The 55,015-nt window shown below is 72.0% G+C and carries 61 protein-coding genes and 1 pseudogene (1 of these 62 cut by a window edge); 38 read left to right on the top strand and 24 right to left on the bottom strand.

The genetic code is table 11. The annotated features are described in order from the left end of the window. Both AB0A74_RS24280 and AB0A74_RS24275 read right to left on the bottom strand, forming a co-directional pair. Nucleotides 1-132, bottom strand: the 5' end (the start) of a protein-coding gene (locus AB0A74_RS24280; protein ID WP_358252763.1) for a DUF3224 domain-containing protein. Its footprint begins 234 nt before the window's first position; the window shows 132 of its 366 coding nt (coding positions 1-132); it begins with the start codon at nt 130-132; its stop codon lies beyond the left edge, outside the window. Between the two features lie 36 nt (nt 133-168). Further along, nucleotides 169-1,659, bottom strand: a complete 1,491-nt coding sequence (locus AB0A74_RS24275) for a CocE/NonD family hydrolase (RefSeq protein WP_358252761.1) — start codon at nt 1,657-1,659, stop codon at nt 169-171. A gap of 140 nt (nt 1,660-1,799) precedes the next feature. Here AB0A74_RS24275 and folP point away from each other — a divergent pair, with 140 nt between their 5' ends. Together folP and AB0A74_RS24265 are read left to right on the top strand one after the other, a co-directional pair. Next, on the top strand, nt 1,800-2,672 hold the full coding sequence (folP, locus tag AB0A74_RS24270; protein WP_358252790.1) for a dihydropteroate synthase: 873 nt from the start codon (nt 1,800-1,802) through the stop codon (nt 2,670-2,672). Beyond that, the gene (locus tag AB0A74_RS24265) at nt 2,669-3,556 is read left to right on the top strand and encodes a glucosyl-3-phosphoglycerate synthase (RefSeq protein ID WP_358252759.1); all 888 of its coding nucleotides are present in this window, start codon (nt 2,669-2,671) and stop codon (nt 3,554-3,556) included. Before folP ends, AB0A74_RS24265 begins: the two co-directional genes overlap by 4 nt. A 197-nt stretch (nt 3,557-3,753) precedes the next feature. Here AB0A74_RS24265 and AB0A74_RS24260 read toward each other — a convergent pair. The 4 genes and pseudogenes from AB0A74_RS24260 to AB0A74_RS24245 all read right to left on the bottom strand — a co-directional run. Then, nucleotides 3,754-4,704 (bottom strand): annotated as a pseudogene (locus AB0A74_RS24260) (ATP-binding cassette domain-containing protein); the annotation flags it as partial. A gap of 212 nt (nt 4,705-4,916) precedes the next feature. Further along, nucleotides 4,917-6,413 (bottom strand): thiol reductant ABC exporter subunit CydD, encoded by a 1,497-nt coding sequence (cydD, locus tag AB0A74_RS24255; RefSeq protein WP_358252757.1) that lies wholly within the window; start codon nt 6,411-6,413, stop codon nt 4,917-4,919. Further along, nucleotides 6,400-7,245, bottom strand: a complete 846-nt coding sequence (locus AB0A74_RS24250; protein WP_358252755.1) for a cytochrome d ubiquinol oxidase subunit II — start codon at nt 7,243-7,245, stop codon at nt 6,400-6,402. The genes cydD and AB0A74_RS24250 overlap by 14 nt, the downstream gene beginning before the upstream one ends. Before the next feature lie 15 nt (nt 7,246-7,260). Then, entirely contained in the window at nt 7,261-8,424 is a 1,164-nt protein-coding gene (locus AB0A74_RS24245) for a cytochrome ubiquinol oxidase subunit I (protein WP_358252753.1), read from the bottom strand. An 89-nt stretch (nt 8,425-8,513) separates the two neighbouring features. Between AB0A74_RS24245 and AB0A74_RS24240 the strand changes: the two genes are divergently transcribed. From AB0A74_RS24240 to AB0A74_RS24215, 6 genes are read left to right on the top strand one after another with little or no spacing between them, the layout of a single operon-like run. Continuing rightward, nucleotides 8,514-8,852: a helix-turn-helix transcriptional regulator gene (locus tag AB0A74_RS24240; RefSeq protein WP_358252751.1), complete on the top strand. Its 339-nt coding sequence runs from the start codon at nt 8,514-8,516 to the stop codon at nt 8,850-8,852. Next, the gene (locus AB0A74_RS24235; RefSeq protein WP_358252749.1) at nt 8,849-9,514 is read left to right on the top strand and encodes a permease prefix domain 1-containing protein; all 666 of its coding nucleotides are present in this window, start codon (nt 8,849-8,851) and stop codon (nt 9,512-9,514) included. The genes AB0A74_RS24240 and AB0A74_RS24235 overlap by 4 nt, the downstream gene beginning before the upstream one ends. Nucleotide 9,515: 1 nt before the next feature. After that, nucleotides 9,516-10,181 carry a permease prefix domain 1-containing protein gene (locus AB0A74_RS24230; protein WP_358252747.1) on the top strand — a complete coding sequence of 222 codons (666 nt, stop codon included), beginning with the start codon at nt 9,516-9,518 and terminating at the stop codon, nt 10,179-10,181. A 58-nt stretch (nt 10,182-10,239) separates the two neighbouring features. Next, entirely contained in the window at nt 10,240-10,563 is a 324-nt protein-coding gene (locus AB0A74_RS24225; RefSeq protein ID WP_358252745.1) for a DivIVA domain-containing protein, read from the top strand. Then, nucleotides 10,550-10,960 (top strand): SRPBCC family protein, encoded by a 411-nt coding sequence (locus AB0A74_RS24220; protein ID WP_343932494.1) that lies wholly within the window; start codon nt 10,550-10,552, stop codon nt 10,958-10,960. Before AB0A74_RS24225 ends, AB0A74_RS24220 begins: the two co-directional genes overlap by 14 nt. After that, nucleotides 10,957-11,499 carry a DNA-3-methyladenine glycosylase I gene (locus AB0A74_RS24215; RefSeq protein WP_358252744.1) on the top strand — a complete coding sequence of 181 codons (543 nt, stop codon included), beginning with the start codon at nt 10,957-10,959 and terminating at the stop codon, nt 11,497-11,499. Before AB0A74_RS24220 ends, AB0A74_RS24215 begins: the two co-directional genes overlap by 4 nt. A gap of 33 nt (nt 11,500-11,532) precedes the next feature. On the opposite strand, the gene AB0A74_RS24210 is transcribed toward AB0A74_RS24215, so the two are convergent. Continuing rightward, nucleotides 11,533-12,327 (bottom strand): enoyl-CoA hydratase-related protein, encoded by a 795-nt coding sequence (locus tag AB0A74_RS24210; RefSeq protein ID WP_358252742.1) that lies wholly within the window; start codon nt 12,325-12,327, stop codon nt 11,533-11,535. Nucleotides 12,328-12,332: 5 nt separating this feature from the next. Then, the gene (locus tag AB0A74_RS24205; RefSeq protein ID WP_358252740.1) at nt 12,333-13,106 is read right to left on the bottom strand and encodes a PaaX family transcriptional regulator C-terminal domain-containing protein; all 774 of its coding nucleotides are present in this window, start codon (nt 13,104-13,106) and stop codon (nt 12,333-12,335) included. A 262-nt stretch (nt 13,107-13,368) separates the two neighbouring features. On the opposite strand from AB0A74_RS24205, the gene AB0A74_RS24200 reads away from it, so the two are divergent. Next, entirely contained in the window at nt 13,369-13,536 is a 168-nt protein-coding gene (locus AB0A74_RS24200) for a DUF3117 domain-containing protein (RefSeq protein WP_343932490.1), read from the top strand. A 98-nt stretch (nt 13,537-13,634) separates the two neighbouring features. Continuing rightward, complete coding sequence (locus tag AB0A74_RS24195) at nt 13,635-15,050, top strand: M17 family metallopeptidase (RefSeq protein WP_358252738.1); 1,416 nt, start codon at nt 13,635-13,637, stop codon at nt 15,048-15,050. Nucleotides 15,051-15,097: 47 nt separating this feature from the next. Here AB0A74_RS24195 and AB0A74_RS24190 read toward each other — a convergent pair whose 3' ends face one another. Together AB0A74_RS24190 and AB0A74_RS24185 are read right to left on the bottom strand one after the other, a co-directional pair. Then, the gene (locus AB0A74_RS24190; RefSeq protein WP_358252737.1) at nt 15,098-15,460 is read right to left on the bottom strand and encodes a hypothetical protein; all 363 of its coding nucleotides are present in this window, start codon (nt 15,458-15,460) and stop codon (nt 15,098-15,100) included. A gap of 149 nt (nt 15,461-15,609) precedes the next feature. Next, nucleotides 15,610-16,476: a LysR family transcriptional regulator gene (locus AB0A74_RS24185; RefSeq protein ID WP_358252789.1), complete on the bottom strand. Its 867-nt coding sequence runs from the start codon at nt 16,474-16,476 to the stop codon at nt 15,610-15,612. A gap of 56 nt (nt 16,477-16,532) precedes the next feature. Here AB0A74_RS24185 and AB0A74_RS24180 point away from each other — a divergent pair, with 56 nt between their 5' ends. Then, complete coding sequence (locus tag AB0A74_RS24180; RefSeq protein ID WP_358252735.1) at nt 16,533-17,933, top strand: MFS transporter; 1,401 nt, start codon at nt 16,533-16,535, stop codon at nt 17,931-17,933. A 98-nt stretch (nt 17,934-18,031) separates the two neighbouring features. On the opposite strand, the gene AB0A74_RS24175 is transcribed toward AB0A74_RS24180, so the two are convergent. Both AB0A74_RS24175 and glgA read right to left on the bottom strand, forming a co-directional pair. Beyond that, a complete protein-coding gene (locus tag AB0A74_RS24175; protein WP_358252733.1) occupies nt 18,032-19,393 on the bottom strand; it encodes a hypothetical protein in 1,362 nt (453 codons plus the stop codon). A gap of 81 nt (nt 19,394-19,474) precedes the next feature. Further along, nucleotides 19,475-20,638 carry a glycogen synthase gene (gene glgA, locus AB0A74_RS24170; protein WP_358252731.1) on the bottom strand — a complete coding sequence of 388 codons (1,164 nt, stop codon included), beginning with the start codon at nt 20,636-20,638 and terminating at the stop codon, nt 19,475-19,477. Nucleotides 20,639-20,741: 103 nt separating this feature from the next. Here glgA and glgC point away from each other — a divergent pair, with 103 nt between their 5' ends. Beyond that, nucleotides 20,742-21,956: a glucose-1-phosphate adenylyltransferase gene (gene glgC, locus AB0A74_RS24165; protein ID WP_343932485.1), complete on the top strand. Its 1,215-nt coding sequence runs from the start codon at nt 20,742-20,744 to the stop codon at nt 21,954-21,956. Here the strand turns inward: glgC and AB0A74_RS24160 are convergent. Further along, on the bottom strand, nt 21,943-22,314 hold the full coding sequence (locus AB0A74_RS24160) for a cupin domain-containing protein (RefSeq protein ID WP_358252729.1): 372 nt from the start codon (nt 22,312-22,314) through the stop codon (nt 21,943-21,945). The genes glgC and AB0A74_RS24160 overlap by 14 nt on opposite strands. A gap of 53 nt (nt 22,315-22,367) precedes the next feature. Between AB0A74_RS24160 and AB0A74_RS24155 the strand changes: the two genes are divergently transcribed. Then, on the top strand, nt 22,368-23,327 hold the full coding sequence (locus AB0A74_RS24155) for a helix-turn-helix domain-containing protein (protein ID WP_358252728.1): 960 nt from the start codon (nt 22,368-22,370) through the stop codon (nt 23,325-23,327). Here AB0A74_RS24155 and AB0A74_RS24150 read toward each other — a convergent pair. Next, the gene (locus AB0A74_RS24150) at nt 23,324-23,947 is read right to left on the bottom strand and encodes an O-methyltransferase (RefSeq protein WP_358252726.1); all 624 of its coding nucleotides are present in this window, start codon (nt 23,945-23,947) and stop codon (nt 23,324-23,326) included. The two genes, AB0A74_RS24155 and AB0A74_RS24150, sit on opposite strands and share 4 nt — an antisense overlap. A 239-nt stretch (nt 23,948-24,186) precedes the next feature. Between AB0A74_RS24150 and sigE the strand changes: the two genes are divergently transcribed. The 4 genes from sigE to tatB all read left to right on the top strand — a co-directional run bounded on the left by sigE (nt 24,187) and on the right by tatB (nt 27,429). Further along, the gene (gene sigE, locus AB0A74_RS24145; RefSeq protein WP_343932481.1) at nt 24,187-24,759 is read left to right on the top strand and encodes an RNA polymerase sigma factor SigE; all 573 of its coding nucleotides are present in this window, start codon (nt 24,187-24,189) and stop codon (nt 24,757-24,759) included. Beyond that, nucleotides 24,756-25,352 (top strand): zf-HC2 domain-containing protein, encoded by a 597-nt coding sequence (locus AB0A74_RS24140; protein ID WP_358252724.1) that lies wholly within the window; start codon nt 24,756-24,758, stop codon nt 25,350-25,352. Before sigE ends, AB0A74_RS24140 begins: the two co-directional genes overlap by 4 nt. 69 nt (nt 25,353-25,421) lie before the next feature. Continuing rightward, entirely contained in the window at nt 25,422-26,954 is a 1,533-nt protein-coding gene (locus AB0A74_RS24135) for a trypsin-like peptidase domain-containing protein (RefSeq protein WP_358252722.1), read from the top strand. Nucleotides 26,955-27,021: 67 nt separating this feature from the next. Next, entirely contained in the window at nt 27,022-27,429 is a 408-nt protein-coding gene (gene tatB / locus AB0A74_RS24130; protein WP_358252720.1) for a Sec-independent protein translocase protein TatB, read from the top strand. A gap of 687 nt (nt 27,430-28,116) precedes the next feature. On the opposite strand, the gene AB0A74_RS24125 is transcribed toward tatB, so the two are convergent. Next, nucleotides 28,117-29,256 carry an Mrp/NBP35 family ATP-binding protein gene (locus tag AB0A74_RS24125; RefSeq protein WP_358252718.1) on the bottom strand — a complete coding sequence of 380 codons (1,140 nt, stop codon included), beginning with the start codon at nt 29,254-29,256 and terminating at the stop codon, nt 28,117-28,119. Between the two features lie 129 nt (nt 29,257-29,385). On the opposite strand from AB0A74_RS24125, the gene AB0A74_RS24120 reads away from it, so the two are divergent. After that, nucleotides 29,386-29,856, top strand: coding sequence for a MarR family transcriptional regulator (locus AB0A74_RS24120; RefSeq protein ID WP_358252717.1), 471 nt, complete (start codon nt 29,386-29,388; stop codon nt 29,854-29,856). 12 nt (nt 29,857-29,868) lie between these two features. On the opposite strand, the gene AB0A74_RS24115 is transcribed toward AB0A74_RS24120, so the two are convergent. Both AB0A74_RS24115 and AB0A74_RS24110 read right to left on the bottom strand, forming a co-directional pair. Further along, nucleotides 29,869-30,375 carry a DUF1003 domain-containing protein gene (locus AB0A74_RS24115; protein WP_358252715.1) on the bottom strand — a complete coding sequence of 169 codons (507 nt, stop codon included), beginning with the start codon at nt 30,373-30,375 and terminating at the stop codon, nt 29,869-29,871. Continuing rightward, on the bottom strand, nt 30,368-31,621 hold the full coding sequence (locus AB0A74_RS24110; RefSeq protein WP_358252713.1) for a CBS domain-containing protein: 1,254 nt from the start codon (nt 31,619-31,621) through the stop codon (nt 30,368-30,370). Before AB0A74_RS24110 ends, AB0A74_RS24115 begins: the two co-directional genes overlap by 8 nt. Before the next feature lie 56 nt (nt 31,622-31,677). Here AB0A74_RS24110 and AB0A74_RS24105 point away from each other — a divergent pair, with 56 nt between their 5' ends. Next, nucleotides 31,678-32,523, top strand: coding sequence for a PhzF family phenazine biosynthesis protein (locus AB0A74_RS24105; RefSeq protein WP_358252711.1), 846 nt, complete (start codon nt 31,678-31,680; stop codon nt 32,521-32,523). On the opposite strand, the gene AB0A74_RS24100 is transcribed toward AB0A74_RS24105, so the two are convergent. Both AB0A74_RS24100 and AB0A74_RS24095 read right to left on the bottom strand, forming a co-directional pair. Continuing rightward, on the bottom strand, nt 32,507-33,361 hold the full coding sequence (locus AB0A74_RS24100) for an aminoglycoside phosphotransferase family protein (RefSeq protein ID WP_358252709.1): 855 nt from the start codon (nt 33,359-33,361) through the stop codon (nt 32,507-32,509). The two genes, AB0A74_RS24105 and AB0A74_RS24100, sit on opposite strands and share 17 nt — an antisense overlap. Continuing rightward, nucleotides 33,358-33,693, bottom strand: coding sequence for a hypothetical protein (locus AB0A74_RS24095; protein WP_358252708.1), 336 nt, complete (start codon nt 33,691-33,693; stop codon nt 33,358-33,360). The genes AB0A74_RS24100 and AB0A74_RS24095 overlap by 4 nt, the downstream gene beginning before the upstream one ends. A gap of 114 nt (nt 33,694-33,807) precedes the next feature. Between AB0A74_RS24095 and AB0A74_RS24090 the strand changes: the two genes are divergently transcribed. Both AB0A74_RS24090 and AB0A74_RS24085 read left to right on the top strand, forming a co-directional pair. After that, the gene (locus AB0A74_RS24090) at nt 33,808-34,767 is read left to right on the top strand and encodes a CoA ester lyase (RefSeq protein WP_358252706.1); all 960 of its coding nucleotides are present in this window, start codon (nt 33,808-33,810) and stop codon (nt 34,765-34,767) included. A gap of 108 nt (nt 34,768-34,875) precedes the next feature. Continuing rightward, on the top strand, nt 34,876-35,046 hold the full coding sequence (locus tag AB0A74_RS24085) for a hypothetical protein (RefSeq protein ID WP_343932469.1): 171 nt from the start codon (nt 34,876-34,878) through the stop codon (nt 35,044-35,046). Nucleotides 35,047-35,052: 6 nt separating this feature from the next. Here AB0A74_RS24085 and AB0A74_RS24080 read toward each other — a convergent pair whose 3' ends face one another. Continuing rightward, on the bottom strand, nt 35,053-35,355 hold the full coding sequence (locus tag AB0A74_RS24080) for a DUF4190 domain-containing protein (protein ID WP_358252704.1): 303 nt from the start codon (nt 35,353-35,355) through the stop codon (nt 35,053-35,055). Nucleotides 35,356-35,500: 145 nt separating this feature from the next. Between AB0A74_RS24080 and AB0A74_RS24075 the strand changes: the two genes are divergently transcribed. The 8 genes from AB0A74_RS24075 to AB0A74_RS24040 all read left to right on the top strand — a co-directional run bounded on the left by AB0A74_RS24075 (nt 35,501) and on the right by AB0A74_RS24040 (nt 44,440). Further along, nucleotides 35,501-36,697, top strand: a complete 1,197-nt coding sequence (locus AB0A74_RS24075) for an acyl-CoA dehydrogenase family protein (protein WP_358252702.1) — start codon at nt 35,501-35,503, stop codon at nt 36,695-36,697. A gap of 235 nt (nt 36,698-36,932) precedes the next feature. Beyond that, entirely contained in the window at nt 36,933-37,469 is a 537-nt protein-coding gene (locus AB0A74_RS24070; protein WP_358252700.1) for a general stress protein, read from the top strand. 474 nt (nt 37,470-37,943) lie between these two features. Then, nucleotides 37,944-39,185 carry an ABC transporter substrate-binding protein gene (locus AB0A74_RS24065; protein WP_358252698.1) on the top strand — a complete coding sequence of 414 codons (1,242 nt, stop codon included), beginning with the start codon at nt 37,944-37,946 and terminating at the stop codon, nt 39,183-39,185. A gap of 38 nt (nt 39,186-39,223) precedes the next feature. Then, a complete protein-coding gene (locus tag AB0A74_RS24060; RefSeq protein ID WP_358252787.1) occupies nt 39,224-40,129 on the top strand; it encodes a sugar ABC transporter permease in 906 nt (301 codons plus the stop codon). Continuing rightward, complete coding sequence (locus AB0A74_RS24055) at nt 40,129-40,974, top strand: carbohydrate ABC transporter permease (protein ID WP_358252696.1); 846 nt, start codon at nt 40,129-40,131, stop codon at nt 40,972-40,974. The genes AB0A74_RS24060 and AB0A74_RS24055 overlap by 1 nt, the downstream gene beginning before the upstream one ends. 4 nt (nt 40,975-40,978) lie before the next feature. Further along, a complete protein-coding gene (gene ugpC / locus AB0A74_RS24050; RefSeq protein ID WP_358252694.1) occupies nt 40,979-42,163 on the top strand; it encodes a sn-glycerol-3-phosphate ABC transporter ATP-binding protein UgpC in 1,185 nt (394 codons plus the stop codon). Between the two features lie 247 nt (nt 42,164-42,410). Continuing rightward, nucleotides 42,411-43,298, top strand: coding sequence for an SDR family oxidoreductase (locus AB0A74_RS24045; protein ID WP_358252692.1), 888 nt, complete (start codon nt 42,411-42,413; stop codon nt 43,296-43,298). 170 nt (nt 43,299-43,468) lie between these two features. After that, nucleotides 43,469-44,440, top strand: a complete 972-nt coding sequence (locus tag AB0A74_RS24040) for a hypothetical protein (protein ID WP_358252690.1) — start codon at nt 43,469-43,471, stop codon at nt 44,438-44,440. 133 nt (nt 44,441-44,573) lie between these two features. Here AB0A74_RS24040 and AB0A74_RS24035 read toward each other — a convergent pair whose 3' ends face one another. Continuing rightward, nucleotides 44,574-45,416, bottom strand: coding sequence for a chromosome partitioning protein ParB (locus tag AB0A74_RS24035; protein ID WP_358252688.1), 843 nt, complete (start codon nt 45,414-45,416; stop codon nt 44,574-44,576). Then, nucleotides 45,416-46,066: a metallophosphoesterase gene (locus AB0A74_RS24030; RefSeq protein ID WP_358252686.1), complete on the bottom strand. Its 651-nt coding sequence runs from the start codon at nt 46,064-46,066 to the stop codon at nt 45,416-45,418. Before AB0A74_RS24030 ends, AB0A74_RS24035 begins: the two co-directional genes overlap by 1 nt. 87 nt (nt 46,067-46,153) lie before the next feature. Between AB0A74_RS24030 and AB0A74_RS24025 the strand changes: the two genes are divergently transcribed. Both AB0A74_RS24025 and AB0A74_RS24020 read left to right on the top strand, forming a co-directional pair. Continuing rightward, entirely contained in the window at nt 46,154-47,239 is a 1,086-nt protein-coding gene (locus tag AB0A74_RS24025) for a DUF2332 domain-containing protein (protein ID WP_358252684.1), read from the top strand. 115 nt (nt 47,240-47,354) lie between these two features. Beyond that, nucleotides 47,355-48,182, top strand: a complete 828-nt coding sequence (locus AB0A74_RS24020) for a hypothetical protein (RefSeq protein ID WP_358252682.1) — start codon at nt 47,355-47,357, stop codon at nt 48,180-48,182. A 202-nt stretch (nt 48,183-48,384) separates the two neighbouring features. On the opposite strand, the gene corA is transcribed toward AB0A74_RS24020, so the two are convergent. After that, entirely contained in the window at nt 48,385-49,467 is a 1,083-nt protein-coding gene (gene corA, locus AB0A74_RS24015) for a magnesium/cobalt transporter CorA (RefSeq protein ID WP_358252680.1), read from the bottom strand. A gap of 285 nt (nt 49,468-49,752) precedes the next feature. Between corA and AB0A74_RS24010 the strand changes: the two genes are divergently transcribed. Together AB0A74_RS24010 and AB0A74_RS24005 are read left to right on the top strand one after the other, a co-directional pair. Beyond that, nucleotides 49,753-50,256 carry a MaoC family dehydratase gene (locus AB0A74_RS24010; RefSeq protein WP_337725166.1) on the top strand — a complete coding sequence of 168 codons (504 nt, stop codon included), beginning with the start codon at nt 49,753-49,755 and terminating at the stop codon, nt 50,254-50,256. Between the two features lies 1 nt (nt 50,257). Next, on the top strand, nt 50,258-51,337 hold the full coding sequence (locus AB0A74_RS24005; RefSeq protein WP_358252678.1) for a DUF2332 domain-containing protein: 1,080 nt from the start codon (nt 50,258-50,260) through the stop codon (nt 51,335-51,337). Nucleotides 51,338-51,374: 37 nt separating this feature from the next. Here the strand turns inward: AB0A74_RS24005 and AB0A74_RS24000 are convergent, their stop codons facing one another. Then, nucleotides 51,375-51,788, bottom strand: coding sequence for an NUDIX hydrolase (locus AB0A74_RS24000; RefSeq protein WP_358252676.1), 414 nt, complete (start codon nt 51,786-51,788; stop codon nt 51,375-51,377). Nucleotides 51,789-51,930: 142 nt separating this feature from the next. On the opposite strand from AB0A74_RS24000, the gene AB0A74_RS23995 reads away from it, so the two are divergent. The 5 genes from AB0A74_RS23995 to AB0A74_RS23975 all read left to right on the top strand — a co-directional run bounded on the left by AB0A74_RS23995 (nt 51,931) and on the right by AB0A74_RS23975 (nt 54,786). Next, on the top strand, nt 51,931-52,089 hold the full coding sequence (locus AB0A74_RS23995; protein ID WP_309116804.1) for a hypothetical protein: 159 nt from the start codon (nt 51,931-51,933) through the stop codon (nt 52,087-52,089). 44 nt (nt 52,090-52,133) lie between these two features. Continuing rightward, nucleotides 52,134-52,694, top strand: a complete 561-nt coding sequence (locus AB0A74_RS23990) for a PH domain-containing protein (protein ID WP_309116803.1) — start codon at nt 52,134-52,136, stop codon at nt 52,692-52,694. A 14-nt stretch (nt 52,695-52,708) separates the two neighbouring features. Next, nucleotides 52,709-53,566: a PHP domain-containing protein gene (locus tag AB0A74_RS23985; RefSeq protein ID WP_358252674.1), complete on the top strand. Its 858-nt coding sequence runs from the start codon at nt 52,709-52,711 to the stop codon at nt 53,564-53,566. Between the two features lie 78 nt (nt 53,567-53,644). After that, a complete protein-coding gene (locus tag AB0A74_RS23980; RefSeq protein WP_358252672.1) occupies nt 53,645-54,481 on the top strand; it encodes a PD-(D/E)XK nuclease family protein in 837 nt (278 codons plus the stop codon). A gap of 8 nt (nt 54,482-54,489) precedes the next feature. Continuing rightward, nucleotides 54,490-54,786 (top strand): hypothetical protein, encoded by a 297-nt coding sequence (locus tag AB0A74_RS23975; protein WP_358252671.1) that lies wholly within the window; start codon nt 54,490-54,492, stop codon nt 54,784-54,786. Nucleotides 54,787-55,015 lie beyond the last annotated feature (229 nt).

Here is a 55,015-nt window from a genome sequence, read left to right as displayed (position 1 = left end):
GGTCAGCTCGGCGGTGCTGGTGCCCTCCATCGGTCCGCTGTAGTGCTTGTCCACGGCGACGCGGCCGATCTTCGGCGCGGTCTCGTCGACGGTCGTCTCGTCCCAGCGGGTGATGGTGAACTTCGATTCCATGCGGGCCATGCTGACAGGAGTGCCTGCCACCTGCTGTCAGGATTGCGGGACCTTCAGCCAGGAGTCCGACCCGAAGCTGACCGACCCGCCGAGCCGGCTCTCGCCGCCGTAGCGGGCGTCCACGGAGTCCACGACCAGCACCAGCCGGTTGCCCGGGGCCACGTCCCAGACCGTCGGCTCCAGGTCGAGGTCCAGCGTGCGGGTGCCCGCGCCGCGCAGCGTCACCGGCTTGTGCGTGACCAGCGCGCCCAGGCCGAGGGCGTTGACCTCGTACAGGTAGGCGAACAGGGACGTCGTCTCGGCGCTGGTGGTGACGGTGAGGTGGGCGCGGGGCGTGCCGCTGACCGTCGTGCCGCCCCAGTGCACCGGTCCGTGCCAGACGCCGGACGCGAGCCGGTCGACCAGCGGGATGGAGACCCCGGTCGGGATGTCGAGGAAGCCCTGCAACGCGCCGCTGACCATGACCGTGCCGGACTCGGCGATGGTGGGCCAGCCGGTGGTGTTCCAATCCGAGGACAGGGCGACCGTGGAGGTCTTGGCGGTGGCCGCCGCCCACGACGGGTAGGACCGCCACGCGCCCCCGTTGTTCGGCTTGACCTGGACCGCGCCCTCGCGGTTGATGCCGTTGTCGAGCCCCTTGAGGTGGTGGTCGAACCAGCGGCCCACCGACGCCCAGATCTCGTTGGGCAACCCGGCCGCGCCGAACAGCTCGGCGGTCGCGTGGTCGCCCGGGGACAGCATCAGGCGCTTGGGGCCGGAGAGCTGGGCGAAGAAGTCGGTGACCTGGCCGGGCGGGAAGAGGCCGTCGTTCCAGGCGTTGCCGATCAGCACCGCGGCCTTGATCGCGGACACCTTGGACGCGGGCGAGCGCGGGGGCGAGATGGGCAGGACGTCCTCGAACCGGTTCTCCCGGTAGGCGGCCTCCGCCTCGCGCAGGACGGGACCGGGTCGCCCGGTGAGGTTGCCCGCCGCGAGCAGCAGCTCGACGGCCTGCTTGCTCACGGTCTCGTTCGGGTAGAGCGACCGGGCCAGGTCGGTCCACGTGCTCAACGCGGCGACGGCCTTGATCCGGGGGTCGGCGGCGGCGGCGAGCAGCGACTGCCCCGCGCCGTAGGAGATGCCCCCGACGCCGACCTTGGCCGCGTCGCCGCCGGCGTTCGCCACACCCCAGTCGATCACCCGGCTGACGTCCGCGATCGTGTCGGGGCCGGCGACGTCGATCTCGCCGGCGGAGTCCCAGAACCCGCGGCTGGTGTAGCTGATCACGGTGTAGCCGGACTCGTAGGCGAGCTTGGCGGCGGCGCCGACGTACTCGATGTTGTTGACGCCCCAGCTGGAGGGGAGGACGAGCAGGGGGAACGGCCCGCTGCCGCGGCCGGTCGGTTCGACCACGAACGCCTTGAGCGGCGTGCCGCCCTGGCCGGGGATGGTCTCGTAGCGCACGGCGAAGCCCGGGGCGGCCTGGGCGGGCGGCGCCAGGACCAGACCTGTTATCGCGACGAGCAGCAGGATGAGTGTCCGGCGCACGTGGTCCTCCTTGACCGTGACCTGGATCACGCAGGGTGTTACCGGCGAGTAAACGTGGTGGTACTCACCAGTAGCAATGGCGTGTGACGCAGTTCACCCGGTTGACCTGCGGAAAGCTGATCGTCCCGGCTGGTGGCACGATGGCCGGCATGCTCCGGTTCGGATCGCGTGACGTGCCCCAGGACCGCGCGCTGGTGATGGCGATCGTCAACCGGACGCGTGATTCCTTCTACGACCAGGGGGCGACCTTCTCCGACGACGCCGCGATGGCCGCCGTCGACCGGGCCGTGGCCGACGGGGCCGACATCGTGGACATCGGCGGGGTGAAGGCCGGGTCCAAGGGCGAGCACGTCGACACCGCCGAGGAGGTCCGGCGGGTCGTGCCGTTCGTGGCCGCGGTCCGCGAGCGGCACCCCGACCTGGTGATCAGCGTCGACACCTGGCGGCACGAGGTGGGGCGCGCGGTGTGCCGGGAAGGGGCCGACCTGATCAACGACACCTGGGCCGGGGCCGACCCGCTGCTGGCCGAGGTGGCCGCCGAGTTCGGCGTGGGCATCGTCTGCTCGCACACCGGCGGGCTGCCGCCGCGCACCGATCCCCACCGCGTCCGGTACGAGGACGTGGTCGCCGCCGTCGCCGACGAACTCGTGGCGCGGGCCGAGCGGATGGTGGCGGTCGGGGTGCCCCGCGAGGGGGTGCTGATCGACCCCACCCACGACTTCGGCAAGAACACCTGGCACGGGCTGGAGCTGCTGCGCCGGCTCGACGAGCTGGTCGGGACCGGGTGGCCGGTGCTGATGGCCCTGTCGAACAAGGACTTCGTGGGCGAGACGCTGGACGCCTCCGTCGCCGACCGGGTGGACGGGACGCTGGCCGCGACCTCCGTGGCCGCCTGGCTCGGCGCGAAGGTGTTCCGCGCCCACCAGGTCAAGCGGACGCGGCACGTGGTGGAGATGGTGGCGGGCATCGCCGGGACGCGTCCGCCGGCCAGGGTGCTGCGGGCGTTGGCGTGATCGACAACACCTGGCAGCGTCCACCGTGGAGTGTCGAGGACCTGGTGCGGCGCAAAGGGGCCCGCACGGTCAGCGTCGTGCTGCCGGCGTTGGACGAGGAAGCCACCGTGGGGGCGGTCGTCGCCGCCGTGCGGCCGTTGGTTGGCGGGCTGGTGGACGACCTGGTCGTCGTGGACTCCGGGTCCGTCGACCGGACGGTCGAGGTGGCGGCGTCGGCCGGGGCGCGGGTGGTGCGGCGGACCGACGTGCTGCCGGACGTGCCGCCGTGGCCGGGCAAGGGCGAGGTGCTGTGGCGGTCGCTCGCGGCGACCTCCGGCGACCTCGTGGTGTTCCTCGACGCCGACCTGGTGGACCCCGACCCCGGGTACGTGCCGGCGCTGCTCGGGCCGTTGCTGACCCGGGACGTGCACCTGGTGAAGGGCTTCTACCGGCGTCCGCTGGGGCAGGGCGGCACCGGCGGCGGGCGGGTCACCGAGCTGGCCGCGCGGCCGTTGCTCAACGCGTTGCGGCCGGAGTTGGCCGGGGTCGTGCAGCCGCTGGGCGGTGAGTACGCGGGCACGCGGGAGTTCCTGGAGTCGGTGCCGTTCGCCGCCGGGTACGGGGTGGAGGTCGGGTTGCTGCTCGACGCCTTCGACCGGTACGGCGCCGACGGGATCGCCCAGGTCAACCTGGGTGTCCGCCGGCACCGCAACCGGCCGCTGGACGAGCTGGGGCCGATGTCGAGTCAGGTGGTCGGGACCGTGCTGCGCCGGCTGGGCGTGCCGGTCGCGTCGACCACGCTGACCCGGTTCGTGCCGGTCGCCGACGAGTGGCTGTCCAAACCGGTGGACGTGCTGATGGCCGACCGGCCGCCGATGCGCTCGGTGCTCCACCGGTCGCGGTAGTAGCCCTCGGTCGCGACCAGTTCGGCGTGGGTGCCGCGTTGGGTGACCCGGCCGTCCTCGATGACCACGACGTGGTCGAAGTCCCGCAGCGGGGCCAGTCGGTGCGTCACGAGGACGACCTTGCCGCGGGCGGCGTCGAGCACTTGCCGCAGGACCCGGTCGCCGTGCTCGACGGTCAGGCCTTCCACGGGCTCGTCCAGCAGCAGGACGTCCGGGTCGGCCAGGAGGGCACGGGCCAGGAGCAGGCGTTGGCGTTGGCCGCCGGACAGCTTCGCGTCGGCGTCCCACTCGACGTCCAGGTCGGCGACGCGGGCCACCCGGTCCAGGTCGGCCCGGGTGGCGTCCGGCTTGGCGAACAGGACGTTCTCCCGGACCGTGCGCTCGAACACGTGGGCGTCGTCCAGCACGCCCTTCGCCCCGTGCTTCTCCGCGACCGCCCGCAAGAGCGTGCTCTTGCCCGCGCCACTCGGACCCACGACGCCGACGCGGTGGTAGGGCGTGACGTCGATGATCGGTTCCGCCGGTGTGTCCTCGGCCCGCGCGGCGAGCACTTCCCGCACACGGGACACCGAACCGCGGACCTCCGCCCACTTCTGGGCGGCGTTCGTCAGCGGCACCAGCACTTCCAGCACGGCGACCGCCCCGAGCACTACGTGCGCGGGCGAGCCCCGGACCAGCAGCACAACCGCGAACCCGAACTGCGCCGCCACCGCCACTCCGGCCAGCGCCGCCGCCGGGAACGTCCCGCGGCGCTCGCGCCCGGCCAGGTCGTCCACGACCGCGTCGGTCCGCTGGAGTTCGCGGTCCAGCGCCCCGAACGCCCTCAGCTCGGCCACGCCCTCCCGCAGCGTCACGGTCCGCTCCGCCAGCTCGGCTCGCAGGGGAGCCAACGCCCGCGAGTGCCGGTCCGCCAAGGCGAAGGCCGCCAGGGGGAGGACCAGCCCGACCACGACCACACCGAGAGCCAGTTGGGGGACCACCGCGACAGCCGTCACGCCGACGAGCGCGGCCACGCAGGCCGGCAGCAGGCACCGCAACACCGCGTCCTGGAGAGCGTCCACATCGGACACCAGCCGAGTCAACGCGTCCCCGCCGCGCAACGGCCGGCGCACCAGCGACTCGTACACCCGCCCGCGGACCTCGACCATGGCCGTCAGCACGGCCTCGTGCCCGGCCAACCGCTCGGCGTAGCGCAGGCCGCCGCGTGCCACGGCCAATGTCCGCACGGCCACCACCGCCACCGCCAGCGCGGACATCGGAGGTTGCTCGGCGGCCCGCACGACCAGCCACACGGCGGTCGTCATGAGCCCGATCCCGGCGAGTTCCGCCGCCACCCCGACGACGACCGCCACCACCAGCCTCATCGCAGCTCCACCACCCGGTCCACCTCGTCGAGCAGGGCCGGGCGGTGCGCGACGACCAGGGCCGTGCGCCCGCGCGAGAAGCCCCGCGCCACCCGCAGCACGGCGTCCTCGGTCCGGCCGTCCAGCCGCGAGGTCGGCTCGTCCAGCAGCAGCACGCGCGCCGAGTCCCGCACCAGCGCCCGCGCGAGCGCCACCCGTTGCCGCTCACCGGCCGACAGCGGGTGCCGTGCCGCCACCAGGTCCCCCAACCCGACCGCCCGCGCGGCCGTCACCACGTCGGCCCCCTCCGCGCCCAGCGCGATGTTCTCCCCGACCGTGCCCGGGAACAGCGTCGGCCGCTGGGGCACCCAGGCCAGTTGCCGCAGCCACCCGGCCCGGTCCAGCTCCCGCAGGTCCACGCCGTCCACCAGCACCCGGCCCGCGCACGGCTCGACCTCGCCCAGCAGCACCGCGAGCAGGCTGCTCTTGCCCACCCCGCTCGGCCCGACCAGCGCGACCCGCTCGCCGGGCGACAGCGTCAGCGACACCCCGTCCAGGGCGAGCCCGTCGCGGCCCGGGTAGCGCACCGACACCCGGTCGCACTCGATGGTCGCGACCCGCAGGTCCGGCGGACGCCGCCCCACGACCTCCGCCCGCGGCGTGGCCGCAAACGCTTGCTCCAGCACGGCCAACCCCTCGGCGCTCGCGTGGAACTGCGCGCCGGCGGCCCGCAGCGGCAGGTACGCCTCCGGCGCGAGCAGCAGCACCAGCAGCGCCACGTGCAGGGTCACCCCGCCGTGCAGCAGCCGCAGCCCGACCGGCACCGCCACCAGCGCCACCGACAGCGTCGCCACCAGTTCCAGCACCAGCGCCGACAGGAACGCCACGCGCAACGTCCGCATGGTGGCGGCGGCGTGCGCGCCGGCCATCGCCCGCACGGTCCCGGCCTGCGCGGCGGCCCGGCCGAACAGCCGCAGCGTCCCCAACCCGCGCACGACGTCCAGGAAGTGCCCGCCGACCTCGGCCAAGCCCTCCCACTGCCGCCGCGTGCGCTCCCGCGTGTGCAGGCCGACCAGCGCGGCGAACACCGGCACCAGCGGCAGCGTCAGGGCGATCGTCAGGGCGGCGGTCCAGTCGGCGAACGACAGCCGGACCAGCACCGCCACCGGCACGGTCACCGACACCACGAGCTGCGGCAGGTACCCGGCCAGGTACGGCTCGATCGCGTCCAGGCCCTTGACCACCAACGTGGTGACGGCCCCGGTCGATCCCGTCCCGTGGCGCAGCACCCGCTTGCGCAGGGCGGCCTTCACCGACGCGGCTTCCCGTTGCGCCACAACGCGTCCGAGCCACACGAAGACGCCCCGCGCGGCCACGACCGCGACCAGCGCCCCCAGCCCGCCGCCACCGCTGAGCACGGTGGCCAACACCTCGGCCTGCGCGAGCACCAGACCCGCCGTCACGACCCCCAGCAGGGCCAGCGCGACGACGTACCGCCGGTCAGCGTGCCGCACGGGACAGTCTCCACGTCGCCCACTGGAACACCAGCACCAGCGGCAGCACGACCGCCGCCACCCAGCCCAACGCCTGCAACGTCGGCGCGTGCGACATCACCCCGGGCGTCACCACGCCCCGCGCGCCGAACACCGCGAGCGCCGGCACCGCGCACACCACGGCCGTGCCCGCGAACGCCAGCCGGAAAGCCCTCGCCCGCAACGCGAACCACGCCCCGGTCAAGGCCGCCGACACCACGATTGCACCAGTCAAGCCGACCGCGGGGGCCGCCACCGGACCGCGCAGCAGCACCGCCGCCACCACGAACAAGGCCACCGGCGCGAACAGCACCCGCGCCACCACGAGCACCCGCGCCCGGTCGTCGAGCCGCCAGGCCAGGAACACCGCGCCGTGCAACAGGAACATCGACACCAGGCCGAACGCCCACAGCACCGGCGGCCCGCCCAGGACGTCACCCAGCAGCACGCCCCAGCCGACCGCGACGACCAGCGCGCCGCCCACCACGAACACGTCCCACAACGGCCCGATCCGCAGCTGCACGGCCGCCGTGAACAGCACCAGGCCCACCAGCACGGTCACGAACCCGACCCGGTGCTCGGACAGCAGTTCGCCCTCCAGCCGGGGGAACGCGCCGAACAGCACGCCGACCGCCGCGACCAGCCAGACCTCGTTGCCCAGGAAGAACGGCGTCATCGCGCGCAGCGCCCGCGCCCGCTCCGGCTCGTCGCGGCCGACGAACCGGTACAGCAGCCCGACGCCGTAGTCGAAGCCGGCCAGCGCGAAGTACCCCGCCGTCAGCAGCCCGAGCAGGGCCACCCACACACCCTCCACGATCGAAAACCCCCTTTACAGAGCCGGGACCAGCGGGGAGACCGGGACGCTCGCCTCGACCGGGCCGCGCTTGGCCAGGCGGGCGATGAGCACCCAGTCCGCGACCGCGAGCACGGCGAACACGGCGGTGAAAGCGATGAAGGAGAACAACATCCCGTCCCGGGTCGCGTGCGACATCGCGTCCTCGGTGCGCAGCAGCCCGTAGACCAGCCAGGGCTGGCGGCCCAGCTCGCGGTACAGCCAGCCGCCGATGGCCGCGATGAACGGCAGCGGGATGCCGACGACCATCAGGTACAGCGGGAACCTCAGCTTCACGACCCAGTCGCGGAACAGCAGCGGCACGGTGACCCAGCTCGCGAGCAGCAGCAGGAACCCGATCTGGATCATGAACCCGAGCCCCGCGCCGCCCGCCGCGCCCGCCGCCTCGCCCTTGTCCGGCTGGTGCTCCCCGAGGATCGGGAACTGCGCGAAGCCCACGCCGACCACCGCCGGCGTCGCCAGGGCGGTGACGACCACGCCCAGTCGCAGCGACCGCCGGAAGAACTCGACCTCGGTCGTGCGCCGGATGAAGTGGAACGCGCTCACGCCCACCACGAACACGCCGCCGACGGTCAACGCGGCGAACACGACGTGCGTGACGGCCGTGCCGAACAGCGGGTTGCCCAGCAGGGCGGAGAAGTCGACCAGGCGCAGGACGCCGTCCCGCTCCTCGTGGCCGACCGGGTGCTGGAGGAACGCGTTCGCCGTCATGATCCACAGCGCGGACGCGTAGGCGGTGAGGGTGACCAGCCAGATCAGGGCCAGGTGCACCCACCTGTTCAGCCGGTCCCAGCCGAAGATCCACAGGCCGAGGAACGTGGACTCCAGGAAGAACGCCACCAGCGTCTCGACGGCCAGCGGCGCGCCGAACACGTCGCCCGCGTAGTGCGACAGGCCGGACCAGTTCAGGCCGAACTGGAACTCCATGACGATGCCCGTCGCGATGCCCAGCGCGTAGTTGACGACGTAGAGCCGGCCCCAGAACCGGGTCATCCGCGCGTGCACGGGGTTGGCGGACAGCGTGGCCCGCGTCTGCATGACGGCGACCAGCGTGACCAGCCCGAGCGTGAGGAGCACGAACAGGAAGTGGAAGGAGGTGGTCACGGCGAACTGCAGCCGGGCCAGCCCGAGTGTGTCCATGGGTAGTGACGGTATATGTAGGCAGGCAACATGTGAATCAGGGTTGTCCCCGATGTCCCCCGGGTCCGCGACCCGTAGAGTGCCTACCTATGAAGCCCGACGCGCTGCGCGGCCACCTCGACGCGCTGTTGCTGGCCACGCTCGACGGCAGGCAGCTGCACGGCTACGCGATCATCGAGGCGTTGCAGGTGCGCAGCGGCGGGGCGCTCGACCTGCCCACCGGCACCGTCTACCCGGCGCTGCGCCGGCTGGAGACGGCCGGCCTGGTGAGCAGCGAGTGGAGCACCGTGGGGGGTCGGCAGCGGCGCACGTACCGGCTGACCAAGGCCGGTCAGCGGGCGCTGGCGGCCGAGCGGACGGCGTGGCGGGAGTTCACCGCCGCGATCGAGGGAGTGCTGGGGGGCGGGCCGTGGCCGGAGCAGGCGTGATCGACGAGTACGTGACGGCGTTGGACCGGCGGCTGCGCGGCCCCGGTCCGCTCAAGCGGGACCTGCTCGCGGAAGCCCGCGACAGCCTGGACGACGCCGCCGCGGCCCTCGCCGACGGCGGCCTGGACCCGGCGGCGGCGCAGCGCCGGGCGGTGGCCGACTTCGGCCCGCTGCCGGTGATCGCCCGCGACTACCAGAGCCTGCTGGCGCTGGCGCACAGCGCGCGCACCCTGCGGACGGTGCTCGTCGTGGTGCCGCTGGTGCACGTGCTGTGGGAGCTGAACCGGCGGTTCTGGATGGGCGGGTGGCCGGACGGGGACGTCCCGCTGCCCGGCTGGTACCTGGTCGTGGCGCGGGCCAACGACACGGTGGCGTGGGTCGTGGCGGGCGCGGTCCTGCTGGCCCTGGTCGCGGGCCGGGTGCTGGCCCGGCGCGGGGTGGGCACGACCACGCTGGCCCGGCTCGCGGGCGGGGTCGCCGTGGGCGCGGTCGCCGCGCCGCTGCTGGGCAGCCTGACCGTCATCGCCGCCACGGCGAGCGTGGACGTGTCGCGGCTGCTGGGGCTGTCCCCGCCGGTGGCCCTCGCGACCGTGGCGATGTACGCGGTCATGGCGCGGCTGGCCGTGCTGGCGCGCCGGTGCCTGGTCTTCTCGGCGGCCTGACGTGGACGTGATCGACGACTACGTGACCGCGCTCGGCCATCGGCTGCGCGGACCGCGGCGGGCGGTGGCGGACCTGCTCACCGAGGCGCGCGACAGCCTGGAGGACGCGGCCGAGGCGCTGTCGGCCGCCGGGTTCCCCGAGCGGGAGGCCCGCGCGCGAGCGGTCGCGGACTTCGGCCCGCTGCCGGTGATCGCCCGCGACTACCAGAGCCTGCTCGCCCTGGCCCACGGCGCGCGCACCCTGCGGACGCTGCTGTCGCTGCCGCCGCTGGCCCACCTGATGTGGGAGCTGAACCGGGCGCAGTGGTTCGGGCTGTACTTCGGCGAGGACACCCCGGTGCCCGGCTGGTACGTGCTGCTGGCCACGGTCAACGACTCGACCGCGTGGGTCGTCGCCGGGGCGGCGCTGGGCGCGTTGCTGGTGGGGCGGCGGTTGGCGCTGCGCGGGGTCGGGTCGTCGCGGCTGGCCCGGTGGGCGGGGCTGTGCGCGGCGGGCGGGGTGGCCGCCGTGGTGGCCGGGTACGTGGCGATCCTGGTCGGCACGGCGGTGCTGAGCCCGGGCGTCCTGCTGTTCTCGCCGCCGGTGGTGGCGGGGTCGCTGGTGTCGCTGGCGATGTGCGTGCGGCTGGGCGCGATGGCCCGCCGCTGCCTGGCGCTCGCGGCGTGAGCCGGCGGTTCTCCGGCGTTCACGGCGAACTGTCGTGGGTGTGTGTCACGATCGTCGCGTGACCAGCGCGCTCATCTACCTCCTCGTCATGGTCCTCGTGGCGGCGGTGGTGTTCCTGCTCGCCTCGCTCGTCTTCGGCCGCGGCGAGGAGTTGGCGCCGCTGCCGCCCGGCGCGTCGCCCACGCGGCTGCCCGCCGAGGACATCACGGCCGACGACGTCCGGGCCCTGCAGTTCCAGCAGGTCTTCCGGGGCTACAAGATGACCGAGGTCGACTGGGCGGTGGACCGGCTGGCCACCGAGGTCGCCCGGCTGCGCATCCGGGTGGCGGAACTGGAGGCCGAGCGGGAGGCCGAGCGGGAGGACGAGCGTGACCCGGCTTGAGCTGAGCGTCCGGGTGGACGCGCCCGCCGAGACCACGTGGGCGGCCGTGACCGACTGGGCGCGGCAGGGCGAGTGGATGCTGCTCACCCGGGTCCGCGTGGTGGGCGGTGACGGCCGGAGCGCGGGTTCGTCGCTGTCCGCGTTCACCGGCGTGGGCGGGGTCGGTTTCACCGACACCATGCGCATCACGGCCTGGGAGCCGCCCCACCGCTGCGCCGTCGAGCACACCGGCCGCCTGGTCCGCGGGACCGCCGAGTTCCGGGTGGTCGAGCGCGGGGCGGGCAGCGAGTTCGTGTGGTCGGAGGACGTGCCGTGGGCGCTGGCGCTGGCGTTCGCGCCGGGCGTGCGCTGGTCACTGCACAGGTTCGCTTCGTTCGCCCGGGAGTACCGCAGATGAACCGATGCCCGTGGGGCGTCAGCACACCGGACTACATCGAGTACCACGACACCGAGTGGGGCGTCGAGCTGCACGGGGACGTGGCCCTGTTCGAGCGGATGTGCCTGGAGTCCTTCCAGTCGGGGTTGGCGTGGATCACGATCCTGCGCAAGCGCGAGAACTTCCGCCGGGCCTTCGCGGGTTTCGAGCCGTCGGTGGTGGCGGAGTACGGCGAGGAGGACTTCGAGCGCCTGATGGCGGACGCGGGCATCGTCCGGAACCGGGCGAAGATCACCGCGGCCATCCACAACGCCCGGTTGGTGGCGGACCTGGACGGCGGGCTGGACGAGCTGCTGTGGTCCTTCGCGCCGGAGGACCACGTGCGCCCGGCGACCATGGCGGACGTGCCGGCGGTGACCCCGGAGTCCAAGGCGATGGCGAAGGAGCTGAAGCGGCGGGGGTTCGTGTTCCTGGGCCCGACGACGTGCTACGCGCTGATGCAGGCGACGGGCATGGTCGACGACCACATCGCGACCTGCTTCCGGGCGACGGCCGCCTGACCCGCCCGCGCCGCCGGGCCCGCGTCCACCCCGTCAGCGGCCCTTGAAGTCGGCCTGCCGCTTCTCCACGAAGGCCGCCACCGCCTCCCGGTGGTCGGCCGTCGCCCCGGCCTCCGCCTGGGTCCGCGCCTCCACCTCCAGCGCCGCCGCCAGCTCGCCCGAGAAGGCCATCGCCTCCTTGATCTTGGCGTAGGCCACCGTGGGCCCGGCCGCCAGCTTCCGCGCCAGCGCCTGGGCCGTGGACAGGGCCTCGCCGTCCGGCACGACCTGGTTCACCATGCCGATGCGCAGCGCCTCCGCCGCGTCCACCGGCTGGGCGAGCAGCATCATCTCCATCGCCCGCCCGTGCCCGATCAGCCTCGGCAGCGTCCACGACGCCCCGGAGTCCGCCGTCAGCCCCACGTTCGCGAACGCCATCAGGAACTTCGCCGACGCCGCCGCCACCCGCAGGTCCGACGCGTACGCCAGGGACGCCCCCGCGCCCGCCGCCATGCCGTTGACCGCCGCGATCACCGGCTTCGGCATCGCCACGATGGCCTTGACCAGCGGGTTGTAGTGCTGCTCGACGGTGTGCAGCGGGGCCGGGTCGCCCGCTTCCAGCAGGGCGATGTGCTCCTTCAGGTCCTGGCCCGCGCAGAACGCCTTGCCGGCCCCGGTGATGACCACCGCTCGGACCGCCTCGTCCGCGGCGGTCTCCTGGACGGCCGCCAGCAGGCGCTCCTTCAGGGCGACCGTGAACGAGTTGTACGACTCGGGCCGGTTCAGGGTGAAGGTGCGAACGCCGTCGGCGTCGTCGACGAGGAGTTCGGACACGGGTGGGACCTCCATGCGGGCTAGTCGAGGCTGTCGTCCACGAACTTGCGCACCGCGGGCGCGAGCCGTGCGGTGTGCTTGTCGAAGAACTCGGCCGCCGCGGTGCCCGGCCAGTTCTCCGGCAGCAGGTCGCGGGGCAGTCCGGGGTCGCGGAACAGGAACTTCCGCCACGCGTGCAGGAAGCGCTGGGACGCCGCGAACGCCCCGGCCGGCGACGAACCGTCCACTGCGGACACCACCGGCTCCCACTCGGCGACGAACCGGGCGTAGTCGCGGCCCAGCGTCTCCAGGTCCCACGCCCGCGCCGCCAGCGCGGCCGGCGAGCCCTCGTGCTCCCCGTGGAACGTGCTCGCCGCCACACCCTCCGCCGCCAGCACGTCGGCCAGCTCGGGGGAGGGGCGCGGCGCGATCCAGGTCACCGGGCCCAGCGCGCCGTAGCCGAGCAGCTGCAGCGGGGACGCCAGCCGGTCGCGCGCCTCCCGCGCGGGCAGCTCCTCCAGCACGACCACGTGCCAGCGTCCGTCCCACGTGGACGGCCGGGTCCGGTAGATGCGGGCGGCGGCCTCGTCGAGCCGGCGTTCCGCCCGGGGTGTCATCGCGTAGCCGGGGCCCGACGGCAGGCGGACCGGCTCCAGCCAGCCCTGCCGCACGGTCCGGGACACGGCGGTGCGCACGGCGGGCGCCGCGAAGTCCAGCGGTTCGAGCAGCCGGACGAGGGCGGCGATGGTCGCGGCGCCACCCCGCTCCCGCAGGTGGCCGCCGTAGACGTCGAAGAGCGCCGAACGTGCCCGCACGGGTTCCGAGTCTGTCAGGGCGACCCCGCGACACGCCACAGCCCGCGAATTGGTCACAACCAGGTGACAGCGGAAAAAGCACGGCGAAAATCGTTGTGGCACGGCGATCCTGGCGCTGAACTGGGCGTTGACCAAGATCGTCAACCACTCTCCGCCACCCCGAGAAGATCGGTTCGGTTTCGCCGCCGAGTCCGCATAGGGGAGAATGGGTCGGTATCCGGCCCTGGTCGGACGGGGAAGAAGTTGACGGAGGGAGCACGCGATGGCGGCCATGAAGCCCCGGACCGGCGACGGTCCCCTTGAGGTCACCAAGGAGGGGCGTGGCATCGTGATGCGCGTTCCACTGGAGGGTGGGGGGCGCCTCGTCGTCGAGATGTCGGCGGACGAGGCCAACGCCCTGGGCGAAGCCCTCAAGGCAGCCGCTGGCTGACCCTAGCCGGAGCGAGAATCGTCGACGCCCCGGTTCCACAGTGGAACCGGGGCATCGCTACGTCGTGACCCCGACCCGAAGCCCTGGAGGACCCTGCCGTGCGCCTGCCCCTGCCCACCCCCCTGGTCGCCGTCGAGGCGGCCGAAACGGTCCGCCGCGGCGTGGGCGCGGTCGTGCTGGCGACGCCCGGCGAGCCGGTCGTCCTGGGTCCGGGCGGCGCTGACGTCGAGGTCACCGCCGAGGTCACCGGCGGGGCGGGCAGCACCGCGAAGCTGTCCGGCCGCTGGGTGCTGGGCGTCGGCTCGGGCACCCCGGCCGACTGGCGCACGGCGGGCGCGGGCCTGGTCCGCGCCCTGAACGCCGACGTCGAGGCCGGTGGCGCGACCACGTTCGACGTGCTGCTCACGCCCGACGCCGACGTGCGGTCCTTCGTGCTCGGCCTGGTGCTGGGCGGCTACCGGTTCAAGGTGACCGGGCAGGACGCGCCCAAGCGCGTCAAGTCGCTGCGCCTGGTGGGCGCGGACGCCGACCAGGTGCGGGTCGCCGCCGACCTGGCCGCCGCCACCGCCCTGACCCGGGACCTGGCGAACGCCCCGTCCAACGTCAAGGACCCGGCGTGGCTGGCCACGACCACCGCCAAGCTGGCCGGCGCGGTGCCCGGCCTGGGCGTGCGGGTCCGCGACGAGAAGTGGCTGGCCGAGAACGGGTTCGGCGGCGTGCTGGCGGTCGGCGCGGGCTCGTCCCGCCCGCCGCGGATGGTGCACCTGACCTGGGAGGGCGCGAAGACCGGACCGCACGTCGTGCTGGTCGGCAAGGGCATCACGTTCGACACCGGCGGCATCTCCGTCAAGCCCGCCGAGGGCATGCACCTGATGCGCACGGACATGGCCGGCGGCGCGGCCGTCATCGCCGCCATGATCGCCATCGCCCGGCGCAGCCTGCCCGTCCGGGTGACCGGCCTGGTGCCGTCCGCGGAGAACCACGTGTCCGGCGACTCCTACCGGCCCGGTGACGTCGTGCGGCACTACGGCGGCCTGACCACCGAGGTGACCAACACCGACGCCGAGGGCCGCATGGTGATGGCCGACGCCCTCGCCTACGCGGTGGACGAGCTGGGCGCGGACGTCCTGGTGGACGTCGCCACCCTGACCGGCGCGATGAAGGTCAGCCTGGGCGTGCGGACCGGCGGCCTGTTCGCCTCCGACGACGCGGTGGCGGCGGCGATCGCGGACGCCGGCGCGCGGGTCGGCGAGGCCTGGTGGCGGATGCCGCTGCTGGAGGACCACGCCGAGGACGTCAAGAGCGACATCGCCGACCTGCGGCAGTGCCCGCCCGGTCCGGGCGGCATCACGGCGGCGCTGTTCCTGCGCGAGTTCACCGGCGGGCTGCCGTGGGCGCACCTGGACATCGCGGGCCCGGCGCGGTCGGACAAGAACTACGACGAAGTGGTGGCGGGCGCGACCGGATTCGCGGCGCGCACCCTCGTGGAGTTCGCGGAACGCTACGGCCGCTGAGCGGAATCGGCGCGGGTGACGCCGATTCCGCCCCAACGGGTGGATTCTCAGTCGTTCCCGGCGTAACTCGCGCCGGAATCGTAGTCGAACCCGAGCGGGTGCACGTCGACCGATTCGTGGAAGTGGCCCGCCTCGGCGCCGTCGTCGTGGTGGTCGCTGCCGTCGTCGGCGAACGACGCGATGTGGTGGTAGTGGAACCCGAGGTCGCCCGCGTACAGGTGTTCGTTGTGGTAGAAGGCGTCGCCGCCGCCGGAGTGGGCGTCCGTGTAGTCGACGTGGAGACCCAGCGGGCCGACGCCGACGTGGTCGCCGTAGTAGCCCGCGGATTCCGCGGACGCGAGGCCGGCGGCGCCGACGACGACGGGCAGGGACAACGCTGTGGCCGCGACCAGGCGGACGAGGTTGCGCACGGATTCCTCCTCGTGGATTCGGACCTGCCCGCCCATCGTGGCCCGGCGCGAAGAGCGCCGCATTCGGCTGCACGCGATCGTGTCGCGTATCCCTCGATCGGGAGAATTTCCGCGTTGCTCAATTAACGCCGCGCATTCGCGCACCCCGTTCAGGCGTTCCGGACGTGGTCCCGGAACGCCTGCACGGCCGGTGGCAGCGGCACGCCCGCGAGCCACACCAGGGCGATCTCCCGGCGCGCGCCGGGAGACAGCGGCAGTTCCACCAGCCCGGTCGGGCCCTCCGCGTGCGGCAGCAGCGCGACGCCCAGGCCGGCGGCGACCAGGCCCCGGACGGTCTCGGTCTCCTGGCCCTCGAAGGCGAGCCGGGGCGCGAACCCGGCCGCCGCGCACAGGTCGTCGGTGATCTGGCGCAGACCGTAGCCGCGTTCGAGCCCGACGAACTCCTCGTCGGCCAGTTCGGCGACCTCGACGGCGTCCCGGCCGGCCAGCCGGTGGCCGGGCGGCAGCACCAGGACCAGTTCCTGGGTGCGCACGACGGCGTGCTCGTAGGCGGCGTCCCGCGGCGGCGGCGAGACCAGGGCGAGGTCGACCACCCCGTCCTCCAGGTGGGACAGCAGGACCTGCCGCGAGTCCTGCACCAGCCGGAACCGCACGTGCGGGTGCTCCTCCCGGAACCCGCGCACGAACTCCGGCACCAGCGACCGCCCGAGCAGGTGCAGGAACCCCAGCGCGACCAGCCCGCGCGACGGGTCCACCTCCTCGACCGCCGCCCGGTGCCCGGCCTCGAACACGGCCAACGCCCGGTCCGCCGCCGACGCCAGCAGCCGCCCGGCCCGCGTGAGCCGCACCCGCCGGCCGCTGCGCACCACGAGCGGCGCTCCGAGCGACTCGCCCATGGCGGCCAGCCACCGGCTGACCGTCGGCTGCGGCACCCCGACGGCCGCCGCCGCGTGCGTCACGTGCTCCTCCTCGGCGAGGGCGCGCAGCACGGCCAGCTTGGGTGCCAATTCATCCATCACGGTATGGATTGTGGTCAATCGTCGTATTGGACGCATGGCTTAGCGTCGGAAACATGCCCAGTCGCCTCACCGTGGCCACCGTTTCGACCGGCTTGGCGACGTTCGCGGTCCTGTACGCGCCGCAGCCGGTCCTGCCGCAGATCGCGGCCGAGTTCGGGCTGCGGCCGGGCGGGGCGTCGTTGGCGGTGAGCGCGGCGACGGGCGCGTTGGCGCTGGCCGTGGTGCCGTGCGCGGTGCTGGCGGAACGGGTCGGGCGGCGGCGGGTGATCGTGTGGTCGGTGCTGCTCGCGGCGGTGATCGGCCTGGTCCTGCCGCTCGCGCCCAGCTACCCGGTGTTCCTGGGGCTGCGCGTGTTGCAGGGCGTGGCGACGGCCGGCATCCCGGCGGTGGCCATGGCGTACCTCGCCGACGAGGCCGCGGCGATCGGTGCGGCGATCGGAGCGTTGATCGCGGGCAACAGCGCGGGCGGCATGATCGGCCGGCTGGTCGCGGGGATCGGGACGGACTGGATCGGTTGGCGCGGCGCGCTGGCGGTGGTGGCGGGGTTCGCGCTGGCCTGCGCCCTGGTGACGGCCGCGTACCTGCCGGCGGGCAAGCCGACGTCCCGCCGCGAGGCCGGCTTGCGCTCGGCGCTGACGGACCCGGTGTTGCTCGCGCTCTACGCCGTGGCGGTGCTGGGGGTGTCGGCGTTCATCTCGCTGTTCAACGTGGTCGCGTTCCGGCTGGCGCTGCCACCGAGCCTGGCTTCCCTGGTGTTCCTGGCGTACGCGGCGGGCGGTGCGTGCTCGGCGGTGGCGGGCCGGTTGGCCGACCGGCACGGCCGGCCGGTGATCGCCTTGGCGGCGCTGGCGGTCACCGCCGCGGGGGCGCTGGCGACGGTGCCGGACAGCCTTGTCGCGGTGGGGGTGGGGCTGGCCGTGTTCACCGGCGGGTTCTTCGCGGTGCACGCGGTGGCCAGCGCGTGGGTGGGCGCACGGGCGACCGCTAAGGGTCCGGCGTCGGGCGCGTACCTGTTCGCCTTCTACCTGGGGAGCAGCGCTGGAGGTACGGCGGGCAGCACCGCGTACCAGGGGTGGGGGTGGACCGGCCTGGTGGCGCTGGTGGTCGGCTGGCTCGCCCTCGCGGCGGTGGCGGTGGTGTTGGCCGGTCGTGGTTCCGCCGGCCGTGGTTCTGCGCGCCGTGGTCTTGCGGGCGGTGGTCTTGCGGGCGGTGGTTCTGTGGGCCGGGAGCACGCCGGGCAGGACTCCGCGCGCCGTGAACCCGCCGGCCGCGAACCCACCAGCCGCGAACCCACCAGCCGCGAACCCACCAGCCGCGAACCCACCAGCCGCGAACCCACCAGCCGCGAACCCACCAGCCGCGAACCCGCCCGCCGGGAGCCCGACCGCCATGAACGCGCCGCGCGCGAACCCGCCCGCCGCAGTCCCGCTGAGCGCGGCTCGGCGGCCCGCTAGCCGCCGAGCCCAGCCGCCGGGCCGGCCATCGCGGGTCGGGGGCGCGCCGGCCACGCGTCCCCGGTCGCGGGCTTGCCTGCCGGCTGCCAGTCCGTTGGTCAGAAGTCCAGTGGCACCGTCGCCGGGTCGCCGGGTTCGATCGGGGTCGCGCCCAGGATGGGCAGGTCCACCGTGCCCGCTGTCACCGCCACCGACACCGACCGCGCGTCCGCCGGCACCTCCACCACCACGGCCACCGGGAACGTGTCGCCGCCGTAGCGCGCCCCCACCAGTGGCGCGCGGGAGCCGTCCGGCAGGGTTACCGCCACCAGGTCCTTGGTCAGCGCCGCCCCCGCTGTCTGGGGCAGGTCTCGGCCCTGCAGGCGCAGTTCGAGCAGGGCCTTGTCCGGTGCGGACGCGGTGGCCAGGCCGTATTGCTGGCCGTCCACGTTCACCGGTCGCTGCCTGCCCAGGCGCACCCGCTGCACCTCCAGCGCGCCCTCCGCCCCGCCGACCTTCAGCTTGTGCGCCGCGGGTGTCGCCGACGCCGGGCCCGGCGGGCGGCGCAGGGCCGGGAAGACCTCGCCCAGCGCGACCCCCGACGGCACCTCCACCCGCTGCTCCAACGACTTCGCCCCCACCGTGGACAGCACCAGCGCCTCCTGGCCGCCGGCGTCGGGCACGGTGTAGACCACGAACACCGACCCCGTCTCCGGCAACCGGTCCATCGGCAGCGGGTGCCGCTTGCCCGGCACCTGCAGCGCCGCCTCCGGCGGTTGCGGCAGCCACCCGCTCCACGGCACCTGGCGGAACGCCGAGTCCGTCTCGCGCAGGCGCTCCACCGACAGCCGCAGCACCCGCAGCCGGACCCCGTGCTCGGCGCGCAGCTCGCCCTTCTCGGTGGACCACGCCTCCGGGCTGCCGTACCCGGTGATCCCCAGCGCCAGCTGGTCGTCCCGCACCAGGCCCGCCGCCTCGGGCAGCGCCCGGCCGTCGTCGGGCTGCACGGCCAGGAAGTCCGGCCCGGCGAGCTTCCCGCCCTGGTCCGCGTCCGCCTCCCGCCCGTCGGTGCGCACGAGCTTGCCCAGCGGTGTGCTGCGGCTGCCCGGGTCGGGCACCTGCGGCGGCTGGACCTCCAGCCGCACGCCGCCGTCGTTCTGCTCGACCTCCTTCAACGGCACCGGCACCCAGTCCGTGGCCGCGGCCGTGCCGGGCACCTGGACCGGCCCGCACCACAGCCGCCGGTCCACCTCCGCCTGCGCCCCGGTGCGGGCGAACCAGCAGCTCACCGCGTCACCGGCGCGCGCCACGAAACCGAAGCTGAGCGTGTAGCTCAGCTCCGCCTCGGCCTGCATCTGCAACCCCTGCGCGTCCACCACCGGCTTGCCGCCGATGGTGAGCGGCACCTGCGACGCCGTCGTCCGCGCCGGCGCGGCGCCGCAGCCCGCCAGGAGAAGGCAGGCGAGCACAACCCACCTCATGATGACCCCCAGTAGTCGATCCCCTACTGGTTAAAGGTGGTCACAACGCTCGCAGGTTGCGTTTTGTTGCTGTGACGCACATCACATCGGCTGTGACAAGGCCGTTTCGTACACCGCCACGGTCTCCTCGGCCACCGTCGACCAGGAGAACTCCCGCACCGCCCGCTCCCGCCCGGCCGCGCCGAACGCCCGCGCCTTCGCCGGGTCCGCCAGCAACGCGTTCACCGCGTCCGCCAACCCGGTCCGGAACGCCGCCTCGTCGTCGGCCGAGTAGTGCACCAACAGCCCGGTCCGGCCGTGGTCCACCACCTCCGGGATGCCACCCACGTCGGAGGCCACCACGGCGGTGCCGCACGCCATCGCCTCCAGGTTCACGATCCCCAGCGGCTCGTACACCGACGGGCACACGAACACCGCCGAGTGGCTCAGGATCTGCCGCACGTCCGCCTGCGGCAGCATCTGCTGGATCCACACCACGCCCGGCCGCGCCGCCGCGAGCTCGGCCACCGCGAGCCGGGTCTCCTCGGCGATCTCCGGCGTGTCCGGCGCGCCCGCGCACAGCACGACCTGCGCGTCCCGCGAGATCCGGTGCGCCGCCGCCACGAGGTGCCCGACGCCCTTCTGCCGCGTGATCCGCCCGACGAACGTGACGATCGGCTTGGACGGGTCGATCCCGTGCCGCGCCAACGCGTCCGTCTCGCTCACCGGGTGGTACTCGGCGGTGTCGATGCCGTTGCGGACCACGTGCACCCGCGCCGGGTCCAGCGCCGGGTAGCAGTCCAGCACGTCCGCGCGCATCCCGTCGCTGACCGCGATGATCGCGTCCGCCGCCTCGTACGCCGTGCGCTCCACCCACGACGAGACCCGGTACCCGCCCCCGAGCTGCTCGGCCTTCCACGGCCGGCGCGGCTCCAACGAATGCGCGGTGACGACGTGCGGGACGCCGTGCAGCAACTTCGCCAGGTGACCGGCCATGTTGGCGTACCAGGTGTGCGAGTGCGCCACCTGCACGCCACCCAGCGCGGCGGCGATCTCCAGGTCCGCCGACAGCACGCCCAGGGCCGCGTTCGCGCCCGCCAGCGACGCCGCCGGGTTGTGGGCGAACGCGTCCGGGCGCGGCGCGCCGAACGCGTGCACGTCCACCTCCACCAGCTCCCGCAACCTCGGCACGAGGAAACCGACGTGCACCCCGGCGCCGCCGTAGACCTCCGGCGGGTACTCCCGTGTCAGCAGTCCAATTCGCACGCCGCCCACCGTAACCCCGGTCACCCGGACGTCCGGGTGAACAGCGCGGGTCTGCGTTACTTCGCCGTGGTGGCCCGGTGCCCGCCCGGTTAGGGTCGTTGTCGTGAAAGGGCAACCGCATGTACTAGGAATTGTCCTCGCCGGTGGCGAAGGCAAACGGTTGTGGCCGTTGACCGCCGACCGGGCAAAGCCCGCGGTGCCCTTCGGCGGTAACTACCGGCTCGTCGACTTCGTGCTGTCCAACCTCGTCAACGCCGGTTTCGTCCGGCTGTGCGTGCTCACCCAGTACAAATCCCATTCACTGGACCGCCACATCTCGACCACGTGGCGGCTGTCCAATGTGCTCGGCCAGTACGTGACGCCGGTGCCCGCCCAGCAGCGCCTGGGCCCCCGCTGGTACACCGGCTCGGCCGACGCGATCTTCCAGAGCCTGAACCTCGTCAACGACGAGAAGCCCGACCACGTGGTGATCTTCGGCGCGGACCACGTGTACCGGATGGACCCGGGCCAGATGGTGGACCAGCACGTCCAGTCCGGCGCGGGCGTGACGGTCGCGGGCATCCGGGTCCCGCGCGCCGAGGCCAAGGCGTTCGGGTGCATCGACTCCGACGAGTTCGGCCAGATCACCCGGTTCCTGGAGAAGCCCGCCGAGCCGCCGCACGTGCCCGGCGACCCGGAGGTCACCTTCGCCTCGATGGGCAACTACGTGTTCACCACGGAGGCCCTGATCGAGGCGTTGCGCGCGGACGCGGCCAACCCCGACTCCGACCACGACATGGGCGGCGACATCATCCCCATGCTGGTCGACCAGGGCCAGGCGCACGTCTACGACTTCTCCGACAACGTCGTGCCCGGCGAGACCGAGCGCGACCGCGGCTACTGGCGCGACGTGGGGACCATCGACGCCTACTACGAGGCGCACATGGACCTGGTGTCGGTGCGGCCGGTGTTCAACCTCTACAACCAGGCCTGGCCGATCCGGACCGCGACCCCGCCGCTGCCGCCGGCGAAGTTCATCGCGGGCGGCAGCGCCGAGGACTCCATGGTGGGTCCGGGGTCGATCATCTCCGGCACCATCCACGGGTCCGTGGTGTCGTCGGACGTGGTGGTGGAGAGCGGTTCGGTGGTGCAGGGCAGCGTGCTGCTGCCGGGCGTGCGGATCGGGCGCGGCGCGGTGGTGCGGCGGGCGATCCTGGACAAGAACGTGGTCGTGCCGGACGGCGCGTTGATCGGCGTGGACCACGCCACCGACCGGCAGCGCTACACCGTGTCGGCGGGCGGGGTGACCGTGCTGGGGAAGGGCGTCACGGCGTCGTGAGCGCGTGACCGGTGGTCACGTCGACGTGGTCGGGGACCTCCTCGTGGCGGTCCCCGACGCTCACCGTCCCGGACGGTTCGATCACCAGGATGTGCGCGCCCTCCGCCGACGACGGCTTGTGCTCGACGTCCTTCGGCACGACGAAGGTGTCGCCCTTCTTGAGGTGCACGGTCCGGTCGCGCAGGGCGATGTCGAGTTCACCGGCCAGGACGAGGAAGAACTCGTCCGTGTCGGCGTGCGCGTGCCAGACGTGCTCGCCCTTCACCTTCGCCACGCGGACGTCGTAGTCGTTGACGGTCGCCAGGATCCGAGGGCTCCACAGCTCATCGAAGCTCGCCAGGGCCTTGTCGATGTTCATGCCGTCCATGCTCGCGGTGGTGCGCTCGACGGTGTGAGTGCTAGGAATCGCACATGTCGCCTGGTTCCTCGCACCGCGTGGTGATGGTCGTCGACGCCGGCTCGAACCCGTTCGAGATGGGCGTGGCGACGGAGCTGTTCGGCCTGGACCGGCCGGAACTGGGCGACCGGCCCTGGTACTCGTTCACGCTGTGCGCCCCCGGGCCGGTGACCATGCACAACGGGTTCTTCACGCTGACCGGGGTGCCGGGGCTGGAGGCCGTGGCGACCGCCGACACGGTGATCGTGCCGAACCGGCCGGACCCCGAGGTCCGACCGCCCGGGGTGGTGCTGGAGGCGGTGCGGGCGGCGGCGCTGCGCGGCGCGCGGATGGTCAGCTTCTGCACCGGCGCGTTCACGCTGGCCCACGCGGGGGTGCTCGACGGGCGCTCGGCGACCACGCACTGGCGGTGGGCGGACCTCTTCGGATCGCTGTTCCCGCAGGTCACGCTCGTGCCGGACGTGCTGTACGTGGAGGACGGGCGCGTCTACACGGCCGCCGGGAGCGCGGCGGCGCTGGACCTCGGCCTGCACCTCCTCCGCCTCGACCACGGCGCGGAGGTCGTCAACACCGTGGCGCGACGCCTGGTGTTCGCCGCCCACCGCGACGGCGGGCAGCGGCAGTTCGTCAAGCAGCCGGTGCCGGCCGTCCCGGACACCTCGCTGACGCCCCTCCTGGACTGGGCGCGCGAGCGCCTGGCCGAGCCGCTGACCGTCGCGGCGCTGGCCGCCCGCGCCGCGCTCAGCCCCGCCACCCTGCACCGGAGGTTCCAGCAGGAGGTCGGCACGACGCCACTCGCCTGGTTGACCGCCGCCCGGGTGGACCTCGCCTGCGCCCTGCTCGAACGCGGCGAGACCCGGCTGGACGTGGTCGCGCGGCGGTCCGGGCTGGGGTCGCCGTCCAACCTGCGGGCGCGGGTGCGGCGGCGGACCGGGCTGAGCCCGTCGGAGTACCGGGCGCGGTTCGGCGGCTAGGCCTTCGCCGCGACCAGCAGGCCGTCACCCAACGGGAGGATGACCGGCACCAGGCGGTCGTCCTCCCGCACCGACCGGGCCACCTCCCGCAGGGCCACCGTGTCCGGGTCGCGGTGCGACGGGTCGGCCACCCGCCCGCTCCACAGGATGTTGTCGAACGCCACCACCCCGCCCGGCCGCAGCAGCCGCACCGCCTCTTCCAGGTACTTCGGGTACTCGGTCTTCGCCGCGTCCACGAACACCAGGTCGTACGCGCCGTCGGTGAGCCGCGGCAGCACGTCCAGCGCCTGGCCCATGATCAACCGCGTCCGGGACGCGCCCACACCGGCCTCGGCGAACGCCTTGCGCGCCGCCCGCTGGTGCTCCGGCTCCACGTCGATCGACGTCAGGATCCCCGCCGCGGGCATGCCGCTGAGCAGGTACAACGCGCCCACGCCGGCGCCCGTGCCGACCTCGACCACGGCCTTCGCCCGCAAGGCGGTGGCCAGGAAGCGCAGCGCCGCGCCGCCACCGGCGCCGATGGGCACGCAACCCAGCTGTTCGCCACGCGCCCGGGCGGCCGTGACGACGGCGTCCTCGGGCAGGTAACGCTCCACGTACTCGCGCAGCGGCGCATCCACAGCACGGAGGTTAACGCCGGACGCGGCTGAGCGGGTGAATGTCCCGTGAACCGGAATTCTCAGCGTGCTCTCAGGCGACTCTCACGATGGTTATAAGCGAGCCCAGCATGCTGGGGGCACGCGAGGGCGGGTGTTGGCCCGGTCCTCGCAGAGCAGGACACACGGGAACACGCTCGCCGCAGGAAGCGTTGAACCGTGCAGCAGGGCAGCCCGGCCCACTGGAGGTGCTTCACCGCACGATGCCAACGCAGCCGTACACCGCCACCGCGCCCATCGACGACACGGAATGGATCGTGCCGACGTGGGACCAGGTCGTCCGTGACCACGCCGACCGGGTCTACCGGCTGGCCTACCGCCTGACCGGCAACCAGCACGACGCCGAGGACCTGACCCAGGAGACGTTCATCCGCGTCTTCCGGTCCCTCGCGTCCTACCAGCCGGGCACGTTCGAAGGCTGGCTGCACCGCATCACCACGAACCTGTTCCTCGACATGGCCCGCCGCCGCTCCAAGTTCCGCATGGAGGGCCTGCCCGAGGACACCGACCGGCTCGCGGGCGACGACCCGAGCCCCGAGCAGGTCTACCACGACACCCACCTCGACCCCGACCTGCAGGCGGCGCTGGACGAGCTGCCGCCGGACTTCCGGGCCGCCGTGGTGCTGTGCGACGTCGAAGGGCTGTCCTACGAGGAGATCGGCGCCACCCTCGGCGTGAAACTGGGTACGGTGAGGAGCAGGATCCACCGGGGCCGCCAGGCCCTGCGTGCCGCACTGGAACGCCGTCGGGGTCTCGTTCGGGAGGACTCTGCATGACCGACCTGCGAGGTTGGGGACTGCCCGAGCAGCACCTGCTGCCCGACGCGGTCGTCGCCTTCGTCGACGGCGAGCTGTCGGCCTCGGCCCACAGCCGTGCGGCGGCGCACCTGGCGCGCTGCCCGTTCTGCGCCGCGGAGGCCTACTCGCAGCAGCAGGCGCGCTCCGCCGTGCGCGCCGCGGCGACCCCGTCCGCCCCCGAGAGCCTGTTGGCCCGGCTGGGCGCGATCCCGCAGGAGGTCGAGCTGCCCAGCGCGCCCGACGGACTCGCGGTGACCGAGGACGGCCAACTGGTGGCCGTGCAGCGGCCCGACCGCGTGGCGTTCGGCAGCGGACCCGTGCTGGGGTCGAGCCGCCCTTTCGGCACGGGCAGCCGGTTCGGCGGCCGGCGGGCCCGGCAAGGCGCCGGCGTGGTCGTGTCGGGCCTGATGCTCGGCGCTCTGGCACTCGTCGTGCCGGGCAGTGAGGAGCCCTCGCCCTCACCCGCCGCCGGCAACCCGCCCCCGCCGCCCGCCGTGGCGCCGCTCGTGGAGGAGCGCGTGGGGCTGTTGAGCGGTACCGGTCCCGCCGCGGACCACCTGCCGGCTCGCTGACGACAACTTCACCGGTCACCGGGCACGATGGGCCCCGCAACACCGGGCATCACCGACGTGCGGGGAGCGATGAGCGAGCCACAACAGGCCGGGCCGGAGCAGGGCAACGGGACCCCCAGGTCCGGCGTGGACGACGGGGCGCACCGCAGGCTCGCGCCGCGTCCCCTCCAGCGGCCTGCCGTCGACCCCGGTCAGGCGTTCGTCTTCGGCCGTCCCCAGGGCGTGGACGGCGCGTTCTCCGCCGACCGGCCCGTGTTGAACGGCGGCGTCCAGCTCGCTCCGCCGCCACCCGAGGCGTTGAGCACCGCGTTCGGCCGTCCGCAGGGGACCGGTGAGCTGCTCCAGCGGCCTCCCGTGGACCTGAACGGCGAGCCCGAGGTCGAGCCCGTGTTCTGGGAGGGCAAGGCGGCGGGCGACGCGTGGCGCGACCCGGGCGCCGGCGCGGTCATCGGACCGCCGGCGGTGACCGAGGAGCCCGAGGTCGAGAAGAAGGCCGTCGCCGAGCCGGGGCCGCAGCTGAGCATCCCGGAGCTGTTGTTCGGCCGCCGCGTGAAGCCGACCGCGCTGGGTTTGCTGCTGGTGGTGGCGCTGCTGGTGGGCGCGGCCGGTGGCGTCGTCGGCTGGCTGTTCGGGCGCGCGGGCAACCCGTTGACCGACAGCGGGGTGACGCTGGCCGAGGTCCAGCCGGGCAAGGAGCGGCCCGTCGGGTCGGTCGCCGACATCGCCAAGCGCGTGACGCCGAGCGTGGTGTCGATCGAGTTCAAGGGCGCGAACGTGGCGGGCGTCGGCTCGGGCGTCGTCATCGACGGCGGCGGGTACGTGCTCACCAACGACCACGTGGTCGCGCCGGCCGTGCAGGACACGTCGGCCAAGCTGACCGTGGTGTTCACCGACGGCAAGCGGGCCGTGGCCCAGATCGTCGGGCGCGACTCCAAGACCGACCTCGCGGTGATCAAGGTCCAGGTGGACGGCGCGACCGTGCTCCAGTTCGGCAACTCCGACGACCTGGCGGTGGGCGACACGGTGCTGGCCATCGGCTCGCCGCTGTCGCTGTCCAACACCGTGACCGAGGGCATCGTCAGCGCCCTGCACCGCCCCGTGACCGCGGCCGGCGAGAACGGCGGCCCTCAGGTCACCTACGACGCCATCCAGACCGACGCGGCCATCAACCCCGGCAACTCCGGCGGCGCGCTGGTCGACTCGTCCGGTGCGCTGGTCGGCATCAACTCGTCCATCCGGACCGAGACCGGCGGTTCCGTGGGCCTCGGCTTCGCGATCACCGGCAACTACGCGCGCAAGATCGCCCAGGCCCTCATCCGCGACGGCCAGGTCAAGCACGCGGACATGAACATCAACGTCAGCTCGGTGGCCGCCGAGACCGCGGAAGGCGCGCGCGTCCAGAACGTCCCCGACGGCGGCGCGGCCGACGCGGCCGGCATCGAGGAGGGCGACGTGATCACCCGCGTCGGCGACCGCCTGGTGCGCAACGCCGCGGAGTTGACGGTCGCGGTACGGGACCACGAAATCGGGGAAACGGTTCCGGTCGTGCTGGCCCGGCAGGGCCGGGAGCTGACCGTGCAGGTGACGCTGCGGTCCGACTGACGGCTAGGCTGGCTGGTGGCTCATTCGTGGGCGTCGGCGTGGGTGGTGCGGAGCGAAGGCGGGCACTGTGTTTGACAGCATCGGCTGGGTTGAGCTGCTCATCATCATCGTCGCGGGCCTGTTCATCCTGGGCCCGGAACGACTCCCGTCCGCGGCGGCCTGGGTGGGCCGCACCATCCGCCAGGTCCGCGAGTACGCGACCGGCGCACGGGACCAGCTCAAGCAGGAGATGGGCCCGGAATTCGAGTCGCTGCGCAAGCCCCTGGAGGACTTGCGGGAACTCCGCAACTTCGACCCGAAGCGGGCCATCACCAAGCACTTGTGGGATGACGTGCCCAGCAACGGCACTCTCGGTGGCGGTTCAGGCGGTTCCAAGCCGAACGGGTATCCCGCTGCCGGGCAGGGGCCTTCTGTTGCTCAGGAGCGGCCTTTGCAGCACGGGGAGCGTCCTCCTTTTGACCCCGATGCCACTTGATTCTTCACGCTTCGCTTCTTCGACGCGCTTCGCGCTCTCAAGCGTGACGCGCTGACGCGCTCTCAAGATTAAAAGCGCCTCGCCGGCGGGCAGGCCCCCGGGGTGGAAGGGCGTCGGTTCGTTCCCCGTACGGCCTGCCAGAGGCAACCACCCTTCACCGTTCTTTGCAACCGGTAAAGCGTGGTTGCAAAGAACGGTGAAGCGCGGTTGGGCTTCGCCCAGGCCGTACGGGGAACGAACCGAGGCCCTTCCTCTGGCTAAATAGCCCAAAGGAAGAGCCGCGCTTCGCGCGGAGCGCCTGGGTGTGCAGGTGGGCACGGAGGTCGGGGGCCTGCCGGTGTGGGGCTCAACCGACCCGGCCCTTGGCGCCGAAGGCGCCCCTTTTGGCTATTTAGCCACAGGAAGGGCCTCGGTTCGTCCCCCGTACGGCCTGGGCGCAGCCCAACCGCGCTTTGGTCTATTCCGCAACCAGCTTTTCCGGTTGCGGAATAGACCAAAGGGTGGTTGCCTCCGGCAGGCCGTGCGGGGGACGAACCGACGCCCTTCCACCCCCGGGGGCCTGCCCGCCGGCGAGGCGCTTTTATCTTGAGAGCGCGCCAGCGCGTCACGCTTGAGAGCGCGCCAGCGCGAAAATCCCGAGAGCGCGAAGCGCGTCCGAAGACCCAGCGCGAAGCGCGTGAAGGAAAATCAGCGACCAGCGGGAGAAACGTTGAGCAAACGGCCGGCCAAACCACGAGAACGAACAGAAAGCTTGGCAGCGACAGAAGTCAACACCTGAGCGGCGGTGGAAGAAGGCTCGGCGAGGACGATCGGGGTGCCGGCGTCGCCCTGCTCCCGCAAGCGCGGGTCCAACGGCACCTGGCCCAGCAGCGGCACCTCGGCGCCCACCGCCTGGGTCAGCGACTCGGCCACCGCCTGGCCGCCACCCTCGCCGAACACGTCCATGCGCGTCCCGTCCGGGAGTTCCAGCCACGACATGTTCTCGATGACGCCCGCCACGCGCTGCCGCGTCTGCAGGGCGATCGACCCCGCGCGCTCGGCGACCTCGGCCGCCGCCTGCTGGGGCGTGGTCACGACCAGGATCTCCGCGTTCGGGACGAGCTGCGCCACCGAGATGGCGACATCGCCGGTGCCGGGGGGCAGGTCCATCAACAGCACGTCCAGGTCGCCCCAGAACACGTCCGCCAGGAACTGCTGCAACGCCCGGTGCAGCATCGGGCCGCGCCAGACGACCGGGGTGTTGCCGGGCGTGAACATGCCGATGGAGATGAGCTTCACGCCGTGCGACTGCGGCGGCATGATCATCTTCTCGACCTGGGTCGGGCGGGCCTCGGTGCCCAGCATGCGGGGGATCGAGTGGCCGTAGATGTCGGCGTCCACCACGCCCACCGAGAGCCCGCGCTGGGCCATCGCCACGGCGAGGTTCACCGTCACGCTGGACTTGCCGACGCCGCCCTTGCCCGACGCCACGCAGTAGACGCGGGTCAGCGAACCCGGCTGGGCGAACGGGATGACCGGCTCCTCGACGCCGCCGCGCAGCGTCTTGCGCAGCTCGGTGCGCTGGGCGTCGCTCATCACGTCCAGCTCCACGCGGACCTGGCGGACGCCCTCCAGCGCCGAGACGGCGGCGGTCACGTCGGCGGTGATCTTGTCGCGCAGCGGGCAGCCGGCGACGGTCAGGTACACGGCGACGTCGACGACCCCGTCGGTGATGGTGACCGACTTCACCATGCCCAGTTCGGTGATGGGTCGCCGGATCTCCGGGTCCTGCACGCCGGCCAGCGCCTTGTGCACGTCGTCAACGGTGGGGAGGGTCTGCGTCGTCACTGGATCGCCTTCGATCGGGGTAGAACGCCATGCTACGGCGGGGCCGCGTCCCTCCAAGCTACCGGTTGGTCACCTGCTTCAACGGGGCTGGGCGCAGCCGGTTGCGTGCTTTCCGTAACATTGCTATCCGTGCCGGAAACCGGAAGTGCCCGGTTGCCCACCCGATCCGAGCTCGGTGTGTGGCGATCCTTCCTCCGGGCCCATGCGCGGCTCACTCGGATCCTGGAAGCCGAACTGATCGCCGAGCAGCGACTCTCGCTCGCGGCCTACGACGTCCTCGTGCAGCTGGCCGAGGCGCCGCAGTACCGACTGCGGATGACGGAGCTGGCGGACGCCGTCCTGCTGTCCCGCTCCGGGGTGACCAGGCTCGTGGACCGGTTGGAGCGCGCGGGCCTGGTGTTGCGCGAACGTGCCGACGGCGACGGCCGCGGCGTGGTGGCGGTGCTGACCCCGTTGGGGTTGGAGCGCCTCCGAACAGCCTCGGGCACCCATCTCACGGGTGTCGTGCGCCATTTCGCCGAAGTGTTCGACCGGGCGGAGCTGGACGCGTTCGGCCGCTCCTGCGACCGCCTGGCGTCCGACCCCGACGCGACGCCCTAGGCGGGGAACGCCCTACGACGGGACGTCGTCCCAGCGCGGGTCGTCCTTGAGGTTCGGGCGCTTGCGCTCGCGGAAGACGCGGTCCAGTTCGCTGCGCAGGTAGTCGCGGGTCGCGACCTCGCCGATCGCGATGCGCAACGCGGCCAGCTCGCGGGCCAGGTACTCGGTGTCCGCCTTGGTCTGGGCGGCGCGGGCCCGGTCCTCCTCCAGCGACACGCGGTCGCGGTCGTCCTGCCGGTTCTGGGCGAGCAGGATGAGCGGCGCGGCGTAGGCGGCCTGGGTGGAGAACGCCAGGTTGAGCAGGATGAACGGGTACGGGTCCCAGCGCAGGTTGACCGCGACCAGGTTCAGCGTGATCCACACGACCACGATCAGGGTCTGCCAGAACAGGAACTTCCCGGTGCCGAGGAACCGGGCCAGCCGCTCGGAGAAGCGGCCGAACGCCTCGGGGTCCAGTTCGAACCGGAAGCCGGGGCGGCGGGGTTGGTCCAGCCGGCGGCGCGGCAGCAGTTCAGGCATGGGTGAGCCCCGTTTCCCGCCAGTTGTCCGGCAGCAGGTGGTCCAGCACGTCGTCCACGGTGACCGCGCCGAGCAGGTGGTCGTCCTCGTCCACGACCGGTCCGCACACCAGGTTGTAGGTGGCGAAGTAGCGGGTGACGTCGCTGAGCGTGGCGCGCGGGGTGAGCGTGGTCAGGTCGGTGTCCAGGACGCCCGCGACCAGGTCGGACGGCGGTTCCCGGAGCAGCCGCTGGATGTGCACGCAGCCCAGGTACCGGCCGGTCGGGGTGGCGGTGGGCGGGCGGCACACGAACACCATGCTGGCCAACGCGGGCGTCAGGTCCGGGTTGCGCACGTGCGCGAGGGCCTCGGCGACCGTGGCGTCCGGGGCGAGCACGACGGGTTCGGGCGTCATCAGGCCGCCCGCGGTGTCGTAGCTGTACTCCAGCAGGCGTTTGACCGGGGCGGACTCCTCGGGCTCCATCAGCTCCAGGAGCCGCTCCTTCTCGGTCTCGGGCAGCTCGCCCAGCAGGTCGGCGGCGTCGTCGGGGTTCATCGCCTCCAGCACGTCGGCGGCGCGTTCCTCGTCGAGGTGGGCCAGCAGGTCCTTCTGGTCCTCCTCGGGCAGCTCCTCGATCACGTCGGCGAGCCGCTCGTCGTCCAGCGCCTCGGCCACCTCGTACCGGCGCTTGCTGGGCAGGCTGTGCAGGGCGAGCGCCACGTCGGCGGCGCGCATCGTCTCGAACACCGCCACCAGGTGCTGCGCGCCCTGCGGCTGGCCCGCCAGCTCGGTGACCGACAGGCCGGAGATCTCCTCCCAGCGCAGCACCTGCACCGGCCCGCGGCGGGCCAGGCGGCCGGTGCGCTCGCGGACGGCGACCCGGCTCATCCGCCAGTCGCGGGTGCGGGTGGGTTCCATGGCGGCGTCGACCAGGACGGCGGACGCGCCGGAGTCGAGGCGGACGCGGGCGTCGAGGAGTTCGCCGACCACCAGGACCTCGTTGGTGCGCTGGTGGAACTGGCGCAGGTTGACCGACCCGGTGGCCAGCGTCACGGCGTTGGGCTCGATGGAGGTGACCCGCAGCATGGGCACGAAGATCCGCCGCCGCGTGGCCAGTTCGAGGACCAGCCCGAGCACCCGCGGCGGCTGCCGGTCCACCCGCAACCCGATGACCAGGTCGCGGACCTTGCCGATCGACTCGCCGTCCGGCCCGAAGACGGGCAGCCCGGCGAGCTGCGCGGCGAAAACCCGGTTCACGGCAACCACGCCGCCAGGCTAACCGTGCCCGGGCGCGCTTGCCGATCACGGTTAAGGTCGGGTGCGTGCTGAGCTACGACGTGGTCGACGTGTTCACCGACCGGGCGTTCGCCGGGAACCCGCTGGCGGTCGTCCACGGGGCCGAGGAGCTGTCCGACGGGCAGTTGCGGGCGATCGCGAGCGAGTTCGGGCTGTCCGAGACGGCGTTCCCGCTGCCGCCGACGCGGTCGGGCGCGGACTACCGGCTGCGGATCTTCACGCCGTCGTCCGAGCTGCCCTTCGCCGGGCTGCCCAGCCTGGGCACCGCCTGGGTGCTCCGGACCGCGGGGAAGCTCGGGTCGGGGCGGTGCGTGCAGGAGACCGTGAAGGGGCTGCACGAGGTGGTGGTGCGGGAGGACGGGGCGACGCTGGCGGGGGACAGGCCGGTCGTCGGCGAATACCTCGACGCGGCGCCGCTGGCCGGTGCGCTGGGGCTGTTCCGGTCCGATGTGGACCCGCACGCCGAGGCCGGGGTGGCCGGGGCGGGGATGGACTTCACCTTCCTGCCGGTGCGGGCCGGCGCGGTCGGGCGGGCCAGGCCGCAGGTCGGGTTCGCGGACCACGTGGTCGGGCGCGGGCTGGTGCCGGTGTGCTTCGCCGGTGGCGAGGCGCACGTCCGGATGTTCCGGGCCGCCGGCGGCGAGGACGCGGCGACCGGGGCGGCGGCGCTGGCGCTGGGGGTGTGGCTGGTCGACCGGGGGTTGCTGTCGCCCGAGGGGGAGCACTCCGTGGTCGTGCGGCAAGGCGAAGAAGTCGGGCGACCGTCCATTGTGGAGCTGCACGTGACCGCGGTGGGCGGTGTGGCCACGCACGTCCGGGTGGGCGGGAAGGTGGTGCCGGTGGCGCACGGCAAGATCAGAGTCCCGGGCTGAACGCCCGCGCGATCGCCTCGCACTTGGCCGCCAGCTCCGCCTCGCCCTCGTCGGCGCACCACAGCCAGTTGTCCACCGCCCGGTACACCGTCCAGCGCCGCGCCCGGTCCACGTCCAGCTCGGCGATGTCGCACAGCGCCGCGAACCGGTCCCGCAGGCCGCGCTCGCCGTCCACCTCCGACCACCGGTTCCACAGCAGCGGGATGACGCCGTACTCGCGGTCGCCGGCCAGCGGCTTGGGGTCGATCATCAGCCACGGCTCGCGGGTGCCGCGCAGCACGTTCTCGTAGTGCAGGTCCTCGTTGACCAGCGTGTTCCCGGCGGTCTCGGTCAGGTCTCGGCCCAGTTCGGTGGCCATCTCGGCGAAGCGGGCCGGGACGAGGTCCTCGTTCTCCTCGACCAGGTCGTCGGTCTCGGTCGGGCGGAACCCGGGGCCGGCGGGCCGGCGCAGCCGGCGCAACAGGCCGCCGGCGACCTGGAGGGCCTCCTCCATCGACGTGTCCAGCAGCGAGCGGGTGTGGTCGAGGCGTTCCAGCAGCAGCGCGCCGTGCTCGTCGTCGTGGTCGAGCAGCCGCACGACGCCGTCGCCGTCCCACGCCTTGAGCGCCAGCGGTTCCTGCCGGGTCTCCTCGTCCAGCCAGGTCAGCTTGAGCACGGCCGGGTGCCCGTCGGCCCGCCGCACCGGCAGCACGACGGCGACGTAGCCGTGCATGAGGTCCCCGTCGGGCGTGAGGTCCCAGCGGGCGCAGAACCGCGTGGCCAGCGCGGGCAGCGACGCCTTCCACGCCGCCCCCTCCTCGCCCAGCCAGGACGCGAAGTCCGGCGGCACGGTGATCACGCGACCTCCAAGCGGTAGACCGACTCCCACGCCGGCGTGGTGTTCAGGCGGGCCGCGCGCAGCGCCGCGGCGGTCTCGTCGTCCACCGCCACCAGGCGGGCGGTCACCGGGACGTCCACCAGGTGCGAGTGGGTCGAGGGGGACCGCACGGTGAGCACGCACGCGACCCCGTCGGCCAGCCCCGGCACCTCCTGCTCGGTCCCGCCGACGGCCACCAGCACCGACTCGTCCCGCCACAGCGCCCACACCAGCCGGGCGGGGTGCCCGTCCGGCGCGACCCACACGGCGGCGGCCTTGCGCAGCGCGTTGTCCAGCACCCGGGTGATCTCCACCGGTTCAGCCTGCCAGACCCCTGTGAATCGGGACTCACGAAATAGCGGCCGTCCGGCGTGCGTGCCACCCTTCGCACGACAAGGAGTTACCGGCCGGTACGAGGAGGTACCCCAGTGGTCGACCAGCAGCGTCCCCGTCGCTCGTGTCTGGCCGTGCCCGGATCGAGCCAGAAGATGATCGACAAGGCCCGCACGCTGCCCGCGGACCAGGTCTTCCTCGATCTGGAGGACGCCTGCGCCCCGCTGGCCAAGCCGGACGCGCGCAAGACGATCGTCGCCTCCCTCAACGAGGGCGGCTGGGGCGACAAGGCCCGCGTGGTCCGCGTGAACGACTGGACCACCGAGTGGACCTACCGCGACGTCACCGAGGTCGTCGAGGGCGCGGGCGCGAACCTGGACTGCATCATGCTGCCCAAGGTGCAGACCGCGGAGCAGGTGCACGCGCTGGACCTGCTGCTCACCCAGATCGAGAAGACCATGGGCTACGAGGTCGGCAAGATCGGCATCGAGGCCCAGATCGAGAACGCCCTCGGCCTGATCAACGTCAACGCGATCGCCACCGCGTCCCCGCGCGTGGAGACGATCATCTTCGGCCCGGCCGACTTCATGGCGTCGATCAACATGAAGTCCCTGGTGGTCGGCGAGCAGCCGCCCGGCTACGACGTCGGCGACGCCTACCACTACATCCTCATGCAGATCCTGATGGCCGCCCGCGCCCACGACAAGCAGGCCATCGACGGCCCGTACCTGCAGATCCGCGACGTGGACGGCTTCAAGCGCGTCGCCGGCCGCTCGGCGGCGCTGGGCTTCGACGGCAAGTGGGTGCTGCACCCCGGCCAGATCGACGCGGCGAACGAGGTCTTCAGCCCCAAGCAGGAGGACTACGACCACGCCGAGAACATCCTCGACGCGTACGACTACTTCACCTCGGAGAAGGGCGGCAAGCGCGGCGCGGTCATGCTCGGCGACGAGATGATCGACGAGGCGTCCCGCAAGATGGCCCTGGTGATCTCGTCCAAGGGCCGCGCCGCCGGCATGTCCCGCACGAACGTGTGGTCCCCGCCGGAGGAGTGACGCCGGGTGCCGGTGGGACCACTCCGCGCTGGTCCCACCGGTGAGCATTCCCACAAACCCCGCGCCTGATTGGCGATCAAGGGGTGGTTCGTGTGCATGGTGGCTGCCATGTCACGGACCCGTAACGCGAGGCCCCGGCTACGCCTGTTCCGCCGCCGCCCGGCCGACGACCTGTTGGAGCGCAGCTTCCGCACCTGCCCCGGCTGCGCGGCCGACGTGCACGTGTTCGCCGAGGTGTGCCGGCACTGCGGCGGCGAGCTGGAGCTGTTCGCGTCCTGAGCCGGCTCAGCGGGTGACGGTGAGCGTGCTGATGATCTCGCCGCCCTCGCGCACGATCCAGTAGACCGCGACCACCCACAGGATGAGCGCGACGATGTAGAGGACCGTGAAGACGCTGCCGAGGACGATGCCGGCGGTGGCCAGGCCCCGGCCGTCCTCGCCGGTCCGCTTGATCTGGTTCTTCGCCACGATCCCCAGCACGATGCCCGCCGGCGCGAAGACGAACGCGCAGACCAGCGCGGCGATGGCCATGCCGTTGGTGCCCCTGGGCGGCGGCGCGTAGTAGCCGGGCTGCTGGTAGTACGTCATCGGGCGCTCCTGGGGTTCCGCGGTGGTGGGGAAGGGTAGCCGCTGTTTCGGTTCAGCGCGTGGCGATGAGCACCTTCGTGACGCGAACGCGCGTTAACCGGTCCATACTCGCCGGTAACCCCGGAGCTACGAAGGGAAACGTGCGATGGCGCGCCTGGCCCAGACCGCTGGACTGACCGACATCCAGGAGGAGATCCTCTCCACGGTCCGCACCTTCGTGGACAAGGAGATCATCCCGCACGCGCAGGCGCTGGAGCACGGCGACACCTACCCCGCGGACATCGTCGAGGGCATGAAGGAGATGGGCCTGTTCGGGCTCACCATCCCCGAGGAGTTCGGCGGGCTCGGCGAGTCGCTGCTGACCTACGCGCTCGTGGTGGAGCAGATCGCGCGCGGCTGGATGTCGGTGTCCGGCGTGATCAACACCCACTTCATCGTCGCGCACATGCTCAAGCAGCACGGCACCGACGAGCAGAAGGCCCACTACCTGCCGCGCATGGCCACCGGCGAGGTGCGCGGGTCGTTCTCCATGTCCGAGCCGGAACTGGGCTCCGACGTCGCCGCCATCCGCACGCGGGCGGTGCGCGAGGGGGACGAGTACGTCGTCAACGGCCAGAAGATGTGGCTGACCAACGGCGGGACGTCCAACCTGACCGCGGTGCTCGTGCGCACCGACGAGGGCGCCGAGAAGCCGCACCAGAACCTGACGACGTTCCTGGTCGAGAAGCCGGAGGGCTACGGCGAGGTCCGCCCCGGCCTGACCATCCCCGGCAAGATCGACAAGATGGGCTACAAGGGCGTCGACACGACCGAGATGGTCTTCGACGGCTTCCGGATCTCGCCGGAGCAGGTGCTCGGCGGCGTCACGGGCCAGGGCTTCCGGCACATGATGGACGGCGTCGAGGTCGGCCGGGTGAACGTGGCGGCGCGGGCGTGCGGCATCGCGATCCGGTCGTTCGAATTGGCCATCGAGTACGCGCAGCAGCGCAAGACCTTCGGCAAGCCGATCGTCGAGCACCAGGCCATCGCGTTCAAGCTGGCCGAGATGGCGACGAAGGTCGAGGCGGCCCACCTGATGATGGTCAACGCGGCCCGCCTGAAGGACTCGGGCGCGCGCAACGACGTCGAGGCGGGCATGGCGAAGCTGATCGCGTCGGAGTACTGCGCCGAGGTGACGCAGGAGGCGTTCCGGATCCACGGCGGGTACGGGTACTCGAAGGAGTACGAGATCGAGCGCCTGATGCGGGAGGCGCCGTTCCTGCTCATCGGCGAGGGGACGAGCGAGATCCAGAAGACGATCATCAGCCGCGGGTTGCTGCGGGACTACCAGTCGCGCGGGTGACGGGTGGCGTGCCCGGTCCGCGGTGAGCGGGCCGGGCACCTCGCGGTCGCGCGCGGCTTTCGCGGCTTTGGGGTCGGCCACACGGCCCTCCCCGTTCCCGGCGATTCCGGCAGCGTGGCGGGAACTGCCCGCACCCCTCAGGTCACGGTAGCGTTGAGTTCCGCCGCACCCGTTTCGCGCTGTTCGCCGCCTGTTGGCAGGATGGGGTGATCAGCACCGCGAAGAGGTGGTCACCGTGACGAGTTCGTTCTCCGGCCAGGGCCAGAACCGACCGGGGGTGCCGCCGCGCCTGCCCACGCCGCCCACCGGGTGGCCGATCGGCTCCTACGCCACCTACGAGGAGGCGCAGCGGGCGGTCGACTTCCTCGCCGACGGGGACTTCCCCGTCCAGGAGGTCACGATCGTGGGGGTGGACCTGATGCTGGTCGAGCGCGTCACCGGCCGCCTCACCTGGGGACGGGTGCTGGGCACGGGCGCGGCGTCGGGCGCGTGGTTCGGCCTGTTCGTGGGCGTGCTGCTGTCGCTGTTCAACACGACCGCCAGCGCCGGGTTCGGGCCGATCCTGGTCGGGCTCACCGTGGGTGTCGCCTTCGGCATCATCTTCGCCGCCGTCGGGTACGGGTCGGCGCGCGGCAAGCGGGACTTCCAGTCGGCCAGCCAGCTGGTCGCCGGGCGCTACGACGTGCTGTGCCAGCCGCGGTCCGCCGAGCGCGGCCGGGACCTGCTGGCCAAGCTGGCCATGCGCCCCTCCGACGCCAACCACAAGGACTGACCCGAGCCACCCGGACCGGCCGAGCCACCCGGACCGGCCGGGCGCGGCCTCCGGCCCCCGTCTCGATCGTCGCACGAGGCACCGACAATTCCGGGTCACCGCGACCGGCCGGTGGGCACCCGCCCGACTCCGCAGCCGGTTCGGCGCGCGCCGCCCGGCGACGACCCGCCGGCCGCGCGGCCACCCAGCCGTGCAACCGCCCGCCGGCCCCGCCGCGCGACGACCCCCGGCCGCCCCGCCGCCCACCGCGCGACCCACTCGGCACCCACCGCGCGCCCGCTCGGCGAACCACAGGTTTGGCACTCGTGATCACCGGGTAGAGCCGTTCCGGGCTCCGGTGGTTGCGGCACCTGATCATCGGGCCTACGTTCGTTCCACCTGCCGCGCCGTGCCGCGGTCCGGTGGGTGGGGCACGACGAGGTGCCGGGCGGTGCGGTCTGGCTCCTTGAAGTTGTCGGGAAGGAGGCAGGCCCGATGAGGCGTCATCGGTTGGCCGCCGCCGGGAGTGCCGCGCTGGTCGCGGCGTCCGCGCTGGCGGGGTGCGGCTCGGGTGACGGCGGGATCACCATCAACGTCTACAAGTACCCGCAGGAGAACTTCCAGAAGATCGTCGACCGCTGCAACGAGCAGGCCGACGGCTACGAGATCGTCTACCACAAGCTGCCCCGCGAGGCCGACGGCCAGCGCGAGCAGATGGTCCGCAGGCTCGCCGCCGAGGACACCGGCATGGACGTCCTCGCCCTCGACGTCACGTGGACCGCCGAACTGGCCAAGGCCGGCTGGATCAAGGAGTTCACCGGCTCCGCGAAGTCCCAGGTCGAGAACGGCACGCTGGAGACCCCGCTGAACACGGCCCGTTACGAGGGCCGCCTCTACGGCGCTCCGGACAACACCAACGTCCAGCTCCTCTGGTACCGCAGCGACCTCGTCCCCACCCCGCCGAAGACGTGGGACGAGATGATCAGGATCGGCACGGAACTGAAGAACCAGGGCAAACCCGGCCTGGTCGAGGCCCAGGGCAAGCAGTACGAGGGCCTGGTCGTCCTGTTCAACACGCTCGTCAACTCCGCCGGCGGGCAGATCCTGGACGAGAACGGCACCAAGGCCATCGTCGACGACAACGCTGTCAAGGCGCTGGAGGTCCTCAAGACCTTCGCCACCTCGCCGGTCGTGGACCCGTCCTTCTCCAACTTCGCGGAGGACGACGCCCGCCTGGCCATGGAGAACGGCAAGGCCGCCTTCATGCTCAACTGGCCCTACGTCTACGCCGCCGCGCAGAAGAAGCCCGAGTTCGCGGCGAACTTCAAGTGGGCCCCGTACCCGTCGGTCAACGGCGACGCGGCCAAGGTGACCGTCGGCGGCATCAACTACGCCGTCAGCGCGTTCACCCGGCACTCCGAGCAGTCCTTCGACGCGGTCATGTGCCTGCGCAGCGCGGAGAACCAGAAGTTCGCGGCCATCAACGACGGCGTCCCGCCGACCATCGAGTCGGTCTACGACGACCCGGAGATGGCCAAGCCCTACCCGATGAAGGAAGCGATCCTGGAGACGCTGAAGGGCGCGAGCGTCCGCCCGCGCACCCCGGCCTACCAGAACGTCTCGACCGTCATCTCCACCATCCTGTCGCCGCCCGCGAGCATCGACCCGAAGGCGACCGCGGACCGGCTGCGGCAGGAGTTGCAGGACGCGCTCGACTCGAAGGGGGTGCTGCCGTGAGCCACGCACTCACCACGGAGACCAAGGACCAGCCGCGGCTGTCGCCCGGGGCGAAGGCCGCCCTGTCCGAGGGCAAGAAGGCCGAGCGCCGCCTCGGGCTCCTGCTCTGCGCGCCCGCGATCGTCGTGATGGCGGCGGTCGCCGGGTGGCCGATCATCTACTCGGTCTGGCTGTCGCTCCAGCGCTACGACCTGAAGTTCCCCGACCGGGTGGAGTTCGTCGGCCTGGACAACTACGTCACCGTCCTGTCCAACTCGTACTGGTGGAACGCCATGTGGATCACGATCGTGATCACCGTGGTGTCCGTCCTGATCGAGCTGGTGCTGGGCATGGCGCTGGCGCTGATCATGCACCGCACGCTGGTCGGGCGCGGCATCGTCCGCACGTCCTCGCTCATCCCGTACGGCATCGTCACGGTCGTCGCCGCGTTCTCGTGGCGGTACGCGTGGACGCCGGGCACCGGCTACCTCGCCGAGATCGTGGCCGGCGGCGAACCCGTGCTGACCGAGAAGATCCCGGCGGTCATGGTCGTGATCCTGGCCGAGATCTGGAAGACCACGCCGTTCATGGCGCTGCTGCTGATGGCGGGCCTGGCCCTGGTGCCCGACGACCTGCTCAAGGCCGCCGCGATGGACGGCGCGAACGCGTGGCAGCGGTTCACCAAGGTCATGGTGCCGGTGATGAAGCCCGCGATCCTCGTGGCGCTGCTGTTCCGCACCCTGGACGCGTTCCGCATCTTCGACAACCTGTTCGTGCTCACCGGCGGTTCGCAGGGCACGTCGTCGGTCTCGATGATCACCTACAACAACCTGATCAAGGGCCTGAACCTCGGCATCGGCTCCACCATGTCGGTGCTGATCTTCATCGCCGTGGCGATCATCGCGTTCATCTTCATCAAGCTGTTCGGCACCGCGGCGCCGGGCAGCGACAACGGGAGGCGCTGATGGCCGGCATCGGCGGCGCCGAGACCACGGGCCGCAAGGCCCGCTGGACGGTGCTCAACATCCTCGTCGTGGCCTACGCGCTGTTCCCCGTGCTGTGGATCGTGTCGCTGTCGTTCAAGACCAAGGCCACCCTCGCGGACGGCAACTTCATCCCGCGCGAGTGGACCCTGGACAACTACGCGGCGATCTTCTCCACCACGGAGTTCGTGCGGGCGCTGGTGAACTCGATCGGCATCGCGCTGATCGCCACCGCCATCGCCGTCGTGTTCGGCACCATGGCCGCCTACGCGATCGCGCGCCTGGACTTCCCGGGCAAGCGGGTCCTGGTGGGCGTCTCGCTGCTGGTGTCGATGTTCCCGCAGATCTCGCTGATCTCGCCGCTGTTCCAGATCGAGCGGTCGCTGGGCCTGTTCGACACCTGGCCCGGCCTGATCCTGCCCTACATCACCTTCGCGCTGCCGCTGGCGATCTACACGCTGTCGGCGTTCTTCCGCGAGATCCCGTGGGAGCTGGAGAAGGCCGCGAAGATGGACGGCGCGACCCCCGGGCAGGCGTTCCGCCGGGTCATCGCGCCGCTGGCCGCGCCGGGCGTGTTCACCACGGCCATCCTGGTATTCATCTTCTGCTGGAACGACTTCCTGTTCGCGATCTCGCTGACCTCCACCGAGCGCTCGCGCACGGTCCCGGTGGCGCTGTCGTTCTTCACCGGCAGCTCCCAGTTCGAGGACCCGACCGGGTCGATCGCCGCCGCCGCGGTGGTCATCACCATCCCGATCATCCTGTTCGTGTTGTTCTTCCAGCGTCGGATCGTCGCCGGTCTGACCTCCGGCGCCGTCAAGGGGTGAAGCAATGGCCGAGATCGTGCTCGACAAGGTGACCAAGCAGTACCCGGACGGCGCCGTGGCCGTGAAGGACGTGGACATCGAGATCGCCGACGGCGAGTTCATCATCCTGGTCGGCCCGTCGGGCTGCGGGAAGTCCACGACCCTGAACATGATCGCCGGGCTGGAGGACATCACGTCCGGCGAGCTGCGCATCGGCGGCGAGCGGGTCAACGAGCGCGCGCCCAAGGACCGGGACATCGCGATGGTGTTCCAGTCCTACGCGCTCTACCCGCACATGACGGTGAAGGAGAACATGGCCTTCCCGCTGCGGCTGGCGAAGGTGGACAACGCGACCGTCGAGAAGAAGGTCCGGGACGCCGCCGAGATCTTGGACCTGACCCAGCACCTGGACCGCAAGCCGTCGAACCTGTCCGGCGGCCAGCGGCAGCGCGTGGCGATGGGGCGCGCGATCGTGCGCAACCCCAAGGCGTTCCTCATGGACGAGCCGCTGTCCAACCTGGACGCGAAGCTGCGCGTGCAGATGCGGACCTCGGTGTCGCGGCTGCAGAAGCAGCTGGGCACCACCACCGTGTACGTCACGCACGACCAGACCGAGGCGATGACCCTCGGCGACCGGGTCGTGGTGATGCGCGGCGGGGCCGTGCAGCAGGTCGGCGCGCCGCAGTACCTCTACGACCACCCGGCGAACCTGTTCGTCGCGGGGTTCATCGGCTCGCCGTCGATGAACTTCGTGCCCGCCGGCCTGGAGAACGGCACGCTGCGCTCGGCGCTGGGCGACATCCCGCTCACCGACCGGGTCCGCGGCCTGCTCGCGGGCGCCGACGTGCCCCGCGAGGTGATCGTGGGCCTGCGGCCCGAGCACTTCGAGGACGCGCGGCTGGTCGACGAGCACCTGCGCGGCAACGGGGTGACCTTCACCGACCACGTGGACGTGCTGGAGTCGATGGGCTCGGACAAGTTCGCCTACTTCAGCCTGTCCGGCGAGCAGGCCACCTCGCAGGAGCTGGCCGAGCTGGCCGCCGACGCGGGGGCGGCGGACGTGCCGGGCGGCGGCGTCTCGCTGGTCACCCGCATCTCGGCGGCCTCCACGGCCACCGAGGGTGAGCAGGCGGAGATCTGGTTCGACGCCGACAAGGTGCAGCTGTTCGACCCGGACACCGGGCGCAACCTCACGTATTCCGGGCAGTGATCGGGCGAGGGGGCCATCCGACGTGCGCGGGTGGCCCCCTTTTGCCGCTTGTCACGGGGAGTTACTGACCAGCCAAGACCATCGGTCGGGACGAACTCCATAGGCCATTCAGCGCAGCAAAACCGCATCTCGCCGCTTTCGCGCGGCTTTCGCTCTTGTCGGTCACCACCCTGGTCGAAGGCGGGGATAACCCCGATCGACGGGCGTCGGGGTAGGGGAGACCGCCGAGCACAGAGAAGAGCGCGCGATGGGGATTCTTGACGGAAAAGCGGTCGTGGTCACCGGTGCGGGGCGGGGGCTGGGCGAAGCGTACGCGATGCACGCCGCACAGGCGGGCGCCGCGGTCGTGGTCAACGACGTGGACGGCGACCTGGCCGAACAGGTCGCGGAGCACATCCGCGGTTACGGCGGGCGGGCGGTGGCGAGCACGCACACGGTGACCGACCCGACCGAGGCCGAGAAGATCGTCGGAATGTGCGTCACCGAGTTCGGGCGGCTCGACGGCCTGGTGAACAACGCCGGGCTGAACTACGAGACCCAGCCGTGGGAGGACGACCCGGAAACGGTGCGCCGAACGGTCGAGGTGAACCTGCTGGGTGTCATATACACCGGTATCGCGGCCATGCGCGTGATGCGCGAACAGGGCAGCGGTTCCATCGTGAACATTTCCTCCGGCGCGTTCTTCGGTCAGCGCAAACTCGCCACGTACGCGGCGACGAAGGGCGCGGTGGCCTCGCTGAGCTGGTCGTGGGCGCTGGACCTGGAAGGCGAGGGCGTGCGCGTGAACGCCGTGTGCCCGGTGGCCCACACACGCATGGTGTGGAAGTCCGAGCGGTCCCTGCGGGCCATCCCGGCCGACCGCACCCCGGGCAAGGTCGCGCCGCTGGTGCTGTTCCTGCTCAGCGACGCGGCGGAGGGCATCACGGGCCAGATCGTGCGCTGCAACGGCCGCCAGCTGCACCTGGTCGGCCACCCGTACTTCAAGCAGCCGATCCTGGAGAGCGACACCTGGGACACGACCTCGGTGAAGCGCGCGTTCGACGGCGTCCTGCAGGCCCACCTGGAACCGTTCGGCCTGGAGAAGCGCATGCCCCCGCGCCTGCGCGAACTGGTCGAACCGAGCCGCACGGCCTGAAAACCCCCGCGGACGGGACCGGACCACCTCCGCGCGGTGGCCCGGTCCGGCCGGCGACGGGCGCGCCGACCGCCTCAGGGGGTGTGGTCGGACGCCCGCGCCGGTGCTCGTCGTGGCCGATCACTCGGACGGCTGATCAAAACGGAACCCGCCGGTGTCACCATCGAGGTGTGGGGACGCGCAGGCCACGCGTGACGGACTGGCGACTGGTGGTCCAGTCGCGGTTGGACCGCGTGCGCGCCGACCTCGCCGCACTGGGCCCGTCGGACCCGCTCGACCCGGAGAGCCTGCAGTGGCGGCAGGTCGCCCAGCAGGAGGCGGCCGTCGTCGAGGACATGATCAACCGCGAGGAGTCGCGGCTGCGGACCGTCGCGTCGTGGTGGTCCGGGTGGCACATCGAGCGCGCCTGGCGGTCGTTGCACGAGGCGGAGATCGCGGTCGTCGCGGCGGGGGACGGGTTCCTGGGGCGGCTTCCGGGGTTGCGGGCCCGGGTGGCGGAGAACCTGGACGAGGACGACCCGCGGCGGGTCGCGTTGGAGGAGTTGCGGCCGGGCGAGTTCCCGTTGTCCATCGAGCGCGAGATCGTGGTGGACGCGCTGCGGGCGGCGTTCGACAAGTCCGATTTCGCGCACGCCGGCTCGCGGGCCCTGCGGAACAAGCTGATCGCGGCGTCCGTGGTGTTGTTCGTGGTGAACACGTTGCTGGGCGTCATCGGGTTGGCGAAGCCGGGGCTGATCCCGATGTGCGTGGGCTCGGAGCGGCTGCCGACGGTGTGCCCGTCGGGGCGGACGGCGGCGGGCGCGGACGTGTGGCTGATCCAGGTGCTCGGGGCGTTCGGGGCGATCCTGTCGGCGGTGGTGCTGTTGCTGCGGCGGCGGCCGAGCCTGTCGCCGTACGTGATGATCGGGTACCAGGCGACGATCAAGATCCTGCTCGGGGCGGCGCTGGCGGTGATCGGCATCCTGGCCCTGGGCGCCGGCGTGACGACGGGCCTGATCGGCGTGGCGTCCCAGGCGGCGTTGCTGCTGTGGGCCGTGATCCTGGGCTACTCGCAACAGATAGCGACCCGCCTCCTGGACAGCTACACCGACCGCGTCATGGACCAGGCCCGCCCCCTGCCGAAACTGGAAGGCCAGCGCTGACCCCACCGCGACCGCTCAGACCGGCCGCGCGATCGAGGCCGGCGAACCGGTGGCGCACCGTCGCGTCGGGGTTGGCCTGGTGCGGCGGCGACGACTCCAGCGGAGTTCGGCGCACGCGATGCGCCGCCCGGCGCTAACCCCGTCGCGACCGCAGGGCGTCGATCACGTCCTGGTCCCAGCGGTGGGTGCGGATGAGGCGGTAGCGTTCCGCCGCCACCCACATGTAGGCCTCCGTCTCCGTCCGGTCGCCCACCAGGTGTGCCTGGCGCAGCATCTCCACCACCGGCACGTACTCCTCGCGGTACCAGCGCATCGCCACCGTCGCCCGGTCCAGGAACGCGCCCTCGTCCTGCATCAGGCGGAAGCCCCACGCCTCCACGTGTTCGCCCAGCTCGGCGTAGTCCCACGGGTCCGAGAGCAGGACCTCCGCCCTCGCCTGGCCGGACAGCGGCACCCGTTCCAGGAACAGCCGCCGGTAGTCCTTGACGATCAGGTCGCCCCGGTGGCGGATGCCGTGGGCCGCGATGCGGGTCACCACCTCCGTCACGTACGCGTCGATCGTCTCCAGACCCAGGGCGTGCGCCACCGACACGCGGTGGTGGCCGTCCTGGACGAAGTGCAGGTCGCCCACCCGGTAGACCTCGATCGGCGGCACGGCCTCGCCCCGTCGCGTCGCCAGGGCCAGGCGCTGCCAGCGCTCCCGGGTGCGGGCCGAGGTCGGTCGGAAGCGGCGGTCGAAGTCGCGGGTCCGGTCCACGCTGCCGACGATCGAGTCCAGCCGGATCGTCTGCAGCCCCAACCGGCGCTCGCTGACCACGCCCAGCGCCTCCACGACCTCGTGGAACGGCAGCATGATGTTCACGTCGTCGGGTTCGCGGCGCAGCCACGCCGCCAGGCGGGACAGCACCTGCCGCCGCCGGGCGCGCAGGAAGTCGTTCTCGGCGTCGGCTTGCGGGAAACCGGTGTCCCGGCGCATCAGGGAACCTCCACCACCTTGTACCCCACCACGTTCACCACCCGGGTCCGGCCGAGCACCCGGTCCGGCTTCGGCGACCCGTGGGGGTGGATGTGGCCGTGCAGGAGCAGTTTCGGGTGCAGCCGGCGGACGCCGTCGTGCAGGCACGCGAAGCCGCGGTGCGGCGGGTCGGGCTCGTCGCCGCAGTCCAGCGGCGGCGAGTGGGTGAGCAGCACGTCGACGTCCCGCCCGTCGCGCAGCCGCCGCCACGCCGCGAGGCGGGTCAGCCGCCGCAGCCGCCGGGCCTGCTGCCGCTCGGTCCACTGGTTGGGCCCGTCGTTGTACCGGATCGACCCGCCGAGGCCGGCGATCCGCAGGCCCGCCACGTCCACCACCGCGCCGTCGGCGTTCACCCCGCCCGCCGGGCCGGGCCAGCGCGCCGGCAGCCCCGCCCGCGTCCACAGGCCCCGCACGTTGGCGTACCCGGACAGGTCCACGTCGTGGTTGCCCGGCACGAACACGCACGGCCGGTCCAGCGCCGAGGACAGGTACTCCAGGTAGTCGAACGGCAGGTCGCCGGCCGCCACGACCAGGTCGACGTCGTGCCGCCGCACCTGGTCGGTCCACAGCCGCTCGACCACCTCGTCCGCCACCGCGAGCACCTTCGGCACCCGTCGAGCCTAAGCGCGCACCGGCGTCCCGACGAACCGGTGCTTCCCCCGGTGCCGCACGGGGAAATCCGGTCTACCGTTCGTGACGTGCTCGCCGAGTTGTTCCTCGACGCCGCCGCCTCCTGCCGCGACCACAGCCCGCTCACCCACACCCTGCTGGTGTCGGCGGCGGACGACCTGACGCGCGGCGGGATCACGGCGAAGGTCATGGCGGGCAGCGAGTGCGACCGCGGCGGGACCGTGCCGGGGCTGCGGTTCGCGGGCGCGCTGCACCGGCTGGTCCTGGAGGGCCGCGCGCCGACCCTGGCCAAGCACTACCCGACCGCCGGCGGCCGGCCGCACCCGCCGACGCTGTGGGAGGACGCGCTGCCGGTGCTGGACGAGCACACCGACGAACTGCGCGCGATGATCGCGTCGACCGTCGTGCAGACCAACGAGCCCGGCCGCAGCGCGCCGCTGTTCGGCGGCCTGCACACCGCCACCCGGCTGGCCGCCGAGGCCGCGGGCAGGCGGACGCCGTTCTGCGTGAAGCTGCTGGAGGTCGGCGCGTCCGGCGGCCTGAACCTGCGCCCGCACCGCGTGGCCTACCGCGTCGGCGACACCGTCCTGGGCGACCCGGGCAGCCCGCTGGTCCTGGACACCCGCTGGACCGGCCGCCCGCCGGTGGACCTCGCGCACGGCCTGCGCCTGGTCGGCCGCGCGGGCTGCGACCTCAACCCGGTCGACGTGTCCACCGAGGACGGTCGCCTGCACCTGTCGTCGTTCGTGTGGGCCGACCAGCTGTGGCGCTGGGAACGCCTCCAGGCCGCCCTGGACCTCGCCGCCCTGGACCCGGTGCCGGTGCGGCGCGCGGCCGGCCCGGAATGGCTGGCCGACCACCTCGCCCGACCGGAACGGGACGTGCTGACCGTCGTGTGGCACTCGGTGGTGTGGCAGTACGCGTCCCCGGCGGACCGCGCGATGGGCCGCGCGGTCCTCGCCGACGCCGCCGCCCGCGCCACCCCGATGGCCCCGCTGGCCCTGCTCGTCTTCGAACCCCGCCGCACGCACGCGCCGGGGAAGTACGAGTTCCAACTGCTGCTCAAGCTGTGGCCGGGCGGGGTGTCGTTGCGGCTGGGCGCGGGAGCGGGCCACGGCATCCCGTTCGAGTGGCACACCCAACCGTGGTCGTGAACGCGCACCCGACCATGGACGTGAAAGCCCGCACGAATGCGGTTCGAATGCCGCCGAACGCCGGTCACTCGTCCGGTCCCTGTCGTGGGTTCGTTCACCGAACTACTATTCACCGATGTTCAACGACGACCAGTTGCGCGCAGTGGATCCCGATGTCGCCGATGTCCTGAAGACCGCTTTGGAAGCCTCGAACGCGGGCGCGGGAATCATCTACCGGAACGCCCTGAACCCGACTTCCCGGTTCGAGTTGCTGATCCACGTCGAGACGGACGCCCAAGCGGATTACTACGGCCAGTCCGACGTGGTCTACACCGGGACGGGCACCGAAAGCTACTTGTTCGGCAGGGACAAGTTCAACGTCCTGATGGCCATGCAGGGCCTGAGCCTCCGCATTCTGTTGAACATCGGCAACGCCACCACCAGCGGTCAGCGCTTATCCACCCTGGTGCACGAAGTGGGCGTGCACGGCACGAGACTCTGGGCCGCCCTCACCGCGTTCAACAAACGCATGCAACAGGTGAAGGGCGGCCAGGAGCACGCGTCGGCGACCCAGGCGGACATGGCCGAGATCCAGCGCGCCCAACTGGCGAGCGACGCCTACTCCGCCGAGATGCACCACACGGAGTTCGGCGAGGGCGCGGCCGAGGACTACAACGAGTTCAAGGCGGCCGTGACGGCGGTGCTCAAGGACTGGGCGGGCAAGCCGTACATGGTCTTCGCCGACCTGGTCGGGGCGAACAAGTGGGAGGCCCTGCTCGGCGAGTTCACCAAGGCCGCCGCGAAGGGCGAGGCGAACCACGCCAAGATGTACTGGCACCCCAAGGTGGAATTCGCCCACTTGCTCAAGGTGTCGGAGGACGTGAGCAAGGGCGCAGCGGAATTCGCGCAGAAGAGCAAGGTGGGCCAGGGCGGCCTGCTCGGCTTCGTGAAGAGCTTCTTCTAGCCCGGGATTCCGGGCAGGGCGCACCGAGGTGGCACGGGAGTCGTGCCACCTCGGCCTTTCGCCGGAACCGTCAGTTGCCGGTCGCGATCAGCACGGTGACGGTCGTCAGCCAGCCGATGAGGAACGCGACGATCCAAAAGCGCAGGTTCGTGAACATCCGGGTCATGTCGGAGGGTCCCGTCGGGGTCGGGTGGGCGGGGGGCTACAGCCAGCGGTTCCGACGGAATATTCGGTACAACGTGAGGCAGGCGACCAGGATCACGGCGATCACCATGGGGTAGCCGTACTTCCAATGCAGTTCCGGCATGAAGTCGAAGTTCATGCCGTACACGCCGACCACCATCGTGGGGACCGAGATGATCGCGACCCACGCCGAGATCTTGCGCATGTCCGAGTTCTGCTGGAGCGTGATCTTCGCCAGCGTCGCGTTCACCAGCGTGGTGAGCAGCTCGTCGAAGTTGATCACCCGCTCCGACACCTCGGTGAGGTGGTCGTCCACGTCCCGGAAGTACGACCGGACCTGCTCGGGGATCAGCGGCGTGTAGCCCTCGGCCAGCCGCCGCAGCGGCACCGCCAGCGGCATCACCGCGCGGCGCAGCTCCAGGACCTCGCGCTTCATCAGGTAGATCTGGTCGGCGCTGACCCGGCTGCGCGGCGCGAAGACCAGCGCCTCCATCTGGTCGATGTCGTCCTCGATGTGGTCGGTCACGTCGAGGTAGTTGTCGACCACGTGGTCGGCGATCGAGTACAGGACCGCCGCCGGCCCGACCTTGAGCCGCTCCGGCTCCGCCTCCAGCTCGCGCCGCACCACGGCCAGGCCCGAGTGGTTGCCGTGGCGGACCGTCACCACGAAGTCGCGGCCCAGGAAGACCATGACCTCGCCGCTCTCCACGATCTCGTTGGCCGAGTCCGGCGAGGCGTTCTGCACGTACCGGACCGTCTTGAGGACCATGAACAGCGTGTTGTCGTAGCGCTCCAGCTTCGGGCGCTGGTGGGCGTGCACCGCGTCCTCGACGGCCAGCTCGTGCAGGCCGAAGGTCTCGGCCACGCCCTGGATCTGCTCCTCGTCGGGCTCGTGCAGGCCGATCCACACGAAGCCGTCGCCGCGCTTGCGCACCTCTTCCACGGCGTCGGTGTGCGACCACCGGCCGGGCAGCCGTTCGCCGTCCACGTAGACCCCGCAGTCCACGACGTACGCCGACAGCGGCACCGGGATCGGCACCGCGGGGCGGACGTGGGCGGGCACGCGGCCTCTCAGGCCGCCGAGCGAGGGCAAGCTGGGCACGGAGTCCTCCGGTGGGGGCGTCGGCTGCACGACGAAACGCGACGGCACGTCCCCGACCGGGCACTGCTGCGGGCCTAGAAGACCGACCCTTCGGTGAGGACGCGCGAGGTACTCGCAGGATGGGGGTCGTTACTCATCGGTAGCCCTCACCTCCTCGGGTCGGTCGTCCGCGGCGGTGGAGTCGCTCACAGACCAGTTGCCGAGGGTACTCCTCCCGAGTCCACACTGTCGTCCCGGTCGTGAGGGTTCTCGATCACAAGCCCCAAGAGCCAACGGAGGCAAGCGGTGCAGTTCGGGCGTTACTACGAGGAGTTCGAGGTCGGCGCGGTCTACAAGCACTGGCCTGGCAAGACGGTCACCGAGTACGACGACCACCTGTTCTGCCTGCTCACCATGAACCACCACCCGCTGCACATGGACGCGCACTACGCGGCGGAGACCACCGACTTCGGCAAGAACGTCGTGGTCGGCAACTACATCTACTCGCTGCTGCTGGGCATGTCCGTGCCCGACGTGTCGGGCAAGGCGATCGCGAACCTGGAGGTCGAGTCGCTGCGGCACATCAAGCCGACCTTCCACGGCGACACCATCTACGGTGAGACGGAGGTGCTCGACAAGACCCCGTCGAAGTCCAAGGACGACCGCGGCGTGGTCTACGTGGAGACGCGCGGGTACAAGCAGGACGGCACGGTCGTCTGCGTGTTCCGGCGCAAGGTGATGGTGCCCAAGCGGTCCTACGGCGACGCCCGCGGTGGCGAGCAGCCGGGCAGGCCCGAACCGAAGGAGTGAGATGACCTCCGTGGACCTCGCGCGGCAGCGGCTGGCCCGGTTCGCCCAGCGGGAGGCGCACGGCGTCTCGCCGCTCTACGAGCACCTGGCCACGCGCGCCGCCGAGGACCCGGAGGTCGCCGGCCTGCTGACCGCCGCCCCGGAGCACTTCGCCCACGCGACCCTGCTCCTGGCGGCGGCGCACCGGTTGGCGCAGGCCGAGCCGTTCCACGAGCTGTCGAACTACTACCCGTCGCTGGGCGGCACGTACGGGCCCGACGAGGGCACGTGGCCGCTGTTCCGGTCCTTCGTGCTGGACCGGGCCGAGAAGATGCGCGAGCTGATCTCCACCCGGTCCACGCAGACCAACGAGGTCCGCCGCGCGGCGCTGCTCTACCCGGCGGTCGCGATGGTCAAGGGACCGGTCGGGCTGCTGGAGGTGGGCTGCTCCGCGGGCCTGCTGCTGGGCCTGGACCAGTACGGCTACCGGTACCAGACGCGGGAGGCGGGCCAGCTCGTCGCCGGTCCGGCCAAGGCGACCGTGGGCGTGCACTGCGCGCTGGAACTGGCGCCCGGGGCCGCGTTGCCGAAGATCCCCAAGACGGTGAAGGTGGGGGCGAAGGTCGGGCTGGACCGCGCGCCCGCCGACCTGGCCGACGAGGACACCTACGCGTGGCTGGAGGCGTGCGTCTGGGCGGACCAGCCCGAGCGGCTGCGGATGTTCGGCGTGGCGGCCACCGCGCAGCGCAAGTCGCCGCCGACCCTGGTCGCCGGGGACGCCGTCGCGGACCTGGGCAAGGCCGCCGCCCTGGTGCCCGCCGACCTGCCGCTGGTGGTGATCACCAGCAACGTCCTGCCGTACGTGCCGGGCGCGGAGTTCGTCGCGGCGCTGCGCGGTCTGGACCGGCCCGCGTGGTGGGTCAGCCACGAGGGCTACGCCGCCGGCCTGGAGCACGTGCTGCCCGGCCGGGACGACCTCCGGGCCGAGGAGTCGGCCTCCGGGGTGCTCGGGCTCGTGCGGATCGACGAAGGTGAGGTTCGCTCGGCGAAGGCGCTGGCCAAGACCGCCCCGCACGGCCAGCGCCTGACCTGGCTGCCGTGACGACCTGCGACGACTTCCCTCGAACGGGCGAAGTCGATCAGGTCCGGGGGAGCTGTCCCCAGGCCCGCAGCGTCTCGCGCAGGCCTTCGGTGAGCGGAAGTGTGTCCAAGATCGCACCGGTCACCCACCGTGCCTCGGCCGCGTCGTCCCCCGCTCGGAGCACACCCGATCGCACCTGGCAGGCGTAGTCGTGGATGTCGTACAGCCCGTGCACCGCCGGTCGGGTGACGCTGCCGATCAACTCACCGACGGTCACGGAGAGTCCGGTCTCCTCGCGGATCTCGCGGATCACGGCGGCCCGGTCGTCCTCGCCCGGCTCGACTCGTCCACCCGGTATCGACCATAGTCCCTCACCTGGGGGATTGGCCCTTCGAACGAGTAGCAGTCGCCCGTTCGAGTCATGCACGATGCCGCCGACACAGCGGATCGAAGGGGCTCCATCGGCCGTCACGGTGACTCAGTGTAGTCACCCCTCAACGGCGGTGCAGCGCGCTGACCCAAGTGCGGTACAAAACTCCCAAGGTGCCGCGTGGTGCGGTACAACGGTTTTCACTGGCGCCAAACGGGTGCGGTAGCGAACGGGGTTGATCACCGTGAATCTGAAGAAGATTCTCACCTTCGCCGGGGTCGGCTTGCTCCTGTTCTTCCTCATCGCGGAGCCGAACCAGGCGGCTCAGCTGGTGCAGAACATCCTGGGCACGCTGCGGGAAGCCGCTGAGGCCCTCATCACCTTCGTGAAACAATTGTTCTGAGGCTGGAGCCCGGCTCCTCCACCCACGGCGAAGGGTCCACCGGCATGTTCGCACCACGTGACCCCGACGAGTACCTGCTCCCCACGGAGCGGCGGGTCATCCGGGTCCGCAGGCACTGGAGCAGCCTGCTCTGGGATCTCCTGGAGGCGGCGGCGCTGCTCGCCGGCTGCATGATGATCTCCTACCTGCTGCCCCAGAACCTGGGCGTGGTCCAGAACATCCTGTGGTACGCGGCGCTGTTCGTGCTGCTCAGGCTCACCTACTTCGTCATGGAGTGGTGGGTGGAGCGCATCGTCGTCACCGACAAGCGGTTCATGATCTCCTCGGGGGTCTTCGAGACCAAGGTGGCCATGATGCCGATCAGCAAGGTCACCGACCTCACCTACGAGCGTTCGGTGCTCGGGCGCATGTTCGGCTTCGGCACCCTGATCGTGGAGTCGGCCGGTCAGATCCAGGCGTTGAACCGGATCGAGTACCTGCCGAACCCCGAGGAGGTCTACGACGCCATCTCGGAGCTGACCTTCGGCGACAAGAAGGCGCAGGCCGAGCGGTTCTCGATGATCAAGGCGCAGCGGGCGGCGCGCGGTAAGAAGATGGTGCCGTAGGTCAGACTGGGTGGGTGCGCATCGACCTGCACACCCACTCGACCGAGTCCGACGGGACCGACACGCCCGCGCAGCTGGTGGCCGCCGCGGCGGCGGCCGGCCTGTCCGCGGTGGCGCTGACCGACCACGACACCGCGGCCGGCTGGACCGAGGCGGCCAACGCGCTGCCACCGGGCCTGAAGCTGGTGCGGGGCGCGGAGCTGTCCTGCGCGTCCGACGACGGTTCCGGGCGGACGATCACCGTCCACCTGCTGGCCTACCTGTACGACCCGACCTCCCGGGCCCTGGTCGAGGAGCAGCTGCGGCTGCGCTTCGAACGGCGGCAGCGGCTGCGCAAGATGGCCCTGCGCATGGTGGAGGACGGGTTCCCCATCGACCCGGACGAGCTGATGGCGTCCATGCCGGCCGACGCGCCGGCGGGGCGACCGCACCTCGCGATGGCGCTCATCCGGGCCGGGGTGGTGACGTCGGTGGACGAGGCCTTCGCCCGCTACCTGACCGGCGGGCGCTACTACGTGCCGCGGACGGACACGCCCGTCGCGCGGGCGATCGAGATGATCGCCGAGGCGGGCGGGGTGACCGTGCTGGCGCACCCGTTCGCGGTGTCGCGCGGTCCGATCGTGTCCGAGGCGGTGCTGGCCGACCTGGCGGGGCTGGGGCTGGCCGGCGTCGAGGTGGACCACCCGGACCACGACCCGGCGACGCGGGCGCGGTTGCGTGGCCTGGCGGGTGAGCTGGGGTTGCTGGTGACCGGGTCGTCGGACTACCACGGCACGAACAAGACGGTGAAGCTCGGCGCGGAGACGACCTCGCCCGAGGTGCTGGACGCGCTGGCCGACCGCGCCACGGGGTGCAAGGTCCTGGTCGGCTGACCGGTCCCGGGGCCGCGGCTGGGCCGGGCGTGTGATGCCGTGCCGGGAGTGTCGGTGGTCCTCGGTAGCGTTGGGGGCGTGGATCAGTTGGGGTTCGACTTCGGCGTCATGCCGAAGCGGCTGGTGAAGGTGACGCCGGCGAAGCTCGCCACGTGGGCCGACTGCCCGCGCCGGTTCCGCATGGCCTACCTCGACCGCCCCACACCGCCGCGCGGCGGCGCCTGGGCGCACAACACGCTCGGCGCGGTCGTCCACAACGCCCTGAAGGCGCTGTTCGACCTGCCGGTGGAGAAGCGCTCCCCGGAGCAGGCCGTGGCCCTGCTGCACCGGCAGTGGAAGGACGAGGGGTTCCGCGACGCCGAGCAGGCCGCCGTCTACCGGACGCGCGCCGAGGGTTGGGTGCGGGACTACGTGGCGGAGCTGGACACGTCGATCGAGCCGGTCGGGATCGAGCGCTGGGTGTCCACGCCCACGCAGCGGATCGTCGCCGAGGGCCGGGTGGACCGGATCGACCTGCGCGACGGCGAGCTGGTGATCGTCGACTACAAGACCGGCCGGCACGCGCTGACGGTCGACGACGCGCGGGGCTCGCAGGCCTTGGCCTTGTACGCGCTCGCCGCACGACGTACCTTGCGCAAGCCGTGCCGACGGGTGGAGCTGCACCACCTGCCCACCGGCACGGTGGCGGTGTGGGAGCACACGGAGGAGAGCCTGGCCCGACACGTCTCCCGAGCCGAGGAAGCCGCGGACGAGCTGGGCCTCGCGAGCGACACCCTCGCGGCGGGCGGCGACCCGGAGATCCTCTTCCCACCCCGGACCGGAAACCAGTGCACCTGGTGCGACTTCCGCCGCAGCTGCCCGGAAGGCCAACAGGCGGCACCGACCTTGGACCCGTGGGCGCTGCTCGCGCCGTGAGGAGACCCGTGACACAGGTGGAGACCGAGCCGCGGCTGCTGAGGGTGTGGCGCGGCATCAGCGGCGCGGTGGCCGTGGGTCTCGTGCTGCTCGCCCTGGCGCTGCTCGGCGTGCAGGTCTACGCGGGAACGCGCGACCTGCCCGGGCCCGGGGTGGACATGGTGATCGGGCACGTGGTGGCCGGGGCGGTCGCCGTGGTGGGCCAGGTCGTGGCGGATCGGGCTCGACGGTGGGTCGCGGTGGGAGCCGGGGTCGGGGTGTTGGTGGTGGGGGCGGTCGTGTTGTGGGTCTATTGGTGGGCGTGAGCCGGGCTTGTCCCGCCGCGCAGTGGCGTGTTCTTGGTTTGGGCTACCAGCCACAAGGGGCCTTCGTGTTCCCCACCGTATGACCTGCCCGAAGGGCTACCACACTTTTGGTCGGGTGCAGCCGAATTTTTTGCGAGGAACGAGCAAAAAATTTAGCGGCACCCGGCCAAAAGTGTGGTTGGCTCCGCCAGGTCATGCGGTGGGGAACACGCAGGCCCTTCCCCCCACT

Origin of the sequence: Saccharothrix sp. NPDC042600, assembly GCF_040647305.1 — a bacterium.
GTDB lineage: Bacteria > Actinomycetota > Actinomycetes > Mycobacteriales > Pseudonocardiaceae > Actinosynnema > Actinosynnema mutabilis.
Note: the sequence above shows the minus strand (reverse complement) of the source record. Positions and strands in the feature narration are given on the sequence as shown.

What these genes read in the sequence shown, in the direction of transcription:
- AB0A74_RS24020 (WP_358252682.1), top strand. Translation starts at nt 47,355, where the DNA reads ATGTTCAACGACGACCAGTTGCGCGCAGTGGATCCCGATGTCGCCGAT.
- AB0A74_RS24185 (WP_358252789.1), bottom strand. Translation starts at nt 16,476, where the DNA reads ATGGATGAATTGGCACCCAAGCTGGCCGTGCTGCGCGCCCTCGCCGAG.
- folP (WP_358252790.1), top strand. Translation starts at nt 1,800, where the DNA reads ATGGCCGGCATGCTCCGGTTCGGATCGCGTGACGTGCCCCAGGACCGC.
- AB0A74_RS24045 (WP_358252692.1), top strand. Translation starts at nt 42,411, where the DNA reads ATGGGGATTCTTGACGGAAAAGCGGTCGTGGTCACCGGTGCGGGGCGG.
- ugpC (WP_358252694.1), top strand. Translation starts at nt 40,979, where the DNA reads ATGGCCGAGATCGTGCTCGACAAGGTGACCAAGCAGTACCCGGACGGC.
- AB0A74_RS24035 (WP_358252688.1), bottom strand. Translation starts at nt 45,416, where the DNA reads ATGCGCCGGGACACCGGTTTCCCGCAAGCCGACGCCGAGAACGACTTC.
- AB0A74_RS24155 (WP_358252728.1), top strand. Translation starts at nt 22,368, where the DNA reads ATGTCGCCTGGTTCCTCGCACCGCGTGGTGATGGTCGTCGACGCCGGC.
- AB0A74_RS24240 (WP_358252751.1), top strand. Translation starts at nt 8,514, where the DNA reads ATGAAGCCCGACGCGCTGCGCGGCCACCTCGACGCGCTGTTGCTGGCC.
- AB0A74_RS24175 (WP_358252733.1), bottom strand. Translation starts at nt 19,393, where the DNA reads ATGAGGTGGGTTGTGCTCGCCTGCCTTCTCCTGGCGGGCTGCGGCGCC.
- AB0A74_RS24065 (WP_358252698.1), top strand. Translation starts at nt 37,944, where the DNA reads ATGAGGCGTCATCGGTTGGCCGCCGCCGGGAGTGCCGCGCTGGTCGCG.
- AB0A74_RS24075 (WP_358252702.1), top strand. Translation starts at nt 35,501, where the DNA reads ATGGCGCGCCTGGCCCAGACCGCTGGACTGACCGACATCCAGGAGGAG.
- AB0A74_RS24160 (WP_358252729.1), bottom strand. Translation starts at nt 22,314, where the DNA reads ATGAACATCGACAAGGCCCTGGCGAGCTTCGATGAGCTGTGGAGCCCT.
- AB0A74_RS24140 (WP_358252724.1), top strand. Translation starts at nt 24,756, where the DNA reads ATGACCGACCTGCGAGGTTGGGGACTGCCCGAGCAGCACCTGCTGCCC.
- AB0A74_RS24005 (WP_358252678.1), top strand. Translation starts at nt 50,258, where the DNA reads ATGACCTCCGTGGACCTCGCGCGGCAGCGGCTGGCCCGGTTCGCCCAG.
- AB0A74_RS24135 (WP_358252722.1), top strand. Translation starts at nt 25,422, where the DNA reads ATGAGCGAGCCACAACAGGCCGGGCCGGAGCAGGGCAACGGGACCCCC.
- AB0A74_RS24200 (WP_343932490.1), top strand. Translation starts at nt 13,369, where the DNA reads ATGGCGGCCATGAAGCCCCGGACCGGCGACGGTCCCCTTGAGGTCACC.
- AB0A74_RS24055 (WP_358252696.1), top strand. Translation starts at nt 40,129, where the DNA reads ATGGCCGGCATCGGCGGCGCCGAGACCACGGGCCGCAAGGCCCGCTGG.
- AB0A74_RS24085 (WP_343932469.1), top strand. Translation starts at nt 34,876, where the DNA reads ATGTCACGGACCCGTAACGCGAGGCCCCGGCTACGCCTGTTCCGCCGC.
- AB0A74_RS24180 (WP_358252735.1), top strand. Translation starts at nt 16,533, where the DNA reads ATGCCCAGTCGCCTCACCGTGGCCACCGTTTCGACCGGCTTGGCGACG.
- sigE (WP_343932481.1), top strand. Translation starts at nt 24,187, where the DNA reads ATGCCAACGCAGCCGTACACCGCCACCGCGCCCATCGACGACACGGAA.
- AB0A74_RS24210 (WP_358252742.1), bottom strand. Translation starts at nt 12,327, where the DNA reads ATGGAGGTCCCACCCGTGTCCGAACTCCTCGTCGACGACGCCGACGGC.
- AB0A74_RS24080 (WP_358252704.1), bottom strand. Translation starts at nt 35,355, where the DNA reads ATGACGTACTACCAGCAGCCCGGCTACTACGCGCCGCCGCCCAGGGGC.
- AB0A74_RS24215 (WP_358252744.1), top strand. Translation starts at nt 10,957, where the DNA reads ATGAACCGATGCCCGTGGGGCGTCAGCACACCGGACTACATCGAGTAC.
- AB0A74_RS24115 (WP_358252715.1), bottom strand. Translation starts at nt 30,375, where the DNA reads ATGCCTGAACTGCTGCCGCGCCGCCGGCTGGACCAACCCCGCCGCCCC.
- AB0A74_RS23990 (WP_309116803.1), top strand. Translation starts at nt 52,134, where the DNA reads ATGTTCGCACCACGTGACCCCGACGAGTACCTGCTCCCCACGGAGCGG.
- AB0A74_RS24245 (WP_358252753.1), bottom strand. Translation starts at nt 8,424, where the DNA reads ATGGACACACTCGGGCTGGCCCGGCTGCAGTTCGCCGTGACCACCTCC.